A 57671-nucleotide genomic window follows, 5' to 3' on the forward strand; every position below is an offset into this window, starting at 1 on the left:
TTTGAATATTCACTCAAGCGCATGAATTTAAAGGACAAAAATTAAAATGTCGGAGACCGGAAACCGTGTGGCATGCGACAAACAAGCAGACTTGTGTAGGGATAGCGACAAGGCTGACAGAACAATCGCCGGGCCGTCCCAAGTTCCTGGTTCCTGTGGAGGGCTGCCTGAGGCCGCAGGCGCAAGCGGCGGCAGTCATCCTGATAATCCGACCCTGCCAAGCTGGGCGCGGCTATCGATCAACCGCTGCAATCTGCCCGCAGTCATTCTGGGTAGTCACACTTTCCAGAAGAATCCAGCGCCGCTGCTGATTGATGGCGTCGCAGAGCTGCATCGCGATTTTTTCCGCATGCTGCATGCGCGCGATTCGGAAGCCGAACGCGTCCAGCTCTTCTATGACTACATGACGATGTGCTTCAGGCTGGAATCTCTGGAAGATGCCGGCTTTGCACCGGGCATGGCCAAGAGCCGGGGCAAGCTCAACTACCTCAAGCTGATCCGCGGCTGGCATTTCAATGCCGACAGTGTTGAAGGCGCCGTTCTCAAGGCCTGGGTGGAATCGCGTTTCGGCCTGCTGCCACGCCATCACCGTGCGCCGATCCGCGATTTTTCGGGCGATGCTTACAATCTGTATCTGGAACAGCGCGCCACGGGCCTCTACAACACCAACGCGCTCGAAGCCCAGCTAGATCTGGTCTACACCTGGACTCAGCTGGAGCTTGCCCGCCGCCATCCGGAGCAGACCCACTTTCACCTGTATCGCGGCGTCAATCGCTGGGAGGCGCACGAGTTCCTTGGCAAGAAAGATGGCGAAACTCTGGTGCTGCTCAACAATGTGAATTCATTCTCCGGCGACGCGGAGCGGGCCGGTGAGTTCGGCGACCGCGTGATCGCCACCGACGTGCCCTTCACCAAGATCATCTGCTGCGCTGAAGTGCTGCCCGGCAAGCTGCAAGGGGAGGGCGAGTATCTGGTGATCGGCGGGGTTTATGGCGTGAAGGGTGGCTGAAGAGCCTCGCCTGGATTGACTGTGCGGACATGCATGCTGAAGAGGCTTGCTGGGCAAGCCTCTTCAGGTTAGACCGGTATTGACCTTCAGTAGAAACACACCAAGATCAAATTTTGTTCTGGAATACGCTGGACTTGCCTGCGCCTTGCTCACTGTAACGAAGGAAGCAATATGCGATAGATATGCACGAAAGCGGGCCCCATCAGCACCAGCAGCAGTGAAGGGAAAATGCAGAAAATCAGGGGGAAGAGCAGCTTCAGCGCAATCTTCGCGGCGGCTTCCTCAGCCCTTTGACGACGTTTGGTGCGCAGCATCTGGGAATGAATGCGTAGCGTAGAAGCAATGCTGGTGCCGAAGCGGTCGGCCTGGACGAGCATGGCGACCAAACCGTCCACTTCCGCCACGCCGGTACGCGCGGCAAGGTTGCGCAAGGCTCGTTCGCGATCACTACCTGCGCGCAATTCAAGCCCGACCAGCCGTAATTCCTCGCTGAGCACCTCGCTTCTCTGTTCAATATCCACCGCAACACGGCTTAAGGCTGCATCGACGCCAAGCCCCGCTTCCACGCACACGGTCATCAGATCCAGTGCATCCGGAAAACTTTCGAATATCTCTCGCTGACGCAACGCAATCATGTGCGACAGGATTGCGTTCGGCAGGTAGTAGCCTATTGTCGCGACCAACAACAGGATCGGCATCAGGGTGGTGATGGGCAGTGTTGGCGATCCCATTGAAAGTAGCATATACGCGGTGAGCGGGAACGCCAGCGCCAGGACGGTTTTTGCGCTGAAGTAAACCAGAGGTGCTGACGCGTTGCGGATGCCTGCATTGAGGAAGCGCATGCGGATGCCCGATTTTTCCCAGCCTTCATCAGGCACAGAGAGGTCGCTCAGTGGCGTAAACACTTTGGTCAGGCGGTCAAACCAGGCATGCCGCGGTTTTTTCAGCACGTTGTAGTCCGATGGGTGGGAGCCCACCAAGAGCAGACGTTGTCGCGTTTCACTGGGCGAAATTATGCCGAGAAAAAATGCGACCATCCCGAAAACTGAAATGAAAACCAGTGCCAGAAATGTTATTTGCACGATTGTCATGATGCAATTCTCCCGCGATTCGGGCGCCCGGCACCCGGAGCTGTGATCAAACGTGGATTTTGATAATTCGGGTCATCCACCAGATGCCGAACACCATTAGCGCGATCGCGCCGTAAACCAGTTTGATGCCGACTGGATCACTCCAGAGCACCTGAAGAAAACCCGGGTTAACAATCAGGATCGCGCCGCCCGCTGCAAACGGCAACAGTGAGAGAATCCAGGCGGACATCCGGCCCTCAGCAGACAGGGTGCGGACTTCACCCATCAGCGTGAGACGCTGACGCACGATGGAAGAAATGTTGTCGAACAGTTCGGCAAGATTACCGCCTGTCTCGCGCTGGATCAGAATCGCCACGACCAGATAGCGCAGATCACCCGTCGGCAGACGTGTCAGCAGGTTGAGCAAAGCGTCATGAACAGACACTCCGTAGTTGATCTCGTCGAACAGCACCTTGAATTCGCCGCCAATCGGATCATGCATCTCATCGCCCACCATTTGCAGCGCAGCCGGCAGGGCGTGACCCGCCCGGAGCGCGCGCGACATCAAGTCGATCGCATCGGGCAATTGTTGTTCAACCATCGCCAGACGTTTAGAGCGGGCATGCCACACGTAGAGCAAAGGGAGCGCGGCCAGCGCCAGACCGATCAGGAAGGCGAAAACCAGATTGTGTGTGGTCAGCAGGATGGAAGCGAATCCCAGCACGAGAAAAATGATCGTGATGCCGACAAACTCGCCGACTGATAGATTCAAGCCCGACTGTACCAGCGCTCGATCGATGCTATGAATTCTGGGAAGCAACATCAGGAACTGATCCAGTCCGCCCGATTCGCTCAACGCGCGCTGCTTGAGAATGGATAACTGGCTATTTCCATGCGCCCCGGCAGATGCTTCCCGCAAGCGGCGCGCAATGCGCTGGGCTTCCGGACCACGCGTGGCGTTCCACCACATGAAAGCGCCCTCCAACCCGAGCGCAACCGCGACGAATATCGCAATTCCAAACATTAGAAATACTGTATCTACCATCATCGCTACTCCCGAAAAAACTACATATAGCGTCGAGCAGGGTCAAACAGCGAATCCGCAAGGTTGATACCGAAGGTCCGCAAACGCTCGCCGAATTTTGGCCTGACGCCGCTTGCGGAAAAATAGCCCTGCACAACGCCGGACTCGGACACACTGGTTTGTCTGAAGCTGAATATCTCCTGCATGGTGATGACATCACCTTCCATACCGGTTACTTCCTGCAGGCCAACCACCTTGCGCTTGCCATCGCTCAGGCGCGCAACCTGAATTACTACATTGACTGCGGAAGAAATCTGCGCGCGCATGATGCGCGGTTGTGGCGGCATGCCGGCCATACCGAGCATGTTTTCCAGGCGCAGCAAGCCGTCGCGCGGCGAGTTGGCGTGGATCGTACTCATCGAGCCCTCGTGGCCTGTGTTCATTGCCTGCAGCATGTCAAAAGCTTCCGGACCGCGTACCTCACCCAGAATGATCCGGTCAGGCCGCATCCGCAGTGCATTGCGCACCAGCGCACGTTGTGAAACTTCGCCTTTCCCTTCAATGTTCGCGGGGCGGGTCTCCAGGCGTACCACGTGCGGTTGTTGCATTTGTAATTCCGCTGCGTCTTCGATCGTGATCACGCGTTCCGCAGGCGGGATGTAGCCGGACAGAATGTTGAGCAGCGTGGTTTTACCGCTACCCGTACCACCGGAGATGAGGACGTTGATCTTGGCGCGAATCAGACTTGCCAGAATCTCCGCCATCTCGGGGATCAAGGTGTTGAAGTCGACCAGATTTTCCATGGTCAAAGGCGCTGTGGAGAAGCGCCGGATCGAGAGTACCGGCCCGTCCAGTGCCAGCGGCGGAATGATGGCATTGACGCGCGATCCATCCTGCAGGCGCGCATCCACCATCGGACTGGATTCGTCAATGCGTCGCCCGACCCGCGCGACGATCTTGTCGATGATCTTCATCAGATGCGCATCATTGACAAAGCTCACCTCGGTGCGCTCGATGCAACCATTGCGTTCAACGTAAACCTGACGGTAGTTGTTGACCAGGATGTCGGATACGGACGAGTCCGCGAGCAGGGGTTCCAGCGGCCCAAGCCCCATCATCTCGTACTGCATGTCGCGGACCAGACTGCGCCGCTCCACATCATTGATGACGATGTTTTCTTCCTGCAGGATTGCCTCGACCAGACTGCGCAGTTCAACGAGCAGATGGTCCGGCGTCATCTTGTCCAGCGCTTCCAGATCGATACGATCCAGAAGCGTCTTGTGCATGTGACTCTTCAGGTCCTGATAGGCCTGGGTGCCGCGCGCGGTAGGCGGGCGCGGCAAGGCTGCTTCGGCATACGTTATGGCCGTGACGACATTTACCGCTTCAAGTCGCTCTCTGAGAGACATACCCGCCTCCGTGTTTCTTCTTGTTTGCCTGCGTTGCTGACCGAATCAGGAGAACACCCGCGATAACCATCCACCTCGGGATGCTTCTTCCTCGTCGGCCGGGACAATCATGTATGCCATTTCAATCAGAGCCTTGCTGACTGGGTCCGTGCGCTGCCCCTTGATAATTGGAACACCCAGATTCACCGAGGTGGCCGTCGCCTGATAGCTGTTTGGCAAGGTCGTGAATACTTTCAGCCCGACAGTGCGTTCAATATCCGTCAGCGAAATTTCCCCGCCTTTCCGGTAACGGTTCACGATCAGACGGATCTGCTCCGGGTGATAGTCCAGCGAACGGAACACATTGATCAGACGCTTGCTGTCGCGAATGAAGGGTAGCGTGAGTTGCAGCACAGGGAAAATCAGGTCCGCCATATCCAGCGCCTGAAGGGTGATCGTATCCAGCGTGCGTGCCACATCGACGATAACGAAATCGTATTTGCTGCGTGCCAGGCGGATAATGGCATCCACATGTTCGCGCTTTACATCCGGTGCGCTGGACGGATCATCGGGTGAGGCCAATACATGCAAGCCGGGCGCGACCTCCAGCATGGCGGATTCAAGGAAGAATGCATCCAGCCGATTGATTTCACGCGCCACCTCAGCCACATTGCTCGGCGGAATCTGTTCCGAAACGAACATCGCCACATCACCGAACAGCAGATTCAAGTCGATCAAGGCCACACGTTGCTTTCTTTCCGCGGCCAGTGCATAGGCCAGATTTGCCGCGATGAAGGTTGCACCGCTCCCGCCCTTGCAGGAAATGAAGGCCAGAACCTTGCCTTCGCCCCGCATGCCGGGCAGGTGGCTGCGTTTTTGCCGGATTCGGCCAATGGCCTCCTGCAGCGCTTCCGTCGTGATCGTTATGGGCAATACCTCACGCACGTTCGCGCGCATCGCCCGCATCAGGAACTCCACCGAGGTCTCGGTCGCAATCAGCAGCACATCAATGTCAGGACGTCGCTGGCTCAAGATTTCCAGCGTTTCCAGGCAGGCGGGAGTGGCCTGATCGATGATCAGCACATCTGGCCCGGACCCGTCGATGAAAGCGGACAATTCTTCGATGCGCCAAGCACCACCGGAGACCTCCGCCTCCGGATCCTTTTCGACGGCAGCGCGCTTGATTTCGGCGAAGCGCGGATTGTCGTTACAGAGAACCTTTATTTTCATGACAAGCTCTATCCATTCAATCAAGCAGGATGGTTCAGGCGCGTGCCGGCCGAGCAGGCCGGCGCGTGCCGATCTGCCCAACCGCTGATTTTTTACTATTTGGTGCCGGAGCCGGTCGAGAACGAACTTCCTGTATCGGCTTTCGGCTTGCGGAAGCTCTCGTGGTAGTTGTCCATCGCCCCTTTGGCGGACCGGCTGTCCAGACCAGTGACAGGGTCAGGATTGCCCGATGCATTGGGGTTTAACGCCTGCTGCGTCTTGATGGCTTTCAGCGAGTCGCCAAGCTGACCATCTGTTCTGGGGGTCGTGGTGGCCGTGCACGCGGCTAGACTCGCAGCGGCAATAATCACCGTGGATACAATCGATAGTGGTTTCATGTCTGGACTCCCGTCATTACTTCAAATCCGAACTGCTCTTTGTCGAATCATCATCCTTGCGCGAACCTTCCAGCTTGCCGTTTATGATAATGTCGTTGCGAGTCGGTGGCACATAGGAATCCGTTGGCAGCGGATAGTCTGCTGGCAAGGGCTTGACGAGGTGTGGCGTGATGATGAAGACCAGCTCGGAACGATCCGTCTGGAAACTGCTGCTGCGGAACAGCGCACCGATGATCGGCAACTCACCCAAAAACGGAAAGGCGCTGATGCTGGAACGCACGTTATTCTTGATCAGGCCGCCGATGGCAAAGCTCTGGCCGTCCATCAACTGCACCGTGGTTATCGCCCGGCGTGTACTAAAGGCGGGCAGGATTGCCGTGCCACCAATACCTGTCGCAGCAACCGCCACTCCCTTGGGATCCAGCTCCGAGACTTCTGGGGCCACCTTCAAATTGATACGCCCGCCACTGAGCACCGTCGGAGTGAACTTCAGGCTCACCCCAAACTCCTTTTCTTCCAGGGTGATCGTATTGTTGCCGCCGGTATTGGTGATGACCGGGATGTAGATCTTGCCGCCAGCAAGGAAGCTGCCTTCCTGCCCGGAGATCGCCATCACATTAGGTTCGGCCAGCACTTTCACCAGCCCATCCTGCTTCTCCATATCAACACCCAGATCAGCTTTGAGTTCGCCTCGCGCAAGTGGCGTATCAAAGCCGCCCGCCGCCGTCAAAGCACTCGTATTCCCGAAACCTAGAACCCGGGTTCCGTTGATATCAATATTCAACGGAGCAAGTAATGACTTCAAACGCAAGTTGCCGGCGATATTGGTGCCAAACTTGTCGAGCAATGCCTTGGAGATTTCAGCCACCTTCACCTCCAGCATCACTTGCTGGGGGGCGGCAACGTCCAGCAAATTGATGACGCGAGGATTGCTGCTCGACGCCGCGTTACCCGTGCCACGTACATAGGCATTCGCAATTTCCACCACCCGGTCTGCCGCAGCAGAATCGCTTACCGTGCCCGATAGCACCACCGAATCGGATGCCGAGGCGATCTTCAGCCCCGCTTCGCCTGGCATCAACTCCTTGAACGAAGCATTCAAACCCGCCGTATCCATGCCGACCACCACATCCACCATCGAGCACAGCCCGGCGCGGTCCACCAGCACAATGTTGGTCGTACCGATCGATTTGCCCAGTACATAGATTTCAGTCGGGCTCAGCAGCAACACATCGACGTCAGCCACACCTGTTTTGGCGTTTTGCTGAGACGAGCGCGATTTGTCATCGTCGGTCTTCGTGTCTTCGCTGGGGCGCCCTGCATGCGCATTCTGCGGGTTGCCCAGCAGCATCCGGGATACAGGGCTTTGCGGGCGAATCAGCGTGGATTTGCCAACTGCGATCCTGACGACCTGGCCCATCTCTACGCGATTGCACGGCGACGCACTGGCAACCGGCGGTTTTGCGACAAGCGATTTACTCGACGCTGCAGGTGCAGCCTGAACGCTGCCGCAGGCGAGAATTGACGTGATCAGCGCAGCCAGAGCACGCAACTTGAATTCAGAGGACATGATTTATCTCCCGCTCATTTTTATTCAGAAACACTCGATGGACTTACTGGCTCCGCGAATGATTTCCACACAGTTGCGTGGCGCCTGAGCTTCCATTTTTGGTGCTGATCTTGGGCGTGGCGCGCGCATTACGGCTTTTGCAGGTTGTTGCACGCTGGCTGGAATTACTTCCGGTGCCGGCGCTCCTGAACCCGTTGGGAAGCCTGTGAGCAAGGACTCTTTGGTTGCGCCCACCGTCTGCAGCGCCACCTGATCGATCTGGTTACGCAGCACCAGTGACAGGCTGCCCACCGAGCGTGCCAGATCCAGCCTTTCGGCCTGTTCAGGCGTCACTTCAAGGGTGACCGCATTCACCACCTTGGGTTTTGTCTCATCCCGTCCTGCCTCTTGCGCCACAGCCAGCACCAGGATGTGCTCAAGCACGAATTTCGAGATCGAGCGATCCTTGTCATTGTTGCCCTTGGCGCCGTCTTCCATGGTGTTGACCATGATGTCCACGAAATTTCCGGGCAGCGCGAAGCCTGCTACGCCGATGACATCATTGACCCGCACCGTAATGGCACGCTTACCCTCCGCCACCACCGCAGACAGACCACCCTTGGTGCCTAGCGGGGCGAGCTTTCCTTCCAGAATGGCTTCGCCACGGGTGATGCTGGTTTTGGCGACCCGTCCGTCAAGGACCTTGGGATCCTTGAAAATGCCTGCCGGCTCGTTGCCGGCTGGCCAGGTAACCATCTTGATCATCTCTGGGGTGATCCGGGCGCCAAACTGGATATCGGTCGTCGCAATTGCGACTTTATCGCCCCCAGTCTGACCTTTCTCGTGGATCCAGCGTGCTGCCAGCAGTACCGCTGCTAACCCCGCCAGGATGGCAACCACGAGCATTACAACGCTTCGTGTGTTCTTCATGACAAAACTCTCCCGACCAGACTGCCGTTAAGGAATCTTTCATCATCGGGCGGAAGATTATTTATTCTGAGCGCATTGCACCGGTTGTTCGGGTGGCTGGCTTTTTGTAACCTGATTCTGGATTTTGCCCCTCAAAAAACCGAGTCCCCGCCCTTTGGTCTGGATATTAATTTCCGTGGTCGGTTTGTCTGTGACTTTTGTCATGCTCTTCAAATAAAAAAGCGGCCCTTTTGCGCGTTTGCATTGCGTAGGCCTTGACCTAAAGTGTCGGTAAAGCTGCGGTTCAGGGCATTGAGTTCGGGTCCGGAAATCTGCTTCTGATCGTCACTTCGAAGCTTGCAATACGCCGCTGCAAAATCTCTTCGCGGCACAGGCTTGGCAGGTTCGATCTGATATCAAACAGCCGTTCGAATGGCTACCCGGCTGAAAGATCAGCGGGCACGGAAATCCCGCAAGATCCGACCACCACACGCCACCGGATTCGCCCGCGTCGCGCGTGTCTATTCCGGTTGTTTCAGTGCGAAATGGCAACGAACAAAGACAGAGATATTCAAGTGGAGGCGGCAATGAGATATCGAAAAGAAACGGGGGCGACAGCAGTCGAATTCGCGCTGATAGCGCCAGTCTTTTTCCTGCTCATCTTCGCCATCATCGAATTCGGTCTGCTGTTCTGGGTGGATCTCACCATGCAGCACGCCGTGCGCGAAGGCGCCCGTTTTGCCATTACCGGTCAGACCAACCCAAGTCCTGACCCCAACCACAAACGCTATAACGACATCATTGCGACAATGAACAAGAGCTCAATGGGATTGTGGGCCAAGGTCGATCCGGAAATTTCGGTAACCATCACCAATGGTGCGAGTTCAACAACGACGGTATACGACGACGATACGCCCTATGTCGACGGAATGTTTGGTGAATCAGGGAATGTCATCACTATCCAGCTCAATTGCAGATGGCCCCCGTTTACCGGCTATATCAGAGATTTTTTCAGCACTGGTGAGCACGGCTTTCACGTCGCGGCCACCATGAAAAACGAGGGCTTCACACCACCACCAACACCAAAACCTTGAAATACGAGGCCTGCTGATCATGATTGCCTACAAAACCCGTCTATGCCGCAACAGAGGTGTTGCCGCCGTTGAGTTCGCACTGGTGCTGCCTTTCCTTCTCTTGATGTCGCTCGCCGTGGTCGACTTTTCACGCTTCATCCAGGCCCAGTTGATCATCACCAACGTCAGTCGCGAAGGTGCCAACATGTCTTCCCGATTTACGCCTGTCGGTGATGCCGAAAACGTAGCCAAGGGATTTCAGGCGATTTTGGACGGCCTGGCCGCCTCCATGCCGCCGCTGAAAATGAGCGACTTCGGCATGATCTACATCACCGAGGTGACCGCGTTAGCCAACAACAACAACAACGCCGTAACGAATACCGTTACAAACCAGTTCTACTGGCTGAAGGGGTGGAGCGGCAGCCCAAACAGTGCGATATGGAGTTGTGGTCAATGGAAGGCCGACGGCAGTTGCGATATGGGAACAAGCACGCCCACGGCCAATCTCATGGCTGGAGAGCTGAATGCTGGCGATCAGATATATGCCGTAGAGGTTTTCTACAATCTGCCTTCGCTCTTTGGTGGTCTACAAATCACCACCAACATCAGGGTGCCAAATATCGGCCCGATACTACGTTCAATGAATGTGATGTGAACACGGCAACGTGGAGGAAAAATCATGCGTACACCTGGCTTTAGAAAGATCAAAGGGCAGATTGCCCTCATGACCGGCCTGCTGATCCTTGTCCTGGTCGGGGTCGTGGGCCTGGCGATCGATTCCGGTCTGGGCTACATCATCAAGGCCAGACTCAATGCAGCCGTAGATGCCGCTTCTATTGCCGGTGCGCGTGGCGTCGTGATTGGCAACACTCAGGCAGCGCAGACCGCCAACGCCCAAGCCGCCGCCACCAACTTTTTTAACGCAAATTATGCTAATGGATTTATGAATTCCACGCCGACCTTGGGCGATATCAGGGTCAACTATCTAGGGAACGGGCAGATCACCGTAGACGTTGCCGCCACCGCCGCGGTGCCGGTCAATCTGATGGGGATTTTCGGTTTCAATATGCTGCAGGTCGGGTCCGCCGCCCAGACCATTCGCAGAGATCTCGACATGGCTTTCGTGGTGGATACCACGGGCTCGCTGCGCGACGACGCTCGTGCGGTGAGAGCTGCATCCAGGAGTTTTCTGGAGCGCTTCAATGCGAATGTTGACCGGGTGGCGTTGATGCACTTTGCTAGCGGCGGGGTGGTTGATGTCGGCTTCAGAAGACCTGATTTTGGTCGTGGCTTTGACCGGGAGACGATGATCCGCAGAATTGACAATTATCAATTTCGTGGCTGGACAAACTATGCCGAAGGGCTTTGGCATGCTCGGGATCAGCTCAACAGCATTACGAACCCATCCGGTTTGCGCGTGATTGTGTTCTTCTCCGATGGCTCGCCGAACACAATCTCTTCTTTCTACACCTTCAGGACAGCGAATCGCTGTCCTCAGGCGGGCGCCATAGCGTCGGACGAAGGATCTACGGGGACGCCTACTGGTTTGTTTTCTTACAGCTTGCAGGATGAGTTGTTGCCCGGCAACTGTGGGCAAAGCTACAACGGCAATGACATCTGGAGATACGTCAGCACGACGGCAGCCTTGCCTGCGTTTTACAACGCACATCGCAGAACGGATCAGGAGTTCAGGTTTGCACCAAACCCGACGACCAATCCATCAGGTCTGCGTACGGTTACCAACGATAATAGCTCTCGCCAGAGGCTCTATACCAACATCAACAACGCCTCCCGTAACATTGCTGAGGAGATGGCCTGGCAGTCCAGAAGAGAGGGTATTTTCGTCTTTACCTTGGGTCTGGGGGCCAACCTGAATCAGCGGAATGGCCCCAATAACGAACGGGGGGATGAGGTGCTCAGGTGCATGGCCAACACTGCGGACGCGCCTGCGCGCTGCCGTATAGACACACAGCCCACGGGTGTGTACGCCTTCGCGGCCAATGCAGACCAGCTACAGCAAGCTTTTGACAAGCTGGCCTCGCAGATCCTGCGCCTCAGCAGATAAGCCTCCGCCCGTAACACGCCCGCGCAACCCTCATTGGATTCGCGGGCGTTTTTGTTTGTAATCGGGGCTTTGAAGCAGATCGAGTGTGAAGCAGGGATGCTTGTAGAGCCGCACAGGGCGTGTCTCTTCAGGCATGCATGTTGTACATCGTCTGTTGATAAGGCTCTGCAGACGATATGTTTGCAGATGTCCGCCCAGTGCGGCTTTGCGGGGATGTATTCCAAACAGTCAGCAGGGAGAGTCCGTGTCTTGTTTCTGGCGCCTCGTTCAAGCCCGGCGCCGACCGGGATGTGTTTCAGCCAGGCGTGTGCCGTCAAGGTTTCGTCCTGCCCGAGCAGGTTGAAATCCGGCGCCTTGCTGTTGTCGCCGGCTTAGGGCTGGACTGTCCGCACGCCATTGCGGCAATTCCCCTGGTCTGCTGTCCATAATAAATTCCCGATCTCAAAACCGAAGTCAGAGCATTCCCTCCTTTGCAAAAGGAGAGCGAGGGAGGATTGGCTTGCATTGGCTGGCGCTCGTTTGGCGCCAGCGTGGAAGCGCAAACCCAATCCCCCTCAATCCCCTTTTTTCAAAGGGGGAGGCCGCTGCGTAGAGGATGCTGCCTGGGCATGAATCGATTCGCTTGGGCGTGGATGCCGCTTAATCCACTGCATTCCGCGCCCTTGCGGTGATCCCACAGACTGATGACGGACAGGCGCGTGTGAAGGCGCGAATCCCGTGAATTCCCCCTGGCGGTGTTCGCAAAGTCACTGGATTCCCGCCTTCGCGGGAATGACGGTGCAGCGCTTGCTGATCCTCAAGTGAGCTGTATTAGCGCTGGGCGCAGGATTTTTGCGCCAGTGGTGGGCTGGGCGAGTCCGGGCGTAAATGATGCCAAGCCTGATTTACAGCCCGAAGGGCCAGCCTTCGACGCGCGCCAGCAGAAGCTGCAGCACTGTGCCGAGGGCTATCGCCACGGCATAGGGCAGGCGCCCGCTGGTGGGCGCGTCGGCCATCTTGAGACCGGCTTCGCGGCCGGAGGCGAGGTACAGCAGCATGAGGCGCAGATTGTCGAACACCTGGGGCAGCGAGCGCGAAAACAGCGCCGCAGCCAGGGCGAGCAGCCCGCCTGCGAGGAAGGTAAGCAGGGCCGCACCGACGGCCTGCAGCGGGCCGAAAAAAGCCCCCACGGCGGCCATCAGTTTCACGTCGCCCGCGCCCATGGCACGCAGCAGATACAGCGGCAGCAGCATGGCGCCACCGCTCAGCAAGCCGAGCAGGGCTTTGCCCAAGCCCAGTCCGCCGGGGTTAGCCATGAACAGGCCCGCGCCTGGCGGTAGAAAGGCGTTGCAGGCCAGCCCGGCGAGCAGGCCAAGCAGCACGAGGCGATTGGGAATGCGCCGCGAGATGAGGTCTTGCCACAGTGCTGCGGCAAGCAGGGCTGTGAGCAAGAGCCAAGGCAGGAGGCGCATCGTGTTCATGGTTCAGCGTGGATCAGACAGCGTAAAACCGGCGACCTGGCGGCCGCCGGTTTTCAGTTTTTGAGCATACTTATGGGGCGACTAGATTATTTGCTACGTTGCCGAATACGGTGGCCAGATTGTCACCAATCAAAGTAACGGCGGCAATGATGACAACCGCAATCAAGGCAGCGATCAGGCCGTATTCAATGGCCGTCACGCCTTCTTCGTCACGCAGGAATTGTGTCAGTGCTTTCATGATGCTCTCCTTGTATACATGTTCCTCCGCCATGTAGCGGAGATCCGAACCGGCACGACATCTGCCGTACCGGGCTTTCTGCTGCGATGGCGACCGCGGTCGCCGACTGTCAGAAACTCATGTCACGTTGCCAACTTCGTTTGCCACGTGCGCCCATGTCATGCCGAGTTGCACGCCCAGCGCGGCAATTCCTGCGAGTGCGACGATTACGATCAGCGAAGCAATCAGCGCATATTCGATGGCTGTCACGCCGTCTTCATTCGACAGGAAGCGCATTGTTCGACGCGCCGCTTTCGTAAGGAAGGTCGTGTCGCATGGGTGCGGATGAGATATACGGTGTTTCATGGACAGACCTCCTTCTACCTCACTATAGAAGGGGATTGGCGATACCCGGACGGCGTTTCCGCTCCTCTCACGGGGTAGGTTTATCCCTGTCTGGACAGGGCAAATGTCATTGCTTGTCACCGTTGAAAACGGAGTGGCAGATGAAGGTTGGACTTGCCACGCCTGCGGACTCAGGGTCGATCAGGCTTTTGTTCTATGGCGTTCGGAGATAGACGCACATGCACGACTGCGACCGGGTCGGCATACAGGCGGCGCCAACCGGGCATCCGGTCCATTGCGGCTACGGCGGGTAGATTTGGAGGGAGCAGCGTCCAGCCGATTCGGTATTCCGTGAGTAATCCGGAAAGCTCGTTTGGGTGAAGTTGTTTCAGGGCTGCAGAGATCTTTTGCTGAAAATCATCGCCGTAGACGGCACGCGAGTCGACCGAAGGGGCGATGCCTGCAAAGATCAGGTAGCCGCCGAATTCGTAGGCATTCAGCACTGGTCCGGGCGGATTGGCCGCCAGCGCAGCGTTTACCGCTTTAGCTGGCGTGATGGCCTGCGCAGGCCGAAGCAGGCTTGTATGACCAACGCCCAGCGTGACGGCGGTGAGCATGAGTACGGTGAGGGCTAGCGTGAGGTTTTGTGCGGGCTGCGCCAGGGTGGTGAACACACGGTCAAGTGCTGTGGCAGGCATTTGTGCCGCGGCGCTGGCAAGCCCCCACTGCGCAGTCAGTGGCTGCGCCACGATGATAGGGGCGAGCAGGCCGAGCAGTTCGCCGTGGCGCAAGTGCTTCAGTGCGAGATGCAGCAGAACGAGCAGGAGCGCGATCCGGATGGGGGGCAAGCGCAGGCCGTTTGTCAGCGCAATGGTGATGGCAACGAACAGCCAGATTTTCAATGGTTCAAGTGCGCGAAAAGTCGGCGCTTGCCATTCCGCGATGGTGCTGAGGCTGAAGCTCATCTGGTGTTGGTCGTAAACGAAGCGCCAGCCATCCAGCCCATGGGGTGTGAGCAGGGTGGCGATGGATGCCAGTGCCAGGAATATGCCCCACTGGCTTGCTATGCGCCATCTGGCAGTGGCTTCGGCATCCAGCAAGGCTTCCAGTGCGAAGGCCGCCGACAAACCCAAGGCTACGGGAAAACTGCCGTGCAGATTGGCCCACAGCACCATGATGACGGCTAACCACAGGGTCGGCGCACGTTGAAGTTCGATGGCGCGCACCAGTGCAATGCCCCAGAACACCAGAAGTGGCAAGCTCAGTGCATGCGGCCGCGCCAGCATGTGCGGTACGGCAAGGTACAGTGCCATGGCGACGCAGAGCAGGGCGCGGACGGGCAGCAAATACTGCAACAGGTAGCGGGCGAGCGCGGCCAGCGCGATGGCATAGCAGGCGGCAGCAAGGGCGACGACGCCCGTCCATCCTCCGGCATCGAATGCCAGCGCATACAGTACGGCGGCGAGCCAAGTGTGCACGACCCAGGGTTGGCCACGCACGGTGTGAGAGAAGGGCTCGGTGCCGGGAACTGCTCCGTGATCGAGAATCCAGCGACCGGTGGCGATATTCCAGTAGGGGTCGCTATCGCCGAGCAATCCCGGCTGCAGGATCAGCCACAGGAACACGATCACGCCAGTCAGCAGCGGCCAGGAAAGCCCGGCGAACAAGGCAGGAAAAGGGCTGAGGGGCTGTTTCAACTTGCACATGGAGGCCCTCGCTCGGGCGATTAATTCTGGTCCAGATCGTGTTCGGTGGCGAAGGCGAACAGGTCGATCCGGTTGCGCAGACCGAGCTTGTCGTAGATAGCGGTAAGGTGGTTGCGCAGGGTGTGTTCGCTGATGTTGAGCGTCTCGGCGATGACGATGCTTTTGGCACCCCGGTTGAGCACGATGGCACGGATGATCTGGCGTTCGCGCGGGGTAAGGCTGGCAATGCGATTGTTGCCCGAGAGGGCGTCGGGTGTAGCGCGTGAAGCGATCATGCTGACCATCCGCCCGGTGATCATTGGAGACGCCCAGAACTCACCGGCATGCACGTGTTCGATGGCTTGCAGCACGATGTCGGCACCTTCGTCCTTGAGTACGACGCCGCGCGCCCCCGCGAGAATTGCGCCCTGATGCGTGGCCGGATCGCGATCGCCGGTGAGGATCAGCACACGCGCCTGGCAGCAGCGGAGCAGTTCGGGCAGGCTGGTGAGGCTGCTGCTGCCGTTGAGGTCGAGGTCGAGCACGATCACGTCGGGCAGACAATCGGCCGCGACTTGAAGCATTTCTTTGGCGTTTGATGCTGTGGCGACGGATTGCAGGCGGGGCTGCGCACTTTCGACAAGGCGTTCCAGACCCCACAGGATGGCCTTGTGGTCGTCGACGATCATGACCCGGATGGGACGGGTTTCAACTGTTTCGGCAGCGCAGGCGAGGGGCATTTGCGGGCCTTCCATACAGTCAATGCAAAGGAATCGTGACGGTTATAGAGCAGCCTCGGGGGTCGATATCGACACGGGTTTCTCCACCCAGCAGCGCGGCGCGTTCGCTGATGGAGCGTGGCGTGAAGGTGGGAAGCGGAGCTTGGTTGCCGTGCTCGTTTCGTATGCGTAATTCAAGCACGCCTTCTTCGCATCGCAGGCCAATCCAGGCCATGTGGGCGCGTGTGTGGCGGCGAATGTTGCTGAGGCCTTCGGCTACGAGGTGAAACAATTCGTCGGCAATGTGCCGATCCACGGGCAGGGCGTCCTGAATATCGACGATTACTTCAATGCCGAATAACTGGCCAAAGCGTAGTGCCTGGCGTTGCAAGGCGCTGGTCAGCAACACACCGCCTTGATCCGGCGCGCCGCGCAGACCGCTTACGACATCGCGCATGGCGGCAAGCTCGTCACTGGCCATGGTCTGCAGGCGCAGCAGGTCGGCGCTGATCGGGCTGTCCGGGCTGGCTTTACGCACCAGTGCTTCGACTGCGAATTTTAGGCCGATGTAGGGTTGAATTGCGCTGTCATGCAGGGTGCGACCAATCTTGGCGCGTTCGTTTTCGACGGCCTCGGTCGACAGGCGTTCAAGTAGTAGTGCATTGTCGATTGACGGGGCGATCTGTTCGGCGATGCGTGACAGGACATCCAGCCCGTGTGTGTGCAGATGGTGGGGCGGGCCGCCAAGAATCAACCTCATGCTGCTCACGCTGCGGCATTGCACCGGGGTGATCATCAGGCAAGCCTGCGAAAGCAGGGCTGAAAGCTGTTCAAACATGGCGGGGTCCGGCATCTCCTGTAATTCGGCATAGCCCGACAAGGGCTCGCTGTGAAGACTTGGCCGCCTGAAGGGATGTGTGTATCGCCGGTACTGGAAGGCGTGTTCTTCGCTCAGTGCTGCGACACAGGCGAGCAGCGATACGGCACTGGCTTCTGACAGGCGACTGCAGCCTTCACTGGCTTCCCAGCACAATGCGTGCTCGCCTCCCTCGATGTCACGCATGAGCAGCAGAGCGCATTGAGCGTCGAATTCGTGACCGATGGCTTCCAGAAATCTGGGCATGATGGCGTCAAAGCCACGGCGGGGGTCGATTTGTTCAACGAGACGGGCGGAAAATGCGTAAGCCCTGCGACTGTCGGCCTCGGCGCGTGCCAGTACTGCGACCAGCGAGCCGGTGATAAGCAGGGAGAGCGGCAGCGCAAGAAGTGTGGGCCAGGTGATTTCCGGGACCAGCAAGCAGAAGATGATCAGGGCTGTAGAGCTGTTGAATGTGGCGACGGCCATGCTTTCGGCTACCCCGCGTTGCCACGATGCGAACATGACGGGAAAGAACAGGAACAGGAAGTAGTGGATGCCGCCAGGCCCGGCCAGCGCGATGAGTAGCAGGAACCAGCAGGAATCAATCCACGGGAGGATTCTGAGAGCGGGCAGGGACCGGCCGTTGGCAGAAAACCAGAGCAATACGCCTGCATACATGCTGAAGCCTGCGACGCCGGCAAACAGGTAGTAATGAGACTCTGGCTGGGAGTCGAGCATCAGCAGGCCGGCGATGATGGCCAGCACGACGCGGATACTCTCGATCAACCGGCGTTCATCGGAGAATTGGTCTGCGGTGGGCGCACGCAGGGATTCGTCGCCCTTCCTGCGGAGAGGCTTGTTTGCGGCTGAAGGCTGCGGATCTGGCTTCGTCACAGAGTCCCCTGACATGTGCTATCTCACCGGTTCAGTGAGCGTTCCGTAAGAGCCGTGGCTCCGGGAGGTGAGCCTCCATTCTCGCGTCGTGGCATCGGCGAAACAGCGACGTCAAATGGCTGAATTGACTGCGTTTCAGTCTAGGCAAAGATTTTTCAGCGTGCTGAATGAGCGCCCTTCATGCCATGTTTTCTGGCGGCCTCGCGCAAGAAATCACAATGCGGCGTGGGCCATCGCTAGTGGACTTTTCGCTGGCGAACTCAGGTTCTGCATGCGTTGCCGTTTCGTCACGCTAGGCTGTTGTTGCATGCTCAGCATCGAAATCGCGAATCTCCTGCAGAGCTTCGCTCAAAGTCATTTCATTGACATTCAGTAGTTTGCTGACGAGATGTTCGGTCAAGGGTTTGAGCGCGGCCAATACGGCCTTGGTCTCGTTGTACAGCCGCTCGCTCTGCGCTTCCATGATGTTGCGCGTTTCTTCATCGACGGCGCGGCCGCCGCCATCGCTGTCACGGGTGAGGGCGCCAAAGTTGAGACGCGTCTTGCGGTACATGCCCATCTCGCCCACGGCATGGTGCAATAGTTGCGTCACGCGCGTGATGTCATTGTGTGCGCCGTTGGTTGTGCCTTGTTCGCCAAAGAACAGCTCTTCGTTGGCCATGCCGCCCAGCAGCACGCGTACATCGTGTTCGATGTCTGCCTTGGTTTTGAGCAGATCGGCCCCGCGTTTGTGAAAAACGAATCCCAATGCGTTGGTACGAGGGTTGGCTTTGAGCGAGATCTTGATGATCTTCATGTCTGCCAGAATCAGCTCCCAGTTGTCGTGGGTTCGCTTGCGTTCGTATTCAAGCTCTACCAGAAAGTGGCCCCATTCGTGAACAGCAATGATGCGACGGTCACGCTCGCGTTCCTGGGTGGTGTTCAGATTAACGTTGCCCACGAGTACCCGTTCAGCTGCCTGCATCAGGGTTCTTTCCCCGATCATTTCGCCCGCTTGCACCGCCATGATGCCGGCTTGGTTGACGATTGTCTCGAGATCTGCGGGGCTGCACCCCTCGGTGACGGCGACGTGTTGGCGAAGATCGAGATCGGGAAGCACTTTATCGGCACGCTGCGCCAGGTAATGACTGATGATTGACTGTCGTTCTTCTTTGTTAGGTAAGCGGAAGTCAACTTTCATCTGGAAGCGTCGCAGCATCGCTTCATCCATCTGCATCGTTTCGCTGTTGAAGTTGCTGGCAACGATCCAGATGATTCTGGCGTCATTGCGGCTGCGAACACCATCCAGCACGGACAGCAAGGTGTTCGCTGTGTCGTCGTCGAATTTGCGATGGCGGCCGCCGCGCTTCATGAACAGATCCTGGGCTTCGTCCAGAAAAATGATGCAGCGCTCGCGCCGTTTTGCCATGGCGAGAATGCGACTCAGGGTGTTCGAGCCGCCGGCGACAAAACCAGTCTCCAGATTGGCGGCGGAGTGGAACAGGATTGGCAGATTGAGTTCCTTGGCCAGATAGCTGGCCAGCTTGGTTTTGCCGGTGCCTGCCGGGCCGCTGAACATCACATTAAAGGGCTTGCTGATGCCATATTCGGCATACTCCGCGCGGCGATGATACTGGTCCTTGATCTGCGCAACTTCGGCCTTGATGTCGTCCATGCCGACCAGTTCGTCGATGGAGCCGTTAATCTGGCCCGGCTCGATGAACTTGAGTGATTTGAACTGGCCTTTGAGCTGAAAGAACAGAAAGCCCACCAGACTGAGCATCAATGCCGCCGACAGCACGCCGCTGACACCCGCTTTCCAGCCATCCTGCTCGGAGATAGGGCGGGCTCCGGAAAACCGCAGATCCAGGCGTTCGACCAATTGACGGTTTTTGGGGCTGAGTTCGCTACGCGGGATGAAGACAAGCTTGCTGCCCCAGGATGCGTCAACCGCCTTGTCGGTGAATATCTTGGTCTCCATGTCGCTTGGGTAGTAGGCGTATTGCTTGTTTTGCGATTCGATCAGGACGATGCGATCTGATATGTTCCACAGCAGGGGCTTGTAGATCACGATGATGCGCTCGACCTGATGAGACTCTACGAAGCTCAACATTGAGCCCGAACCAAACACGACGGGCAGATCGTTCTTGAACGACCACATGCTTTCGCCTGCCGTGCCGTCAGTGGGTATGGCCTTGACCTGTTCGGCCAGAGCCGCCTGCTTCTGCATGAGCACCGCCGAGTAAATCGCGGACCCCGGAATCAGGATCGCCGCCGCAAGCACGGCCAGCTTGACGGTGAGCGACTGGATTGCAAACCAATCCTGCAGTCGGCTGATGGACTTTTTTACGATGAGCCAAAGACCTGTGGGCCCAAGCAGGGTGGCGTTATTGCTGGGTTTGGATGAGTCGGACACGGTCGTCCTTCGCTGAGTGCGGGGTTAAGCCCCGGCGTCAAATCACACGAACCCCGGATGGGGTATGAGCGTTGGACGCGGATTCGCTTCCACGGACAGTAAACTCTCAAATATTGGCCTGGACTCGCAGCGAACCGTAGAACAGCTGTCAGCAAACGGGTTTTTGTGAAGTCAGTGCGGGCCAACATTCAAAGAAAGCCAAACTCATGATCGGATGGCCTGAGAGGGAGGCTTGTCGTCAGGAATGTTTTTGAAGCTTAGTAAGCTATGGCTTGGGAGTCTGGTAGGCCTGCCCACTAAGGCAGCACTTCAGGCCATTGACTTTTTTGCTACCTGTTCGCTTCGGAAAGGCCCTGTTTTTCGCGGGATTCTGTTTTCTGGGATATTCATTGTTTCGTCATAAATGCTTCGAATTCTGGTAAAGCCAAGGCTTTGCTGAACAGGTTTCCCTGAAACTCCCTGCATCCAATGCCGTGCAGAAAATCTCGCTGCTCCACGGTCTCGACACCTTCGGCAATTACACTTAAGCCAAAAGATTCCCCCAGCGCAACAACCGTACGGGCAATGGCCGCATCGCTGGCGTCGTGCAGGATGTCGCGTACAAAGCCACGGTCAATCTTCAATTCCTCAATGGGCAAGCGCTTCAACAATCCCAGCGATGAATAGCCCGTGCCGAAATCATCCAGCGAGAAGTGGATGCCCAGTTCCTTGAGCGCAAGCATCGTGCCGATGACATGTTCCACGCTATCGATCAGCGAACTTTCGGTCAGCTCCAGCTTGATATGATGCGGGTTGGTCCCTGTGGCCTCCAGAGCCGCCAGAACCTGGCTGACGAAATCGGCACTGCGGAACTGATGGGCGCTGACATTCACGGCCAGATTCAGATGCGCCCGATCGGGCTGAGCCCCCCAAGCGGCAAGTTGAGCAAACGCTGTTTCGATCACCCACTGCCCCAGTGGCACGATCAGACCGACATCTTCAGCCAACGAAATAAGTTCAACCGGCGCGACCAGCCCGCGCTCGGGATGCTGCCAGCGCAGCAAGGCCTCGGCACCAATCACCCGGCCATCAGCATTCACCTGTGGCTGATAGTGCAAAACAAATTGTTTCTCCGCCAAGCCATTGCGCAGATCCACCTCCAGAGCGGCGCGCGCCATGACGGCCTCCTGCATACGGGGGTCAAAAAAACGCACCGCATTGCGCCCTTCGGCCTTGGCTTGATACATCGCGGTGTCGGCGCGCTTCATCAGTTCATCGACGCTGACCGGCACATCGCCAAACAAGGTAATGCCCGTACTCAGGCTCGAGCGATGGCTACGCTGATTCACAGGCCCGCCGGGTACGGTCAGATCCAGCAGATAGGCTTGCTCGCTGAGCCGCTCCATGATTTTCAGTGCGACGCCCTCTGCCTGCATGATGGCGTCTCGACCCTGGTCCAGATTTTCCAGAATCACCACAAACTCATCCCCACCCAAGCGTGCAACGGTATCGCCCACGCGCACACAGGACTGCAGCCGGCTGGCGACCTCCACCAGTAACTGATCCCCCACGTCGTGCCCCTGCGTATCATTGAGCATCTTGAAATGGTCCAGATCAATCATCATCAAGGCGCCGTAGCACTGACGGCGTGCAGTGTTAGCCAGCGCCTGTTCCAGACGATCACGCATCAGGCGCCGATTCGGCAATTGGGTCAGAGGATCATAAAAAGCCAGGCGCTCGATTTCGGCCACCGCAGCCTTGCGCGCGGTGATGTCATTCAGCGTCGCGACGTAGTGGGTGATAGCGCCCATCTCATCCTTCACCGCCGTGATCATCAGCCACTCCAGATAGATCTCGCCATTCTTGCGGCGGTTCCATATTTCGCCCTGCCAGGTTCCGCTCTGTTGCAGGCATGCCTCCAGAGCGGCATAAAACTCCGGGCCATGACGGCCTGAGCGCAACAGGCTCGGCGTATGGCCGATCACCTCATCGGCGGAATAGCCGGTCAGCTCGGTGAAGGCGCGATTGACCCGCAAGATTCTGCGCGCAGAATCCGTCACGAAAATCCCCTCTTGGGATTCGAACGCAATCGCCGCCACGCGTGCGGCGACGGCCGCCTGGTGAATCGGCGTGACGTCGGTCAGGGTTACGCGCAGCACGCGAGACGTATCTTCGCCCACCCGGCACAGGCAATCCAGATGCGCGTTGATCGTAGATCCGTCATCGCGCTGCAGCACCAGATCCATGCTGCGTTTTTCATGCCCGCCCTCAATCAACATGCGATGCGTCAGCAGGTGCCAGCGATCCCGATCCTGATCGGCGATAAAGCGTGCAAAGCGCCGGTGGATCAATTTCTGGCGTTCCAAGCCCAGCAAGTTCGCGCCGGCAAGATTGATTGATTCAATCATGCCACTTGGCGTCAACGTGAGGTAAGCCGCAGGGGCAAATTCGTACAGATCCACATACCGATCACGTGCAGCTTCCAGCGCGGTATACGCTTGCCGCAGTTCCTCGTTCTGCATCTCCAGTTCAATCTGGTGCACATGCAGTTCGTGCAGAACTTCGTCACGCGAGCGTGCTTCGGCCTCAGCGCTCAAGGTTTGCCGCAGAAAGGACTCAGCCTCGGCGCGCAACTGCTGCGCGCCATGCGGTGCATACCTTGAGGCCTTTGCGTTCATGGCTGGATCTGCATCGATAACAAGAGCAAGGCCTGGTTACTGACCGTGCCGATAAAATGCCGCGCATTCAGTAACAGGGAACGATGACCCACGCCGGGAAAGTCCAGTGCCAGCTCACAGCCCTCAAATCCGGCCCTGTTGCGCAGCGTTTTCTGCAGCCGTTCCCGCAGATCCGGCTGATCCCACAGATGGTCAGCAATGTCGTAAAGCCGGTGCCCCACTGTATTTTCCGGCGCAAGCCTGAATTCGCGATAAAAAGAATCGCTGGCCGAGACCACGTTCAAGACACTATCCAGCACCAGCATGGGTTCGCGAATCGCATTGATAATGCCTTCAGCCAGCATCAGTGCCTCTTGCATGGCGACCGCCTTGATGCGCGAAGTGATATCGGTGAAGGTCAGCACTACGCCGTCGATTACGTTATCCAGGGTGCGGTAAGGCTGGATGCGTGCCAGCAGCCAGGTGTCATGGTTGATATGCAATTCGCACTCATAAGGAATCAGCGACTCCAGCACCACCTTGGCCGCAACCAGCAGATCATCCCCGTCCACAGCCGAGCGAATATCGCTCAAGGGTCGCCCTACATCCGAGCTTGCCAGACGATAGACGCGCGTCGCGTCGCGGGTAAAGCTGCGGATCACCATCTGCTGATCGAGGAATATGATCCCGACCTTGACGTTGTCGAGCAGGTTTTTCATGTCGTTCTGCGCGCTCGCCAACTGCTCTATCTTGCTCTGCAGCTCGGCATTGACCGTGATCAGCTCTTCATTGACTGACTGCAGTTCCTCTTTCGAGGTTTCCAGCTCTTCATTGGTGGACTGCAGTTCTTCGTTGGTCGACTGTAATTCTTCATTGCTGGATTTCATTTCCTCGTTGGAGGCCTGCAGCTCCTCCACTGTCGCCTGATGACTCTCCTTCAGGTGCGCCAGCGTGTGCTCCAGCTCTTCAATACGGCTCAGTTCGGCGGGTTTGAGCGCACGTTTTCGCCCCGATTTGGCTGGCGGAGGACTGGCGACATCCTGGAAGCTGATCAAAAGCAGGTTCTGCCGTGGATCCAGACCGGGTAGGGGACGCACGCCGAGGCTGACCATCACGAAGGCGCCGTTGCTTTCCATCGGAATCTGACGATCCAGAGTAGCTGTGCCTTCTTGGGCGGCCGCTCGAATCGCCAGACGCAGATCCGGCCCCAGCCCCTCGCGGGCCATTTCAATCACATTCAGACTGGCCTGGCCGGGCGCAGGGCGCAGGTATTTGCCTGTGTCGCCATGCACGTAAAGCGTCTCGCCCTGCAGATCGGTGACCACCGAGGCCGGCGCAAAGTATTGCAACAAGACCCTGCGGGTCTGTTCAGCGAAATTGAAGTCAGGGCTATTTTTCATGAGTCCATCAGGTGCTTTGACTACGCTATCGGGGCTCCAGGACAAACCATGCGCGATCACGGCACGCGAGGATTTGTAGGTGGGCGTAGCGCGGTAAAACTTCCATTTGCGGTTGATCGGGGCGAACAAATCGGTATGGTTGCCGATGCTTTCGGAGGGAGACAGGCACAAGACACCGCCTGGCTTGAGCGCGTAATGAAACACTGGAATCAGGCGATCCTGCAGCTCGACTTCCAGATAGATCATCAGGTTACGGCAACACAGCAGATCGAGCCGGGTGAAGGGCGGATCCTTGATTACATTCTGGATGGCAAACACCACCATCTCGCGAATTTCCTTTTTAACCCGATAGCCGTCCTCTTCTTTGATGAAGAAGCGGCGTAGACGCTCCGGGCTTAGATCCTGCTCGATCAAATGCGGATAGATTCCTGCTCGGGCAAAGGCGATGGCCTCGTCATCCAGATCGGTCGCGTAGATCTGTACCGAAAAAGGCAGAGGCCGCTCATCCAGCATCTCGCGCAGCAGGATGGCGATCGAATACGCCTCTTCGCCGCTGGCACAGCCAGCCACCCAGACGCGGAACACATAGTCATCCGGCTTGTCTTCACACAGGCCTGGCAGGATATCCGCCTTCAGCGCGGCAAAGGCTTCGGCATCCCGAAAGAAACGCGTTACGTTGATCAGCAACTCTCTGAACAACACATGCACCTCGGCCGGATTTTCCACGAGGAAACGGGCATATACATCGGCATCGTCAAGGTTGTGCTGCGCCATGCGCCGCTCGATGCGCCGGCCAATGGTGCTCTTCTTGTACAGGGAAAAGTCATGACCGGTAGCGCTGCGCAAATGAGCAAGAATTTTTCGCAAGCTGCTATCCGACTTGGGCTCGGGCGGCAGCACTTCCGTTTCTACAAAGCTGCGAACTCCCGCCAGCAAAGCGGCCGGCATTTTTTCTGCCGTCAGGATTTTGGTCGCGTAGCCCGCTTCAATCGCACTGGAGGGCATACCGTCGTATTTGGCTGTGGTCGGGTCTTGCACCAGTGTGACTCCGCCCGCTTCAAGAATCGCCATCAAGCCCAGACTGCCATCGCTACCGGTGCCGGAGAGGACGATACCGATGGCGCGATCAGCCTGATCCGCTGCCAGCGAGCGGAAAAACGAGTTGATGGGCGTGCGCAGGCCGCGTGCGCGCTCGGCCATGGCAACTTGCAAGACGCCATGCATGATGTACATCTCGCGATTGGGCGGGATTACGTAAACGTGATCCGGCTCAACCGCGAGTCGATCTTCGGCTTCAACGACAGGCATGCTGGTACAGCGCTGCAGGATCTCGGTCAGCATGCTTGCATGATTGGGATCAAGGTGCGGCACCAGCACGAAAGCCATTCCGGTATCTTCGCGGCAGGCGCGGAAGAAGTGCTCGAAGGCGTCCAGACCTCCGGCCGAGGCGCCAATTCCGACGATGGGGAAGGTGCTTCGCATCGTGCTGGAAGCTTCCAGAATCTCAGCTTCTGAAGGTCTTCCTTTCTCAAACATCTCCTGATTCTGCATCAAAGCGCCACCCCTCTTATTTTTTTCATGCGCACTTCACCCTCATGTACGTTCCAGGAACGATACGATTCTGAAAGAGAACGTTTCAAGGCGCATCCAAACACTTATAACTGCTGTTCGGGTTTTCAATTCTTGCTACATAGGCATGCGGGCTGATGTACCGCTAGCTGATTACCCATATTAGACAAGCGGTATTGGTGTGGATGTATGTCCGAACGGGCTAAGAGTTTTACCACTGACACTATTTAGCGCTCAGTCCCGACATTCAGTGCGGCTAGCCGAGTTTTCGGGTGCCGCTGGTGCTGTGACCAAGTTTAATGGATGGTCGCTCGCGTTTGAGCAGTTTTCGCATGAGTCGCCCGTCCTCCATGCTGCACGGCGCGCACGTGGATGGAAGGGGCCGAAATTAAGGGCGAGCCGGCCAGGCATGGTTCTAGCCGTGTTGGCTGCGCTCATCGGCTGGCGCCAATGCAGGATTGAGCCTCTGCGCCGACTTTGGGCTGTGTTAGCGGATTCGTGGTGTGGTCAGGCCTTGCGCAAGTTAACGGTGGTCCGACTGGCTCTGCCGTTCATTGACGTGGCCAAGGAAAAGTGCCGCGCCTGTGTCGGTGCCTGCACAGGTTTGTTGCCGCCCTCAATCCCCTGTTGCGCTGAAAACGAGCCTGGACTGGCGATATTCGACGGAATGAGCGGAGGGGCGCGGTTTTTGCCTGCTCTGGATTGACAGTAGATGCTCAGTGCCTTCAATCCTCTCGCCAAGCCGGCGAGCGCGCAATCAGTTCATCTGCATAGACCTGACAGCGTTTATACACAGCGGGATTCAGCTCGCGCAGCCAGTGCTCGGGCAGGTTGTCTTCGCCACACAGCGCACCCATGACCATGCCGGCGATGGCGCCGGTGGTGTCGGCATCACCGCCCCGGTTTACAACATCAACGAGTACGGATTCAAAGTTGTCGTTCACGTCGATGGCTTGCAATACGGCGCGCATGCTGTCGACGATGTAGCCGGTCGGGTTTTCCATCTGCTTGCCACGGAAGCTGAAGACGTCGAAGTCCCGTGCCAGCAGATTGGCCTGGGCCATTACGCCGCGAATGCCATCCCCTTGAATACCGGCCTGCACCATGCGTACTACGCTGACCGTGGCTGCGTCGGTCAACGGGTTGTGATGGGTGACGCGGGCCTGAGCCAGTGTGGCGGTGGCGGTGGCGTCGGCGGGGGCGCCGAGCAGGGCCAGCGCAATCGGCGCGCAGCGCATGGTGGCGCCATTGCCGGCGTCGGTGGAGGGCGGCACGCAGGCTTCGCCGGTGTTGCGAAAACGTACGATGCCACGGCGCACCGTATTGCCGATATCAACCGGTTTGTCGCGCATCCATTCGTCAAAGGCGCGGGCATAGTCTTCGGCACCCGGAGGCTGACGATTGATCAGCCAGGCTTCGGCCAGCGCCAGGGCCATGGTCGTGTCGTCGGTGACCTGCCCAGGCGCCAGGCGCAGCCAGCCACCGCCACGAATGAGTTTGTGACAGCCATATTGGGCGCGGATTTCGCGCGGGGTCATGAATTCCACCGTAGCCCCAAGCGCATCACCCAGAGCCAGACCGAGCAGGGCGCCGCGCGCATGGTTGCGCAGGCTGGCGTGATCGGGTTTGTTGCGAGTAGCTGTTTCGGGCGGAGCAAAACGCAACAGCGGAGGACTTGCCTGCATGGCGGCTTTTTGGCTGATCAGGATGTACTGCACGCGTGCTGGTGGGCCGAGCAGGCTTCGTCGGGCTGAGCGTTCGAGTCGATCAGTCCATCCACGTACACGCTGTTGAAGCCCGCCATCCGGGTGCAGCCGATCTCGATCAAAGGGCTGCGGATCAGCAGGGGTTCGGCAATCATGGCCTGCAGGGCAGAGCCGACATCGAACATGCTCGGCACGACTTCACCGGACTTCACCTTGGGCGCATTTGGATTGAACCAGCGGTCGATGGGCAGGTCGATGAAAAAATCCAGCAGGCGCTGAGGCGTCCATTTTTCGCTCAACAAATCATGCACGATCAATTCATGTCCCGCTGAGCGCAGGGCTTCAATTTGCCGGGCGTTGGTCTGGCAACCCGGCTTCTCCCAGAAATGAATGGTCGTCATGTCATGCTCCCATTGCATTGGCCTGTGCAGGCCGGCTGCTCAATGAGCCGGGCGGGTTCAGCATTACGCCCAGCTCGTCGATGATCACGCCCTCGACCGGACAGATCGCCGCACACTGCGGCGTGGCAAAGGCTTCCACGCATTCGCTGCACAGATCCGCATCAATCAGGAAATGCGGGCTGGCCTCGAAGATTGCTTCGTTCGGGCACAGCGGCAGACAAGCCCAACAATTCACGCAGCCATCAACAATTTCCAAGGCCATCTATTCCTCCGTTCCGTCGGAAAGTGCCGAGTACTGAGCAATGAGTGCTGAGTAAATGCTTCCGCCGGTACGCCACAGCCGTCGATTTACAACGTGGCGATAACAACCCCTCGCAAAATCCGGGCCACGGTTTTACTCAGCACTCAGCACTCAATCCTCAGTACTGATTTTCAAGCCCTTTTCTGATCTTCAAACGGCGCCACGCTCAGCTTGCCGGCGTTCAGCATTGCTTGCCACACCGCGGCTGCAGCCTCTTCGATGGGCTCCAACGCGTGCTCGCCATTGGGCATGATGCCGGCGGATTCCAGCTTGCCCCAGGGCTCGAAACCGATGCGCGAACACAGCACCACTTCGCAATCGGCCAGCACTGCGATGGTGCGTGCCAGGGTGTTCTCGGCTTCGCCGCAATCCGCTTCCCCGCCGCAATACTGGGCGGCCTTGCGATGGCCGAGGAAGCGCACACCCTCGCTGCTGGCTTCGTAAATCAGGAATTCTTTGGCGTGGCCGAAGTGCTGGTTGATCAGGCCGCCGCCACTGCTCGCTACAGCCATTCTGACCGGACGGCCGAGGGTTTTTGCTGGACGTTGCAAGGTGATGACCTGCGCGTGATGGGCGTCGCGCTTGGCTTCCAGTTCGGCGTTGATGGCTTCACGCAGGGCTACACGGCGCTGCATGGCGGCCTGTTCGAACTGAGCGTCGATCTCCATCAGCTCCACTTTATCCATCGTGAAGTCGGAGCCGCGATCCTCACCGAGCATGCCGACTGCATCGGCACGGCACTGACGGCAGTGGCGCATCATGTTCATCTCGCCCGCACAGTCATCCTGCAGGGCTTGCAGTTCTTCGGAGGTCGGGCCGCGCTGGCCGGTGAGGCCGAAATGCGTGCCGTGCTCGGCTTCCGAAATCAGCGGCATCACGTTGTGCAGGAAGGCGCCCTTGGCACGCACCACGCGCGAGACTTCCTTCAGGTGTTCGTCGTTGATGCCGGGAATCATCACCGAATTCACCTTCACCAGAATCCCGCGCGCCACCAGCATCTCCAGACCCTTCTGCTGCTGGGCGATAAGGATTTCAGCGGCCTCGCGGCCCATGATGCGGCGGTGATTCCAGAAGATCCACGGATAGATCTGTGCGCCCACATCCGGGTCGATACAGTTGATGGTGATGGTGACGTGATCGACATTCGCCGCAGCGATCTGCTCGACGTATTGCGGCAGCATCAGGCCGTTGGTGGATAGACACAGCTTGATGTCCGGCGCGCGTTTTTGCAGCTCGCTGAAGACTTCGAAAGTGCGCGCGGGGTTGGCCAGCGCGTCACCCGGCCCAGCGATGCCGAGCACGCTCATCTGCGGAATCGCGGCGGCTACGGCCAGGGTCTTCTTGATCGCTTGCGCCGGGTTCAGCACTTCGGAGACCACGCCGGGGCGGGATTCGTTGCTGCAGTCGTACTTGCGATTGCAGTAATTGCACTGGATGTTGCAGGCCGGAGCGACCGCCACGTGCATGCGCGCGAAGTGGTGGTGCGCCTCTTCCGAGTAGCAGGGATGGTCCTGCACTTTCTTCTGGATGTCGGCAGCGAGGCTGGCGACTTGTGCGGGCTTCGTACCGCAGCTGCCGGCGCTGCAGCCGCCGCCGCTGTTGCCAGTATTGCCGTTGAGGGTGAGTGCTGTTCCAGGGATGGCCATGTCGAACTCCCGATAATCTGTTTGCGATGACTGGTGCAAAGCCCGTGCCGGATCGGATCAGGCTAGCTGTAGCAAGGGTTTCAGAGTTTTTACGGGTGTTCGGTGTCGGCTTGGCGACAAGGATTCTGGTACGGAAGGCGACAGCGCAAGGGCTGCCTGTAGAGCCGCACCGGGCGGTCCTGTGCGGGCAGGGTGGCTGAAGAAGTCCGCTGGGTGCGGATCTTTGGGCGGGTCGTTGGCGGTTCAGCCGCGCTTGTGCGGAGCCGGGTCAATGCCCTTACGGGCATTGGTCTGCGAACGGGTTTTAGCAATGAATCCCTACTGTCGTTATGGAGGGTGGCTGTGCAGTGCGCTTTCGATGGCTCTGACAAACTGCAATAGCGGCTGCTTGCAGATATCAACAATATCGTTCACACCCCGGCATCCGACCGGGAAAGAAAGGTTGGTCATGAAAAATCTCGCTATCGGGAAGCGGCTTTTGGCTGCATTTGGCGCAGTGCTGTTGCTGTTTGGCTGCGCGACGGCAGTGGTCGGATTCGAGGCGCTGGACATTCAGGACCGGGCTAAGCGAGTGGAGCGCGAAGGGATTGATCGTACGGAAGCGGCCGCAGCGCTGCTGCGTGAAGTGATGGTCTTCCGGATTACCGCGCGTGACCTGCTGCTGCAGAAAGATGCGGCGGGTGTCGCGAATGTGGCAGCCAAGCTGTTCACAGCAATCGAGGCAGTGCAGAAGGGGGTCGAACCGTTTCTGAGCGTCACAGTCGCGGAGACGAAAGAGCAGGCCACGGTGATTGCGAAAGCGGCTGAAATACTCAAGTCTGCTACTGAGGAAACCACGCGTCTTGCGATTGCAGGAGATCAGGCTGCCGCCGTCGCTTCGGTGGGCAAAGGCGGCGCGCACGCGGCGGCTTTGCAGGGTGCTGCGGACAAGCTCATTAAAGCCGTACAGCAGAGCTCTCGCGAGGAAATGGCGCAGTTGCACGCAAACGCGCGCGCGATTCTGGTGACGCTGATCGTGGCTTTTGTGATTTCAACGCTCGCCGGGCTGGGGTGTGCCTTGTTGGTCACACGTTCGATAACCCAGCCAATCGGCGAGCTGGTTGAGTATGCAAATTGTCTTGCGCAGGGCGATTTCAGTCGACATATAAAGGTGAGTTCGCGTGATGAAATCGGAATGCTGCAGACGGCATTCGGTCAGATGACGGACTCGCTCAATCACGCTTTGGCTGAAGTCAGCGATGGCGCTGGCAGGGTCGGGGTGGCGGCTACGCAATTGGAGGGCAGCTCCAGGACGGTCCTCAGCAGCATTGAAAGCCAGTCCGAGTCGGCCTCGGCCATGGCCGCTGCGCTGGAAGAGATGTCCACCAGCGTGGATCATATTTCCGAGATTTCACAGACGGCACGCCATGCCTCAACGCAGGCCAGCAACAAGGCCAATTCAGGTTCGCGTGCAATCCAGCAAATGATCGCCCAGATTGACTCCGCCGCGCAGACCATGCGTGAGAGTGCCGAGCAGGCGCAATTGCTCGGGCGGGAGTCCGAGCGGATTTCTTCAATCGTGCTGGTCATCAAGGAAGTTGCCGATCAAACCAATCTGCTGGCCTTGAATGCTGCAATCGAAGCGGCCCGTGCCGGCGAGCAGGGACGTGGCTTTGCAGTGGTGGCGGACGAAGTGCGGAAACTTGCAGAAAAAACCACGAAATCGACTGCGGAAATCAGCGCGATGGTTGGCTCCATACAGGGCGGCACCCACGCCATGATGGATCGACTGAAAGGCGCCGTAAGCTCGGTGCAAGAAGGGCTTGCAATGGCGCATCGCGCCGGGGAAACCGTGAGTGAGATTGATGTCGAGGCTCAGGCCGTGATGGGGGTGATTGACGAGGTATCGTCGGCCTTGAGAGAGCAGTCCGCTGCCAGCCGCGATATTGCCGTACGTGTCGAAAGCGTCGTACAGATGGTTGATGAAAACACGGCTGCGGCAAGCGCGATGTCGGGCGCTTCTTCAGACATGAACAATCTGTCCGGTACGCTCAGAGCCAGCGTGGCGCGTTTCCAGCTTGGGCAGATGAGGTAAGCAATCGACTGCCTGTAGAGCCGCACGGAGTGGCCTTCTTCGGGCATGCAGCCTGCACAGGCAGGCTGCATGCGCCTCTGGAAGCTACTGCGATCAGCTGTCGATATGCAGCAGAACGCCGGTCGCGGTGTAGGTCGGGGTGACCTTGAAGCCGTCAACGGTGATGCTGCTGAAGCTGCCATTACGTTTGGCCGCCGTCAGCACCGTCAGCGTGTCGCCCACGGCCGGCTTGTAGCTGCCCGGGAAGCTTACGCGCAGGGCACCACCCGCGAGGGTGGCGGTGCCAGTGATGCTCAGGGTGCCTTGCGTGCTGCTGCTCAAAGCCAGTTGCAATGTGCCGGCCAGCTGGGTGTAGGCGCCGCCAATGGCCAGCTTGCCCGGTGCGTTACACAGCAAAGTGCCGGCGCTGACATACACGTCGCCCTTGCCCAGCGCGCTCACCGAATCCGCCGCCAGGGTGCCGGCATTCAACTGGGTGCCGCCGCTGAAACTGTTGTCGCCAGCCAGACGCAGGGTGCCTGTGCCGAGCTTGCTCAACTTGCCGCTGCCAGCGATGTTATTGCGCCAGCTGTCTGTGACATTGAAACCGCCAAGGCTGGCGTCCATCGTCACGCTGACGTCGCCATTGAAGGCGCCATAGCCATCGGCAGCCGCAAACAGGTTCAGGCGGCCCCAGCCTTCTTCGTCATTGGCCAGCGGATAGCCAGAATCGATCTGGGTGGTCTTGAGCACCACACGGCGTTGCGCTGCGGTCAGATAGGGCTGGCGGGTTTCCAGCAGCACTTCTGCGCCCTTCGGCACGGTCGGCGCCTTGCCGTCATTGGCCGCGATCTTGGGCAGGCCATAGCTCAGTTTTTCGCTGAAGAAGGTTTTGTTGGCGGCGTAGTTAGAAAAGCGGTCGTAGTTGGCGTTGGCCTTGTCGCTGGTGACGGGGGTGCGGGCCTTTTCCAGCAGGGCGTTGAAGTCGCTCGTACCGGTCTGGGCCATCAGATAGTCCTGCACCTGCTTGCGGGCGGCGGTGGCCTTGAGCTGGTCGGTCTTGTTCAGGCTGTAGGCCACCACGGCGATGGCTTGCACGCGGCCACCCATCACATCCAGCGGCGAATGCATGCCGGCAAGGATGCGGCTTTCACCCATTTCCATGGCGCGGGTGATGAGTTCCTGATAACGCTGCGGGAAGAGGTAAGCCATTGGCAGCGCATCGCGCCAGGCTTCGGCGGTGTGGCCCGAGGGGAAGCCGCCGTCGGTGGCAGCGTTGCTGCTCTTGGCAGATTCGAGTGAAGGCACGACGATGACGTCGGTACTCCAGCGATAGGGGCGGGCATACTTGAAGAAGCGTTTGGCGGGTTCGGTGGAACCATCGACGATGTTGCCGCTGTCGATGAAGGTGACGGCAGTGCCAAGTGCGGAGGTGGTCAAGCCGAGATTGTTGCCGCTGTCATCTACCTTGGTTACGGCTGCGTTGGCGTCGACCGGGGCAACGATGGTGGTGGTCTGGCCTGTGCCTGTGCGCCAGATGCTGGTGAGCGGGCCCATGCCGTCAGCGATGCTGTAACCTTTTTTGCGCCGATCATCCATGTAGGCAGCCAAGGCTTGCTCGGTGCTGCGGTTCTTGGTGGCCGTCTTCACATAATCGATGTTGGCGGCATGAACGGCAGCGTTGAGCACTTTGCCATCCGTAGCGTCACCGGGAATGCCGGCCCAGCTCGATTTGGCAACTGCCGGGCAACTGCCGTCTGCGGCTGCTGCAACGTCGGCATCGACATATACCTTGCCGTCAGCCGCCGCCAATGGTGCCCACATGTCGAGGAAGCCCTTGAGAACGCGTACGCCGGCATTGCTCTCCAGCGTCGCCATGCAAGCCAGGCCGCGCTGATTGGTGGCGCCAGTGTCGATATAGGCGAGCACACCACTGGGGGCGTCGGCCGTCTCGGCATAGCCCAGGCCTGCAGGAGCTGCGGGAGTGTCGCTGGTGCTGCTGCTGGTGTTGTCGTTGCTGCTACTGGAGCCTCCGCCGCCACACGCAGCCAGGTTCAGTGCGATGAAAACGGCCAGCGCGCAGGCGCTGGGGCGGTAGATGTCGAGTTGCGGCATTGCTGGATGACCCCTGATGTGTGCCCGATCGGGCAGCGTTGAAAGCCCGCGATCATCAGGGAGGCGTGTTACAGCTTGAATACGCCTACGTATGTTTTGTGTGACAAAGCCTGTCAGCAGGGCTCAGCGCCTGCGCCGCAACGATTGCCAGTGACGCAGTTGGCGGGGCCACTCGCGTTTCCCTCGATCGCCACGCGTGCCTGAAGAGGCCCGCGGGGCGTGGCGGAGCGGGCTGGGTATCCGTAGACGTCCGTCAGGCGCGGCTCTTCAGGATGCCCTGCAGTTTTTCCTCGGTCAGGCTGCGTTCGTAGTCGAATTCAGCCGCCTTCGCATAGGCGCGCTGCACCGCCGGGCGCTCGCCGATGCGGGTCAGATAGGCGACGATGTGCGGGAACTGGCTCATGTCCATCAGCTGGCGCTCGTGCAGCAGCACCCAGGGGTAAATCGCCATGTCGGCAATCGAGTAATCGCCGGCCACGTAGTCGCTGCCGTCGAGCTGCTTGTTCAAGACGCCGTAAAGCCGCGCGGTTTCGTCCGTGTAGCGCTTCATCGCGTACGGGATTTTCTCCGGTGCGAACTGGTTGAAGTGATGATTCTGGCCGGCCATCGGGCCGAGGCCGCCCATCTGCCAGTTCAGCCACTGCAACACCAGCGCGCGGGCGTGGCCGCTGGCCGGCAGGAACTTGCCGTGAAGTTCGGCTTCCACGGTGAGGATCGCGCCGGATTCCATCAGGTTCAGCGGGCCGCCGGGGAAATCATGGTCGGTGATAGCCGGGATGCGGTTGTTCGGCGCGATGGCCAGGAAGCTTGGCAGGAACTGGTCGTTCTTGCGGATGTTGATCGGGATGATGCGATACGGCAGGCCCAACTCTTCGAGCAGGATGGTGAGCTTGTGGCCGTTGGGTGTGGGGGCGTAGAAGAGATCGATCATGCCGGGCTTCCTTCGGGAGATGAGGCGTTCAAATGGAAAAACGCCCGGCACTCGACCGGGCGGTTGCTGCCTGCATTGTGCCCTGCGCATGCGGTGCTGCGGGAGCGCTGGCTGGATGCGGAGCGACGGCTGTGTCGCTCTGCATCCAGCCCGGCGAGCAGATGCTCAGCGACGGGCGCCGAGGACGGACTTCAGCCCTTGCCGTTTGATCCAGGCGGGATAGTCTGTGCTCAGGAGCGTCGCGGCTTCGCTGGTGTACCAGTTGTATTTCACGCGGCGCTCGTAGCTGACATCTTCGAAATGTGCGCGTGGCTTGCTGTCACGGGCAGCAAAGAGCGGGCGACCGGTTTCCAGTGCATAGAAGCGAGCCCAGGTGACATCGCTGCCGCCGGTGTTTTCCATGACGAAATCGAAGCCGTATTCGAGCGTGCGGTCTTCCTTGCGCACACGTTTCACGCCGGTGATTTTCGCGCTGTCCAGCCAGGCGACAGCATCCTGTACTGCCTGCTGGACTTCAGCCGAAGGTTTTTCGATGCTCATGAGGAAACGCACCACGTTCACGCTTTCGCCACCACTGATCGAAGCCAGCTCGAAAGCGCGGCCCATGGCAGGTTGCAGTGTGTTTTCGTCGTACTGACCGCCCCAGCCAGTCTTCTTGCCGGCAACGCGGATCTGGGCTTTGAGGATCAACGCGATCCCCGCGTCGTAGGCGGCGTGCGCACGTCGCGCCTGCACGGAAGTGACGAAGCTGAAGTCGCGGCTGAGGCTGGCGACATCGCGCAGCACTTCCAGTACGTTGGCCATTGCGTCATCGTTGAAGGTAATCCGCGCTTTGTAGCCCAGCGGGTTCGGCCAGTTCTGTTGCCAGCCGCCGTTAGGCAACTGAGCAGCCATCAGGTAGTCCAGCCCTTTGTCGACGCCGTTGCGGAAGCGTTCCTGACGGGTTGCCTGATAGGCGCGCGCCAGCACGACGATCTGCTTGGTGGTCGCGTCATTGTCAATCGTGGACTTGCTTTTGAAACCGGTCAGGGCGCTGCGATTGACGGGGATGGTGAGGTTCGTATCGTTTTCCAGTTTTGGCCAGCCGCCATCACTGTTCTGGTAGCCCAGCACAACATCGGCCACCTTTGTGCCTTCTGCGCTGGCCCAGAAGTCCGGGGTCTGCGTCAGCAGCGTGCGCTCGGTGACCGGGCCACCCTTCGCCAGACTGGCTATCTTTTTGCTCACGGGCAGAACCAGCGAAGCCGTAAAGCGCTGACGCGTCTTGTCCCATTTTGTGTAAGCACCGAACTGATCGAAGACCCAGTACAGCGAAACCCACAGGTTGCCGTTGCGCCATTGCGGGGCGATGTCGGTTTGCACGGGTTTGCCGTCAAGCAGGGCGTTCAGCTGACCCGCCTGCAGGCGTAGCGTCTTGCCGGCGAGGCTGAAAGTTCCAGCCTGTTGTGCCGTATCCAGCTGAACCTCACCACCCAGATTGACGACGATTTCGGAGATCGGCGCGAACATGCGATCACCCGGCAGCAATTCGGGCTGCGAGTAGAAGCCCTCTTCCAGCTCCTGGTAAGCGCTATCGACGGAGTAATTCGGCTCGCCCATGATCAGGGCTACAGTCTTCAGCACGCCATCGGCCCGTGCGGGGGAACTGCCTGACGGGGGGGCCGGCACTGCCGCGGGCGTCTGGGCAAAGCTGTTGCCCATAAGCAGACAGGAAAGAATCACACAGGTCGTACGGGGAAGGATGCGCATTGGGCTCTCTTTATGCAGATGGGGAAAATGAGGTCTTGAGGCTAGAGTTTAGGGTAAACCCTGCGTCGTTTGTGTGACATAACAACTATATGTCGATGGGAGGCGGTTTTCACTGCAAAATGCTTGTCAGGTTGGTGTTGCAAGGGTTTGAATGGCTTTCAGGCGGCCCGCCTGAAGAGCCGCATCCAGATTGCCTATACAGCATGGCGTGCTGAAGAGTGCCGCCCGCTACGGCTCTTCCGCATGCCTGACTGCGGATCAGGTTTCGCCCGATTCGTCCGCCGGGCGGGCGGTGCGGCTTTGCGGGCCTGGCCAGAAGACGCCATTCGGACAGACTGCAGTTGATGGGAGACAATCCGCCAAGGCGATGAACAAGGCGGGAATGTCTGTCGAAGGCCGATGTTTTTAACTTTGAGCAGATTCAAATCCAGATGTTGAACATGAAGTCTTTGCGCGAGGGGATTGATCACCGGATTTTTACCGATCCTGTGGTTTGGCGTGATCGTATCCTGATGTGGACCGCCGCCTCGTTTGCCGGTTTGTGTGTCGTCGTTTTTACCTTCATGACCGAGTGGGCCAGCACCTGGTTCATGCTGATGCGCAACCGCTACGTCTGGCTTCCTGTGATCTTGACGCCTGCGGTGGGGATGCTGGTGGTGTGGCTGACCCGGCGCTTTGCCGAGGGCTCGGCGGGTAGCGGGATTCCGCAAGTGATGACGGCCCTGAGCGGCGAAGTGCCGCCAAACTTGCTGGGACGATTTGTCTCGCTACGTGTCGCTTTTGCCAAGGCCACGCTCGGCGCACTCGCGCTGGGGGCGGGATTCTCGACCGGTCGCGAAGGGCCTTCGGTGCAGATTGCTGCCGGCGTCATGCACAGTTTTCGAAGATGGTTCAGCGAGAAATCGAACATCACGGCAAATGACCTGATGCTGGCAGGCGGAGCCGCCGGGATTGCTGCGGCCTTCAACGCACCCCTGGCCGGAGTGGTATTCGCCATCGAAGAGATGAGCCGTCGCTTCGAGCAACGATCCAGTGGCTTGATCGTGACCGCAATCGTGCTGGCCGGGATGGTCTCCGTATCGTTTTTCGGCAACGGAACCTACTTTCGCGGTATCGCCGTCCCGTCCGTTTCGCTTGAGCTGATCTTCCCCGCGCTGCTGTGTGCCTTGCTTGCCGGGGCCTTGGGCGGTCTGTTTTCGCGCTTGCTGATTGTGTCGTCGCTGGGTGGAAAAGACATTCTTTCGCGTTTGCGCGCAAGTCGCCCGGTCATCTTTGCCGGGGTCTGTGGTTTGGGCGTCGCCGTGTTGGGGCTGGTCAGTCAAGGGGCTGCGCATGGCAGCGGTTTCAGTTACACGGAAAGCGGGCTGACTGGCGCGAGCGAAATGTCCAGCCTCTACGTCGGCATCAAGTTCATTGCGACCTGGCTTTCCTACTGGAGCGGCGTGCCGGGTGGGATTTTTGCGCCCTCGCTGGCGATTGGTGCCGGGCTGGGGCACGACATTGCCTTGCTAACGAATTCGGCGTCAATGCCGACACTGATTGCCTTGGGTATGGTCGGTTTTCTGGCGGCGGTGACGCAGGCCCCGATTACTTCTTTCATCATCGTCATGGAGATGGTGGACGGTCACACGATGGTGTTGAGCCTGATGGCGACTGCTCTGGTCGCCGCCCTGATTTCTCGCTTGATTTCGCCGCCGCTGTATCACTCCCTGAGCAGCATGCAGTTGCAGAAAGTCCGTCCGCCGCCAGCTGAAGTTTGTACGGACCTTAAAGACGAGATCAAGGTTTCGCCGGACGTTTCGAAGGCTTGATGGGCTCTGCCTGTAGAGCCGCACCCCGCCTGCCTGTGCGGCATGCCATGCTGAAGAGGTCCGCCCGCTACGGCTCTTCAGCATGCCTTGTTGCGGATCAGGGTTCAGCCGATTCGTCCGCTGGGCGGGTGGGGCGAGTGCCCGTTTTGACCGGTTTTGCCGGCTTGGGCGGCGCGGGCCGCCAGTAGCCATCGGTGCCGAACAGCGTCCACGCCCAGCGCACCCATTTCAGTACGCTGGCGGCGAGCCACAGCGCCCAGGCCAGCATCAGGCCGCGATAGATCCAGATCGGCAGCGAAAAAGCCCAGGCCGAAGGCGCCGCGCCCGTGATGCGATCCTGATACCAGAACAGCGAGCGGCCGTGCGAGCCGTTGCCTTCGATCAGCATGTCGGGCGAGCCGAGCAGGCCGGTCTGGATGGCGTGGAAAAGCACACCCAGCGCAATCAGCGAGAACAGCACGAGCGTGATCTGCAACAGGTTGAAGGCCCAGCGTGGCAGCTTCGCACCGACCTGGCCGCGCGCGGCCAGCAGCAGGAACCACAGCGCCACGATCAACGCGCTGTAGAGGCTGGCCTGCGCCGTGCCCAGCGCGATCAGCAGCCAGGCACCGATACCCAGCGGGGCGAAGCGGGCGCGGGCCAGCGCGACGGCCACGCCCAGCACCACGATCAGCAAGCCCCAGAGCAGCACGGCCGGGCCCAGGCGCGGTCCGCCGACGGCCAGTATCCAGCGATCCGCGCCGAGTTCCAGCGCGGTGTAGGCATTCACGCCGGCCACGCCTGCATCGAATTGCGCGCTGTGCTGCAGCGTGGCGACGCCTTGCGGCTCGCGCCAGCGGATCAGGATGGTCTGGCTGCCAGGGTGAATCGGCAGGGCGAGTTTGCGGCCTTCGGCGCGCAGCGGCTGGGCCGCGCCATCGATCAAAACGGACTCCAGTTCGGCGCCTTCGGGCAGTTGTACGACATGGGTGGCGCCGAGGCTGGAGCGCAGCACGAGTTCGGCACTGACGCTGGTGACGCGCGCGCCGGGCTGGGTCTGCAGGCGCAGGCTGTCCATGGTCAGACTCGGCCCGGTAATGCCTTGCGGGCGCGAGAGTTCGAGCGTGACTTCCTCACCCGGCCAGGGCTGCCAGCTCGGCTGCCAGAGCTGTTCGGACTGATGCTGCACCGGGGCCAGACCGCTGTGGCGCAGATGCCAGCGCGTGTCGGCCGTGGCCCGCCAGACTTCGATCTGATTGGGCTGAGCAGCGGCCTTGAGCTTGAGGCTGGGCGCTTCGCTGAGGGCGCTGCTGAAGCTGGCCGTATTCGCCGCGCCCAGAGTCAGGATGGCCTGACCGTCGACGAGGCGCACCGAAGGATCGGTGATCTGCTCGCCGGGCAGCAAGGCTATCGTGACTTGCTGCGGCGCGAGGCTGGGCGCGATGCGCTCGACCTGCGTATTGACCGTCCAGCGCTCGGCGAAATCCAGCGTACGCGTGACGCGCACCAGGGGCGGCAGGGCGTCGCGGGCGGTGCCGGAATTGGCTTTGCCGCCGCCGGCGTTGCGCGTCAGGGTCAGCGCACCTTGCGGCACGCCGCGTGCGTCGATGCCGGACAAAGTCCAGCCGGCGAGCCGCGTGTCCAGATGATGCGGCACCAGCGGCAAGGCGATATTCACGGTGGCCGTGTCAGCGATGTCGGCTTCCATCACGATCTGATGCACGCCCTGCGGCACGCGAATCCACAACTGGCCTTCTTCGTCGCGACGCAGGCTGGCGGGCTGGGCGTCGATCAGCACGCTGCGAATGCGCAGCTGCGCGGCTTGGCCGGGTAAGGGCAGTGCGAGTGTTTCGGCGGCGTGGGCTTCCAGACGCAGCAGCAGGCGACCGGCATCGGCTTCCACCGCCAGGCGCGGCACTTCGGCGCAGGCCGGCAGGCAGTCCGGCGCGGCGAGCAGCTTGCTGCGCAGCTCGTCCAGCCAGGGCTGAAAGCCTTCGCCGGGCAAAGCCTGGGTTTGCGGCGCGGGTGCGCTGGCGGCCTGGGCATCGGGCGGTGCGAAGCCCAAGGAGCCGATCAGCAGGGCGCCGAGCAGCGTGGGCAGAGCTTGCTTGGGCAGCGTCCATGCCAGCTTGCGACCGCGCAGGAAGAGCTGCCAGAAGGCCGCGAAGAGCAGGATCACCGAGAGCACGCGCAGCAGCGCATGCGCCCAAGGCGGCAGCAGCCACAGATCAATCTGCTGCTCAGCGCTGACCGGGCCTTGCAGGCTCAGTACATGCGAATGCCATTGCCAGTTGGTCAGGCCGGGGCCGGTCTGCACCTTGGCGTTGGCGTCGATGGCCTGACGGTAGATCTGCGTTTTTGAGGCCATTTTGGGTTTGCTCGGTGCCACCTTGGCGTCACGCTCGCGTTGATCCGGCATGGCGTCCTTGCTCGCTTCCATTTCCATCATCGGTGCCGGCGCTGCCGCCATCGGGGCTTCCAGAGCCTGCGATTGAGCAAGTCCGCCGCTCGCAAAAGACTCCGCACTGACGGGTTGCTCCAGCGCCGGGTACAGCGCCAGACGCACCTGGTCGACGCTGAAGAACAGGCCTTGCAGCAGGAGGACAGCAGCAACTATTGCCAGCAGAGCGTGAAGAACCCGCGCAAAGCGCGTGCCGATCAAAGCGGCGCCAGCGGCGATCAGGCCGATGGCCACCAGCCACAGCCAGCCGGGCGAGCCGGGCAGGTGCCAGACCAGCACCAGCGTGGCGCCCAGCAGCAGGCCCGCTTGCCAGCCGCGGGTTTTCCAGGCGGCCAGCGCAATCAGCAGCACGAAGAAGAAGTCCCACAGCGTCCACGCGGAAAGCCATGAGCCGCCCGCGCGATCCACTCCGCCGGCATGCAGCAGTTGCCAGCCCGGCGGCAGGCGCAATTCGGTATTGGCTTGCTGGAAGGCGGTGTTCCAGCCGGAGGCAAACAGTTGCCGCGTGCTGCCGTCGATACGGCTGTCGGCGGTGATGGCGGCCTGGCCGTGACGCACCTCGAAACCGGCCGGGCTATCGGCAGCGAGACGCGTGATGTACTGGTCGAAATCATCGCTCAGGACATGGCCCAGGGCCAGCGGTGCGCGCGCCTCCAGACGCCAGCTGCGCGAGAGCGTGCCGCCGATGCGATCCTGTACGGTGAAGCCACCACCATCGAAATCCAGCCACAGGGTGCGCGCCAGATTGAGCTTGTCGGCTTCGGGTTCCGGGTCGCCGCGCCGGCGCTCGGCGAAGGCGAGCTTTTCGCCCGGCTGCAGCAAATAGGCGGGTAGTTGCTGCCAGGGCGCGGGAACGTTGCTCTGGCGCGGATCGACGGTCGTGCCGGCTACATCCACGACGCGCAGATCGCGATGCGCTTGCCAGGACCAGACTTCTTCCTGCTTGGCCGTTTTCGGTAGCATCAGCTCCAGCACCCGATCCATGCGCCGACCTTCGACTTCGATCACATGCACACCGGCGCGGGCCTGCAGGCGCAGCGAACCGTCGGCGCCAAGGCGCGCGGGCAGCGGGCTGTTCAATGCCAGCGGCGTGAAGCCGGGCAGCAGGGCGTTGTCCAGGGTGATCTCGCGCGGCTTGCCGGAGAAGGTCAGCTCGAAACGCGAGAGCACGCGCAGCGGCTGGCCATCGTCGATGCGGCGGAAGCTGCGCAGGCTCAGCGCTTCGCTTTCCTGCTCGCCCGCAGCCTCGGCACTGAGCCAGACTTCGCCGGATTCGTCGGCCGCGCGCTCGACCAGGCCTTTGGCGGTTTGCACGCGCAGAATGCCGGCATCCGTCGGCACTGACAGGCTCTGCGGCATTTCGGTCCACAGGAAGCGCCCCGTGATGCGGTGACGGCCTTCCGTCAAGCTGATCGTGGGCGTCCCTTCGTGGGCGGTGACGACGGCGGGCTTGCCATCGACCATCACCGTCTGCGGCCAGAACTCGGCGTTGCCGGGCAGGGTGACTTGGGTGCGTGCGCTGAAGCTCTCCACCGTCAGCGTGAAGCCGGCCTTGCCGGGCGTCGGGTCGATGTCCAGACTGCTCGGCCAGGCGCAGCTGCGTTCCTCGGTGTTGTTCAGGCTCATCGGGCAGGCTACGAACTCCTGACCGTGCAGCACCCAGGGCAGCCAGGATTTCAGCGCCTCCGGCACCGCCTCGCGCGGCAGTGGGGCGGCATGGGCCGGGCCGAAGAAACTGAAGCAGGCCAGCAGCAGGCAGAGTGCGGCGGCACGGTGTTGATCTCGCATGGCGACCTCATTTTTCGAACGATGGGTGGAGCGACACATTACGGTAGGGCGCATTGTGAGCCCTTGCTGTGTGTTTGCCTCCAGTCACCGTCTAACGGGCAGGGTGGCGGTTTCGGGTTGGCGTAGAGGTGATTTTTCAGGGGGCTGCCCGGAAAACCTCACCCGGTATGGCTCTGCAGGTAGGGGGCTTGCGCAGGCAAGCGCAGCGCGGCTTTTCAGGCATCTGCGCCGGGATTGATCCACTGGCCTGACAAGCTGCAGCGCGTACGCTAGGATTGGGAACTTCAAGCAATTTATGGCGCCCACATGTCCGCAGCCCTCGAATACCGCGTTGAAGCGATCAACCCGCAGGCCCACCTGTTCCGCGTTACCTTGACGATTCCGCTGCCGGCTGCGGCGGGCGAAACCCTGAGCCTGCCGGCCTGGATTCCGGGCAGCTACATGATTCGCGAGTTCGCCAAAAACATCGTGGAGATCCGCGCCCAGCAAGGATCTTCAGGCATCGTTCTGCGCAAGCTGGACAAGCATTCCTGGCGTACAGGCAAGCTGGATGCGGCGCAGCCACTGGTGGTGGAGGCGGTGATTTACGCCTGGGATCTGTCGGTGCGCTGCGCGCATTTGGATCAGAGTCACGGCTTTTTCAATGGCACCCAGCTTTTCCTGAAAGTGAATGGACGTGAGCATCAGCCGCATCGGGTCGAGATTTGTCGCCCTGAGGGAGAGGGCTTCGCACAGTGGAAGGTGGCCACGACGCTGCCCGCTGCCGCCAAGCGCAGCTTGGACAAGGCCGGTTTCGGCCTGCGCCTGACGCCCGATTACGATACGCTGATCGATCATCCGGTGGAGATGGGCGAGTGGACCTCGGTGAAGTTTGAAGCGGCTGGCGTGCCGCACGAAATGGTCATCACCGGGCGGGTGCGCTTCGATGCGAAACGGCTTGCGGCCGATCTGAAGAAGGCTTGCGAAGCGGTGATTGCTGTTTTCGGTAAGAAGCCGCCTTTCGAAAAATATCTGTTTCTGACCATGGCCGTGGGCGATGGTTACGGCGGGCTGGAGCACCGCGACAGCACGGCGCTGATCTGCGCACGCAATGACTTGCCGGCTCCGGGCGCCGAGCGCAGGGAGGAGGGTTATCGCAACTTCCTCGGTCTGTGCAGCCACGAGTATTTCCACGCCTGGAATGTGAAGCGTATCAAGCCAGCGGCCTTCGCGCCCTATCGCCTGCATGAGGAGAACTACACCCGGCTGCTGTGGGTGTTCGAGGGCTTCACCTCGTATTACGACGATCTGAGTCTGTTGCGCGCGGGCCTGATCACCTCGATCGATTATCTGGGCTTGCTGGCCAAGACGACTGCGGCGGTGGAGCGCAATGCCGGGCGTCTGAAGCAGAGCCTGGCTGAATCCTCCTTCGATGCCTGGACCAAGTATTACCGGCAGGATGAGAATAGCCCGAATGCCATCGTCAGCTATTACCAGAAGGGTGCGCTGGTGGCGCTGGGGCTGGATCTGACGATTCGCGCCAAGACAGCGGGCAAGTACTCACTGGACGATGTGATGCGCCACCTTTGGCTGCATTACGGCTCAGGTCTGAGCGGCGTGGCCGAGGACACCATCGCGCCGATCATCCAGGCCGCCACAGGTGTCGATGTGCGCCGCGAGATAGCACGCTGGGTGGAGGGCACGGAGGACGTGCCGCTGGCGCGCCTGCTCAAGCCCTTCGGCATCGCCCTGTCACGCAAGCCTGGGGCACGTATCAGTGGTCTGGGCATTCGCACGAAGGCCGAGGGCAATGCGCTCAAGCTGGCCAATGTGCTCGATGGTGGTAGCGCGCAACTGGCGGGGCTGTCGGCGGGGGATGAACTGGTCGCTCTGAACGGCCTGCGCGTTACGGCGACAAACCTTGATGCCTTGCTGGCGCGTTGTATGCCGGGTGATGTGCTGGAGGTACAGGCGTTTCGGCGTGATGAACTGCTGCGTTTTTCGCTGGAACTGCGTGCGCCCGTAATGGAGGAATGCGCGCTCAAGATCGCCGAGCGCGTGCCGGCGGGCAGCGATGCCTTGCGCGAGGGCTGGCTGGGGCGCTGAGCTTGAGTGGAAAGACCCTTGCGGGCACTTAACTTGCGCGGGGGCCGCGCCGTTAAACCCGGAGATGACATGAAAGGGATGCTCCATGCTCGCTCCCCTCAAGGGCAAGATTCTGGTTGTGGATGACGATGAAACCGTGCGCCGTGTCGTCAGTTGCATGCTGGAAGCGCGCGGTCATACGGTGACCGTGGTGGCTAACGGGCAGGAGGCGCTGACCGTTGCCCGTCTGGGCTGGGCTCAGGTGATCCTGACCGATATCGTGATGCCGGTGATGGATGGCTTCGAGCTGGTCGGCCGACTCAAGTCGGATGCAGCGACGGCCCACATTCCCGTGATCGTGATGACCTCGATGGACGATCGGGCGGCTCGCCTGCGTGCGCTGGAGGCCGGGGCCGAAGATTTCGTGCTCAAGCCGGTGGATGAAACCGAACTGGTGACACGCGTCGGGAATTATCTGCGTCTGGGCGATTACTTCGCGCGCGTCGAAGATGCCAATAGAGTGCTTGAACGTGAAGTGCGTCAGCAGACCGATGCGCTGCGTGGCGCCAATCTGGAGACCATCTTTTCGTTGTGCCGCGCCATGGAATACAAGGATGCCAATACCGGCGCGCATTTGCATCGCATCAGCCAGTATTCACGCGTGCTGGCCGACGCCTGTGGCATGGATGGCAGCTTCGTCGAGTGCCTGACCCACGCCACGCCCATGCACGATATCGGCAAGATCGGTGTGCCCGATGCCATCCTGCTCAAGCCGGGGCCGCTGGATGAAGCTGAGTGGTTCGTGATGCGCTCGCATTGCGCCATGGGAGCACATTTGCTGGCGGGGGCGACCTCGGCTTATCTGGTGATGGGCGCCGAGGTGGCTTTGTGCCATCACGAAAACTGGGATGGCTCGGGCTATCCGCAAAACCTGCGCGGCGAGGCGATTCCGCTGGCGGCGCGCATCATGGCAGTGTGTGATCGCTATGATGCCGTGCGTTCCGAGCGCCCTTATAAACGCGCCTATTCGCATGCCGAAGCCATGGAAGTCATGCTCAAGGGTGATGAACGCTCATCCCCGAAGCACATTGATCCGGATTTGTTGGCCGTTTTTGCGCGCAACTCCTTGCGTTTTGATGAGGTGTTTCGCATTCATCAAACGCTGTAGCACCCATCCGAAGAGTCGCGCGCAGCTTGCCTCTTCGATATGCCTGCTGGTAGAGCCAATACGGGTGCGGGTCTTCAGAGATGCTTGATGTGAAAGCTTGTTGACAGTTGTAAAGCGCGCCGCCCGGCGGCGGGCTTCGGTTACAATCGCCGCTTTCCCACTGTGACACGGCTTCCCATGATCACCGGTTCCCTCGTCGCCCTGCTGACGCCCATGACGGCGGATGGGCAGCTTGATCTGGCCCGCTTCCGGGCACTCATTGATTTCCACGCACGTGAAGGCACTGACGGTCTGGTGATCGTCGGTACCACGGGCGAGTCGCCGACCGTCAATGTCGATGAACATTGCGAGCTGATCAAGGCGGCGATTGAACACTCCGCCGGCCGCCTGCCGATCATTGCGGGCACGGGCGCGAATTCCACCGCCGAAGCCATTGAGCTGTCGCGCTTCGCCAAAAAGGTCGGCGCGGTCGCCGCGCTGTCGGTCGTGCCTTATTACAACCGTCCGACGCAGGAAGGGCTGTATCAGCACTTCCGCAGCATCGTCGAAGCCGTCGATCTGCCGGTGATCCTGTACAACGTGCCGGGCCGCACCGTGGCCGACATGTCCAACGACACCGTGCTGCGTCTGGCCCAGGTGCCGGGCATCATCGGGCTGAAGGATGCGACCGGCAATGTCGAACGCATCACGGATCTGGCCATGCGTGCGCCAGCCGGCTTTGCACTGTATTCCGGCGACGACATGAGCGCCATGTGCTTCATGCTGCTGGGCGGTCATGGCGTGATTTCTGTTTCGGCGAACGTCGCGCCGCGCCTGATGTCTGATCTGTGCCTGGCTGCACGCGCCGGCGACGTAGCCCGCGCCAATGCCATAAACCGCAAGCTGTTCCTGCTGAATCGAGACCTGTTCCTTGAGGCCAACCCGATTCCCGTGAAGTGGGCCGCGCAGCAAATGGGTTTGATGGACGGTGCGATCCGTCTGCCGCTGACGCCCTTGTCCGAAGTCTTCCATGAGCGTGTGCGTGCTGCGATGCGCGCCGCCGACATTCTGTCCTGAGAGGTTATTGATGCGTTCAACTTCCCGTGCCGTACTGGCTGGATCTGTCCTTGCGCTGCTGTTGGCGGCCTGTGGGGGATCGAAAAATGAAAAACCCGGCGTTAGCTACAGCACGCCGGGTGCGGATACTGACAGCAAGAAAAATTCACTGATCGTTCCGCCGGATCTGATTGCGCCGGCACGTGATGATCGTTATGTAGTGCCGGCGGCAGGGCAGCGCGCATCCGTTACCGCGTCGACCTATGCAACACCTGCGGCAACAAATGCTGCGACGGCAGGCACGGTGCAGTCCGGTGCGACGACGACGGGCAACATCCGCATCGAACGTGTCGGTAATGAGCGCTGGCTGGTTGTGCAAGGAATGAGCACTTCCGCGTTGTGGCCACAGTTGCAGAATTACTGGAAAGATCTGGGCTTCGTGTTGGTCTCGGAGAATGCCCAGGCTGGCTTGATGGAAACCGAGTGGGCCGAAAATCACGCCAAGATCCAGGGGGATCCGATTCAGGATTTGCTGAGCAAGGCATTGGGGACTCGCTACAGCACCGGTGAGCGCGACAAGTACCGTCTCCGCATGGAAACGACTGCGCAGCCTGGCGCGGTTGAAATCTACATCAGCCACCGCGGCATGATCGAGGTGCGCAATAGTGGTAATCAGGACGGTACGCACTGGGAGCCGCGCGCCAATGATCCGGCGCTTGAAGCTGAAATGCTGCAGCGCCTGATGGTGCGTCTGGGAACTGAGGAGAAGGTTGCACAGAAGGCTGTCGTTGAAGCCAAAGCGCCAGTTGCCGAGCGCGCCCAGCTTGGCAATGCAGCAGATGGCGTTCTGCAACTGACGGTTAACGAGCCGTTGGATCGCGCCTGGCGTCAGTTGGGTCTGGCGCTGGATCGCAGCGGTGTGGTGGTAGAGGATCGGGATCGCGCCAAGTCGGCTTATCTGGTGCGTTATATCGCGACGGAAGATGCGACGACCCAGAAGGAACGTGATGGCTGGTTTGCGCGCATGTTCTCCTGGGGCAGCAAGAAAGAAACCGGTACCAATCAATTCCGTGTCGAGGCTGTCGCCGACGGCCAGCAGACGGTGGTGCGTCTGCTGAACAAGGAAGGTGCTGCCGCACCAGCGGCTTCGGCCAAACAGATCCTTGGCTTGCTGTACAAAGAAATGAAGTAAGCCTGCCAGATCTGGCAAGAGCCCGCCCACATCTCTGGATGCCGGCGGGCTTTTTTGCATTTAACCTAGAAACCTCCGTTGGACGCCCCCGAGTGGGCTGCGCTGCGGTGCGTTGGCAAGGCGCGCCGACGCAGCGGGCCTTTGCCCGCAAGGAGAAGCAACGCCGCCGGCGTGCGGCAGCGCGGTTCAATCGGGGGTGTAGCGTCCTCACCTAAATGGTGAGCGCTGTCAGGGCGATAAAACCCTGCACCTGCCTGAATTTCCCCATGAATCGAAGCGGTTAACGGAGGTTTCTAGGTTTAACGGGTCTGCTGCCTGAAGAAGCGCATGTGGCGGGCTTGTGCACAGCCCCTGTCTGTAGAGCCCTGTCCGGCGGGCTTCTGCAGGCAGCTTTGCTTGCAAGCCACGACTGGCCCGGCCCACATACGCCGCCGCACGCAAAATAACCATGATTTATGTACGGGTAAGCCCGAAAACTTGATGTGGCGCATAGAGAATTTCATCAACTTGCAATAGTTTCCGTACATCGCCTTGAAGAGTGTTTCTTGGCGACCAGCAGGAGGCCTCCCGTAGCGATTGGCGCTACGCAGGAAGTCTTCGTAATAGAGCAACTAGTCTCACAGCAGGGAGATAGGAATGTTCCAGGTCAGGATTCACGGTCGTGGCGGTCAAGGGGTAGTGACCGGCGCAGAGATGTTGTCGATAGCGGCTTTTCTTGAAGGTCGCCACGCACAGGCTTTTCCCAGCTTTGGCTCGGAACGGACAGGAGCGCCGGTTGTGGCTTTCTGTCGTATCGCCGACAAAGAGATCCGGCTGCGCGAGCCGGTGATGGAACCCGATGCATTGATCATTCAGGATTGCACTTTGCTGCATCAGGTCGATGTGTTTTCCGGTTTGTCTGAAAACGGTTATGTGGTGCTCAACACCAATCACACGCTCGAAGAACTGGGGCTTGCTGAATTTACCCAGCGCTTCCGTGCCGAGCGCGTGGTGACGGTATCGGCTACCGATCTGAGCCTCAAGCATGTGGGTCGCAATGCGCCCAACGTTCCCTTGCTGGGTGCGTTTGCTGCGGTTTCCGGCGTGATTTCGCTGGATTCGGTGATTGCAGCCATTCGTGACAAATTCTCTGGCAAGGTGGCTGAGGGCAATATTGCCGCTGCCACCGAAGCCTATAACATCGCCAAAGCCGCCATGGAGGCTGCGCATGCTTAAGCAATGTGAAGGTTCGCACGCAGTTGCGGAAGCCGTGGCGCTGTCGCGCCCGGAAGTGATCTGTGCCTACCCGATTTCACCGCAAACCCACATCGTTGAAGGTCTGGGTGAGATGACCAAGGCCGGTCATATCAAGGATTGCGAGTACATCAACGTTGAATCCGAATTCGCTGCCATGTCGGTGGCTATCGGTTCTTCGGCAGCTGGCGCCCGTACTTATACGGCAACGGCTTCGCAAGGTTTGCTGTTCATGGTCGAGGCGGTTTATAACGCCTCCGGTCTGGGCTTGCCGATTGTCATGACCGTGGCCAACCGGGCCATCGGTGCGCCGATCAACATCTGGAACGATCACTCCGACTCGATGAGTCAGCGCGATTGCGGCTGGATCCAGGTCTTCGCCGAAACCAATCAGGAAGCCGCCGATCTGCACATTCAGGCTTTCAAGCTGGCTGAAGAGCTGAGCCTGCCTGTGATGGTCTGTATGGACGGTTTTATCCTGACCCACGCCTACGAACGCGTCGATATTCCGACGCAGGAGCAGGTCGACAAATTCCTGCCGCCATACTCGCCACGCCAGATCCTTGATCCGGCCGCACCGGTATCGATTGGCGCCATGGTCGGGCCGGAAGCGTTCTCGGAAGTGCGCTTCCTGGCGCATGCCAAGCAGATGCAGGCGCTGGAACTGATTCCGAAAATATCCAAAGAGTTCGAAGAAATCTTCGGCCGTGATTCCGGTGGTCTGGTTCGCCCCTACCTGCTGGAAGACGCAGAAACCGTGGTCATCGCACTGGGCTCCGTACTTGGCACGATCAAGGATACGGTTGACGAGATGCGGGCTGATGGCATTTCCATCGGCGTGCTCGGCATCAATTCTTTCCGTCCTTTCCCGGTCTCGGCGATTCGTCGTGCGCTGTCGCACGCCAAGCGCATCGTCGTGCTGGAGAAGAGCCTGGCAGTCGGCATCGGCGGTATCGTCGCCACCGACGTGCGCATGGCGCTGGATGGCCTCGACAAGCGTATCTACACGGTCGTGGCCGGTCTGGGCGGGCGCAACATCACCCGTTCCTCGCTGCACCGCGTGTTCCGCATGGCCATGCATGACCAGCTCGAATCCCTGCACTTCCTTGATCTGGACTGGAACATCGTCAACAAGGAACTGGACCGCGAGCGCACGACCCGTCGCTCCGGCCCGATTGCTGAAAACATTCTGCGCGACCTGGGTACCACCAAGTCGAGCGTCGGTTGAGGAGAGCGGACATGGGACACCAAGACGTCAAGTTTTACCAGACCGGCACCTTCACCGTCGGCAATCGCCTGCTGCCGCCCGAGCAACGCTCGGTGCAGTCGGAAATCGAACGCACCAACTCGCTGAACTCCGGTCACCGCGCCTGTCAGGGCTGTGGCGAGGCGCTCGGCGCACGGTATGCGATCGACGCGGCCATGCGTGCCACCAATAACCAGCTCATCGCCGTGAATGCCACGGGCTGTCTGGAAGTGTTTTCCACGCCTTATCCGGAAACCTCCTGGCAGATTCCATGGATCCATTCGCTGTTCGGCAATGCCGCAGCAGTGGCGACCGGCGTGGCTGCGGCTGCCAAGATCCGCGCGCAGAAGGCCGGTCAGAAGCTCAGCGATGTGCGTGTGATCGCCCAGGGCGGTGACGGTGGCACCACCGATATCGGCTTCGGCTGTTTGTCCGGCATGTTCGAGCGTAACGATGATGTGCTCTACATCTGTTACGACAACCAGGCCTACATGAACACCGGTGTGCAGCGTTCAAGCGCTACGCCGCCAGCTGCCCGCACCGCCACCACCATGCCGGTGGGTGAGCATCCGGGTAACGATTGGGGGCAGGGCAAGAACGTACCGCTGATCGCCATGGCGCACGGCATTCCGTATGTAGCCACCGCTTCGGTATCCGACCTGCGTGACCTGGAATACAAGGTCACCAAGGCTATGGGCATGCGCGGCGCACGCTACATCCACATCTTCGTGCCGTGTCCGCTGGGCTGGGGTTCGGCCTCTTGCGACACCATCAAGCTCGCCCGTCTGGCCAAGGAAACCGGTCTGTTCCCGGTCTTTGAAGCCGAGTACGGCGAAGTGACGAATGTCTCGAAGATCCGCCAGAAGCAGCCGGTGGAAGCCTATCTGCGCTTGCAGAAGCGTTTTGCCCACCTGTTCGGCAAAACGCCGCAACTGGAGCTGATTGCGCGCTTCCAGGAGATGGCCGACCGGAATATCCGTAAATTCGGTCTGCTCGGCGAAGACAAGGCAACTGTCGGCTTTGCCGGCAGCGAGCACAAGTAAAGCGGAAACGGAGCTTTAAACAATGACTAAACCTTTTGCAATCACCCTCAATGTTGGCTCTTCGCTGGCCAACAAGACGGGCTCCTGGCGCACCTATCGCCCGGAATACATCAAGCGCATGCCGCCGTGCAACAACGCCTGTCCGGCGGGTGAAGACACCCAGGGTTGGCTCTACCATGCCGAAAGTGGTGACTACGAAGCCGCCTGGCGCCACCTGACGCAAGACAATCCCATGCCGGCCGTGATGGGGCGCGTCTGTTATCACCCCTGTGAAGGTGCGTGTAACCGAGGTCAGCTGGATTCGGCCGTGGGCATCAATTCGGTCGAGCGTTTCCTCGGCGACGAAGCCATCAAGCTGGGCTGGAAGTTCGACAAGCCGGCGAAAGAAACCGGCAAGCGCATCCTCGTGGTCGGTGCAGGTCCTTCGGGCCTGTCCGCGGCGTATCAACTGCGGCGCATGGGTCACCAGGTCGTGATCTTCGAAGCCGGTCCGCTGGCCGGTGGCATGATGCGTTTCGGTATTCCGAAATATCGTCTGCCGCGCGAAGTGCTGGAAGCCGAAGTGCAGCGCATCGTCGACACGGGGGTCGAGCTGCGTCTGAACACCAAGGTCGACAGCATCCTCGATACGATGAAGGAAGAAAAGTTCGACGCCTCCTTCCTCGCCGTGGGCGCTCACATCGCCAAGCGCACCGCCATTCCGGCTGCTGAATCGGCCAAGATCCTCGACGCCGTGTCCGTGCTGCGCAGCATGGAAGGTGAGGACAAGCCGCTGCTGGGCCGGCGCGTGGTCGTGTATGGCGGTGGCAACACCGCCATCGACATGGCGCGTACCGCCAAACGCCTGGGCGCCGAAGAGGCCATCATCGTCTATCGCCGCACTCGCGACAAAATGCCTGCGCACGACTTCGAAGTTGAAGAAGCGCTGCAGGAAGGCGTGCTGATGCGCTGGCTGTCCACCATCAAGCACGTCGGTGAAGGCGCTATCCAGGTCGAGAAGATGGAGCTGGACGAACACGGCAAGCCCGTGCCGACCGGCGAATTCGACACGCTGGAAGCCGATTCGGTGATTCTGGCCCTGGGTCAGGACGTCGATCTGGGCCTGCTCAACGGCGTGCCGGATCTGACTTTCGAAGATGGCGTAGTCAAGGTTGGTGACAACATGATGACGGGTCACGCCGGTATCTTCGCCGGTGGCGACATGGTGCCGTCGGACCGTACCGTCACCGTCGGTATCGGCCACGGCAAGCTTGCCGCACGTCATATCAACGCCTGGCTGAACGGCACGACTTACATCAAGCCGCCGAAGGCCGAGCTGGCCAACTACGAGAAGCTCAACCCCTGGTACTACACCGATGCCGACAAGACGGTGCGTCCGATGCTGGACATCATCCGTCGTCAGAGCACCTTCGATGAAGTACAGGGCGGTCTGCATGAAGACAACGCGCTGTTCGAAGCGCGCCGCTGTCTCTCTTGCGGCAACTGCTTCGAGTGCGATAACTGCTACGGCGTCTGTCCGGACAATGCCGTGATCAAGCTCGGCGCGGGCAAGGGTTTTGAATTCAACTACGACTACTGCAAGGGTTGCGGTGTCTGCGTTGAAGAATGCCCCTGTGGTGCCATCAAGATGGAAGCCGAATCGACCTGATTTTCGGGTTTTTTGCCGGATCGAACGCCCGCTCGCGCACCGCGCTAGCGGGCGTTTTTCATGGAGCACGGGGGCGCTCTGGCAGAATCCTTGATAGGGTGGCGCAAAGCGCCGGGTGAGGGGCGTGTAGCCTCTAAGAGCCTCTCCGGGCGGACTTCTTCAGGTGCTCGTCTCGCTCAGGCCCGTCAGCCGGATATCTTCAGCATGGATGGCTGCACAGCAAGGCGCCGTGCGGCTCTGCAGGCAGGCTCGAAGTCGCGACCGGAATAGCCGTTTTGTGCCACCATTCGCCTGCGCCCAATCGACCCTGATGGAATATTCATGATTCACGCCCCGACCGCCTCCATGCAAGGCCTGCACCTCGTTGCCGATCTGCAGGGCTGTGCCTGTGCGCCCGGCCTGCTCAGCGACGTGGCGGCTCTGACGCAACAGTTGCGCAGTGCAGTGCTGGCGGCAGGGCTGACGGTCGTCGGCGAAGCCTTTCACCGCTTTCCCGATAACGGCGCCCAGCCCGGCGGCGTGACCGGCACCGTGCTGCTCGCCGAATCACATGTCGCCCTGCACACCTGGCCAGAATTCGGCGTGGTCACGCTGGATGTGTATGTGTGCAACTACTCGGCCGATAACACCGGGCGGGCCGAGCAGTTGATGGCGACGCTGGTGACTTTGTTTCAGCCCGTTGCGCTCAGCAGTCAGCGCTTGCTGCGGTGTGCGCAAGGGGCGGAGAACCGGAGCTCGGAACTTGGAACTTGAAATTCGGAACTGGGGACTTGGAACTGGGGACTCGGAAAAATGAAAACCTCGCCTGGCTAGCCGGCGGGGAGTTTTTGGGTGGCGTAGGTTGAGGGGTCACTGTAGTCGCCAAAAGCGAGCGCTGAGCCGGGTTTTTTGGCCTAAGTTTGCCGCTGCTTTTCACGACTCTGTTGATGCTGTTCAGCAATGCAGCAGAATGATGGAAATGCAATCTGCAAGCAATTCTTCGCCATTCGGCTGCGCCATGATAGGGAGCGCGCGCCGATGATTAAAGGCAAAACTGCTTTCTATAACAAGTTTGGGATCACAAGGAAGTACTCATGGACATCGCACCACTTCTTGAGCGTCTTCGGGCGGTGTCGAATGACGATCTACGCGCTAGCCTTCTCATTCAGAATTTGAGCATCGATAACGCGAAGTTCCAAACTGCGTTCCAATGCGTAGCCGCGAGTCATGATCTGAGCAATCCAGACATCGATTTCCGAGGGCCTCCGGATATTCCTGCCCAAGTGATTCGAGGTGGTCGCCTCAGAGCATCGGCAGTCTTTATGGTCTTTTCTACTCTCTGTTACATGAGGAGCGAGCATCTTGAGCGGGGCTTGGACGATGTTCCAGAAAACTCCCCGCTTCGGGCGTTCCGAGATATCTATCGGGCCGGTAACATCAAATGTGGCGAGGACACCTTGGTCCAGCACATCCGCAACGCGCTTACGCACGGCTCATTTCAATTAGGGAAATCTCCAGAGATCACATTTATCGACAGGGAGTGGCAAGAGACGCTGCTCCTTGCTCAAATTTTGGAGCTCTGCGAACACGTCCATCGCCTATACCATGAGGCATTCTCAGACAATGTTCCACGACCGCTCCATTGGTCTAGGTACAGGCAGGAGAGTTCGTGAAAGTGACTCCCAACAATGCGCTCAAAGCGGTTACTTAGTTCGCTGGGATCGGCGAAGCCGGCTCCTTAGCTTAATCGTTAAAAGTCTGCATTGCCAAAGGCTGACCGACCGCAAAGGCTAGTCAGTTATCCTCACAACAAAACGCCCCGACTTGCGGGGCGTTTTGTTTTCAAGGACTCACCAAGCTTTGTTCAAGCCCTGGCCTCGGGCATTGGCGAGGCATTACTGGGCGCTTCCGGTTTCATCAACCACTGTCGCCCGACCTTTTTCGCCAACCTCGATGAGCAGGCTGCGGGTACTGCCGTGGCCATAGTCGACGCGCCAGCGCTCTGTGTCATCCGATGCATCGGGAATGTGTACGACGAAGCCGCTGTCACCGGAGGGGTGAATGATGCGGTCGCCTTCCATGATCGGGTGCCCCTCGAAATCGGGCCAGGGTGCGATTTCTCTCATTTCTTGTCTCCGATTCCGGTCTATGTGCTGCGGATCTGTTGACACAGTGGGTCTTACATTTCCACAGTGCTGAAGTGGTTTAAGTCTCGGCATTGTGCACCGAAATATCATCGTGCAGAGTTCTTATGCTGCGTGGTGTGGCGGGCAGCACACACGTCTGGGGACTTCGGGCTTGGTCCGCTGTTGTTTGGCGGCTCTGGCTGGAGGTTTTGGCTGAACGGATTTTGTGATGTCCTGACGTAAAAAAGCCCCTTGCGGGGCTTTTTCATGTCTGCAACAGAGGCGCTTATTCAGCGGCCACCCATTTGCCGTCCTTGTAGGAATAGAACGTTACGCCGCCTTCCTTGATGTCACCCTTGGCGTCGAAGGCGATGTTGCCGGTGATGCCCTTGATGTTCAGCGCTTTCAGCGCCGGCAGGTACTTGGCGGGTTCGACCGAGTTGGCGGCTTTCATGGCTTCGATCAGGGCGGTGGCGGCGTCGTAATTGTACGGGGCGTAGAGCTGCACTTCGCCGTTGTAACGCTGTTTGAAGCGCTCCTTGAACTTGGCGCCACCAGGCATCTTATCCATCGGGATGCCGGCCTGAGTGCAGAACACGCGTTGGTCGAGTTCCTTGGCGGAGAGTTTGAGCATTTCCGAGGTGCACAGGCCGTCACCGGACAGGAAGGTGGCGCTCATGCCGAGCTGACGCAGCTGGCGCAGCAGCGGGCTGCCTTGGGCGTCCATGCCGCCGTAGAAGATGGCGTCCGGATTCTTGGCTTTGAGCTTGGTCAGGATGGCCATGAAGTCGGTGGCCTTGTCGTTGGTGAACTCACGTCCGACCACTTGGGCGCCGAGCTTCTTCATGGCGTTGGCGAGCGCATCGGCCAGACCCTGGCCGTAGGCGGTGCGGTCGTCGATGACGGCGATCTTCTTCAGGCCGAGCTTCTTGACCGCGTAATTGGCCATGGCTTCGGCCTGCTGCAGGTCGTTGGCGATGACGCGGTAGGTGACCTTGAAACCCTGTTGGGTCAGCACCGGGCTGGTCGAAGATGGGGTGATGACGGGCAGGCCGGCCTGCTCGTACACGCGCGATGCGGGGATCGAGGCGCCGGAGGTGACGTGGCCGATCACGCCCTTGACGCCGGCATCTACCAGACGCTGGGCAACGGTGGTGGCCGTGCGCGGGTCAGCCTGGTCGTCTTCGCTGAGCAGTTCGAACTTGATTTTCTGGCCGCCGATGGTGATGCCCTTGGCGTTGGCGTCTTCGATGGCCAGGCGGATGCCGTTTTCGCCATCCTTGCCGATGTGGGCAATCGGGCCAGTGAGCGGGCCGGCAGCGCCGAGCTTGACGGTGAGATCTGCCTGGGCGGCAGCGGTGAGGCCCAGCAGGACGAGGCTCAATGCGATGCGGTTCAGTTTCAAGATAGTTCTCCAGAGTGTGTGGCGGGATGCAGGCGAAAAAATACGACAAGTTGCGAATTATGACCAGAACCGGGCTTGCCCGATATCCGTGTTTTTACGGCTTGCAGCGAGATCAGAGGGTGCCTGAAGAGCGGCTCGCAGTGGCTTTCTTGCGACAGCCTACCCGAAGAGCCGCGCGCAGTGGCTTTCTTGCTGCGGGGTGGCTGAAGACGCCCGCTGCATGCGGGTCTACAAGGTGATCACTTTCGCCGCCAGGCTTTGTGCTTCGATGATCCGCAGCATGTTGCCGATTTCGGCTTCCGGCACCTGATCCATCAGGCCGTAGAAATCCAGACAGGTGCGGCAGGCGATGATCTGACTGCCGGCTTCGCGCAGCTGGGTAAGCTCTGCACGGCAAGCCGAGGCGTGGGTCGCTATCTTCACCCCCGCCGCATACAGCAGGATGGACTGCGGCGGTGTTTCCAGCTCGATCAGCGTTTTCAGGTAAGTGGTGAGCAGGCGATGGCGCAGGCTGTGATCGCCCGCGGCGTTGTCCGCGTTATTGTCCGCATTTTTGTCATCTCCCATGCCGTCGGTGTTGATCACAAGGGCAACTGCGTGGAAATCCGGATTCATTTATCTCTCCCTGAGCGTAGGCTTCAAGCTTGCCAGCATACGGCTGAAATCGGAGAGGCGAGATGACTTCAGGCAAGCAAGTGATTCGGGTGGGTGTAGTCGG

43 protein-coding genes (1 of these 43 only partly in view) are annotated in these 57671 nt (G+C 59.6%); 16 read left to right on the forward strand and 27 right to left on the reverse strand.

The features are described 5' to 3' along the window. Positions 1–46: 46 nt before the first annotated feature. The gene (locus tag ABXR19_RS06400) at positions 47–1009 is read left to right on the forward strand and encodes an NAD(+)--dinitrogen-reductase ADP-D-ribosyltransferase (RefSeq protein ID WP_354600275.1); all 963 of its coding nucleotides are present in this window, start codon (positions 47–49) and stop codon (positions 1007–1009) included. A gap of 149 nt (positions 1010–1158) precedes the next feature. Here ABXR19_RS06400 and ABXR19_RS06405 read toward each other — a convergent pair whose 3' ends face one another. The 7 genes from ABXR19_RS06405 to cpaB form a co-directional block, all read right to left on the reverse strand. Continuing rightward, complete coding sequence (locus ABXR19_RS06405; protein ID WP_354600276.1) at positions 1159–2100, reverse strand: type II secretion system F family protein; 942 nt, start codon at positions 2098–2100, stop codon at positions 1159–1161. A gap of 46 nt (positions 2101–2146) precedes the next feature. Then, complete coding sequence (locus tag ABXR19_RS06410) at positions 2147–3103, reverse strand: type II secretion system F family protein (protein WP_354600277.1); 957 nt, start codon at positions 3101–3103, stop codon at positions 2147–2149. A gap of 41 nt (positions 3104–3144) precedes the next feature. Then, the gene (locus ABXR19_RS06415) at positions 3145–4512 is read right to left on the reverse strand and encodes a TadA family conjugal transfer-associated ATPase (RefSeq protein WP_354600278.1); all 1368 of its coding nucleotides are present in this window, start codon (positions 4510–4512) and stop codon (positions 3145–3147) included. A 45-nt stretch (positions 4513–4557) separates the two neighbouring features. Next, positions 4558–5721 carry a CpaE/TadZ family protein gene (locus ABXR19_RS06420; protein ID WP_354600279.1) on the reverse strand — a complete coding sequence of 388 codons (1164 nt, stop codon included), beginning with the start codon at positions 5719–5721 and terminating at the stop codon, positions 4558–4560. A 95-nt stretch (positions 5722–5816) separates the two neighbouring features. Continuing rightward, positions 5817–6098, reverse strand: a complete 282-nt coding sequence (locus ABXR19_RS06425) for a hypothetical protein (RefSeq protein WP_354600280.1) — start codon at positions 6096–6098, stop codon at positions 5817–5819. Positions 6099–6114: 16 nt separating this feature from the next. Further along, entirely contained in the window at positions 6115–7668 is a 1554-nt protein-coding gene (locus ABXR19_RS06430; RefSeq protein ID WP_354600281.1) for a type II and III secretion system protein family protein, read from the reverse strand. A 24-nt stretch (positions 7669–7692) separates the two neighbouring features. Next, entirely contained in the window at positions 7693–8577 is an 885-nt protein-coding gene (cpaB, locus tag ABXR19_RS06435) for a Flp pilus assembly protein CpaB (protein WP_354600282.1), read from the reverse strand. Between the two features lie 524 nt (positions 8578–9101). On the opposite strand from cpaB, the gene ABXR19_RS06440 reads away from it, so the two are divergent. The 3 genes from ABXR19_RS06440 to ABXR19_RS06450 are packed head-to-tail and all read left to right on the forward strand — an operon-like array spanning position 9102 to position 11694. After that, positions 9102–9650, forward strand: a complete 549-nt coding sequence (locus tag ABXR19_RS06440) for a TadE/TadG family type IV pilus assembly protein (protein ID WP_354600283.1) — start codon at positions 9102–9104, stop codon at positions 9648–9650. Positions 9651–9669: 19 nt separating this feature from the next. Next, a complete protein-coding gene (locus tag ABXR19_RS06445; protein WP_354600284.1) occupies positions 9670–10284 on the forward strand; it encodes a TadE family protein in 615 nt (204 codons plus the stop codon). 24 nt (positions 10285–10308) lie between these two features. Further along, the gene (locus tag ABXR19_RS06450) at positions 10309–11694 is read left to right on the forward strand and encodes a vWA domain-containing protein (protein WP_354600285.1); all 1386 of its coding nucleotides are present in this window, start codon (positions 10309–10311) and stop codon (positions 11692–11694) included. Between the two features lie 884 nt (positions 11695–12578). On the opposite strand, the gene ABXR19_RS06455 is transcribed toward ABXR19_RS06450, so the two are convergent. From ABXR19_RS06455 to nifB, 13 genes are all read right to left on the reverse strand, one after another. After that, on the reverse strand, positions 12579–13154 hold the full coding sequence (locus ABXR19_RS06455; RefSeq protein WP_354600286.1) for a prepilin peptidase: 576 nt from the start codon (positions 13152–13154) through the stop codon (positions 12579–12581). Between the two features lie 70 nt (positions 13155–13224). Further along, positions 13225–13392 carry a Flp family type IVb pilin gene (locus ABXR19_RS06460; RefSeq protein WP_354600287.1) on the reverse strand — a complete coding sequence of 56 codons (168 nt, stop codon included), beginning with the start codon at positions 13390–13392 and terminating at the stop codon, positions 13225–13227. A gap of 117 nt (positions 13393–13509) precedes the next feature. After that, entirely contained in the window at positions 13510–13737 is a 228-nt protein-coding gene (locus ABXR19_RS06465; protein ID WP_354600288.1) for a Flp family type IVb pilin, read from the reverse strand. A gap of 170 nt (positions 13738–13907) precedes the next feature. Next, positions 13908–15422, reverse strand: coding sequence for a hypothetical protein (locus ABXR19_RS06470; protein WP_354600289.1), 1515 nt, complete (start codon positions 15420–15422; stop codon positions 13908–13910). Positions 15423–15442: 20 nt separating this feature from the next. After that, a complete protein-coding gene (locus tag ABXR19_RS06475; RefSeq protein ID WP_354600290.1) occupies positions 15443–16141 on the reverse strand; it encodes a response regulator in 699 nt (232 codons plus the stop codon). A gap of 19 nt (positions 16142–16160) precedes the next feature. Continuing rightward, positions 16161–17765 (reverse strand): sensor histidine kinase, encoded by a 1605-nt coding sequence (locus ABXR19_RS06480; protein WP_354600291.1) that lies wholly within the window; start codon positions 17763–17765, stop codon positions 16161–16163. Positions 17766–18165: 400 nt separating this feature from the next. Then, the gene (locus tag ABXR19_RS06485; protein ID WP_354600292.1) at positions 18166–20268 is read right to left on the reverse strand and encodes an AAA family ATPase; all 2103 of its coding nucleotides are present in this window, start codon (positions 20266–20268) and stop codon (positions 18166–18168) included. Positions 20269–20654: 386 nt separating this feature from the next. Further along, positions 20655–22925, reverse strand: a complete 2271-nt coding sequence (locus tag ABXR19_RS06490; protein WP_354600293.1) for a putative bifunctional diguanylate cyclase/phosphodiesterase — start codon at positions 22923–22925, stop codon at positions 20655–20657. After that, the gene (locus tag ABXR19_RS06495; protein ID WP_354600294.1) at positions 22922–25786 is read right to left on the reverse strand and encodes a chemotaxis protein CheB; all 2865 of its coding nucleotides are present in this window, start codon (positions 25784–25786) and stop codon (positions 22922–22924) included. The genes ABXR19_RS06490 and ABXR19_RS06495 overlap by 4 nt, the downstream gene beginning before the upstream one ends. Positions 25787–26598: 812 nt before the next feature. Next, positions 26599–27558 (reverse strand): ADP-ribosyl-[dinitrogen reductase] hydrolase, encoded by a 960-nt coding sequence (gene draG, locus ABXR19_RS06500; RefSeq protein ID WP_354600295.1) that lies wholly within the window; start codon positions 27556–27558, stop codon positions 26599–26601. A gap of 17 nt (positions 27559–27575) precedes the next feature. Continuing rightward, the gene (locus ABXR19_RS06505) at positions 27576–27980 is read right to left on the reverse strand and encodes a thioredoxin domain-containing protein (RefSeq protein WP_354600296.1); all 405 of its coding nucleotides are present in this window, start codon (positions 27978–27980) and stop codon (positions 27576–27578) included. A gap of 1 nt (position 27981) precedes the next feature. Next, positions 27982–28242 carry a 4Fe-4S dicluster domain-containing protein gene (locus ABXR19_RS06510; protein ID WP_354600297.1) on the reverse strand — a complete coding sequence of 87 codons (261 nt, stop codon included), beginning with the start codon at positions 28240–28242 and terminating at the stop codon, positions 27982–27984. A 170-nt stretch (positions 28243–28412) separates the two neighbouring features. After that, a complete protein-coding gene (gene nifB / locus ABXR19_RS06515) occupies positions 28413–29927 on the reverse strand; it encodes a nitrogenase cofactor biosynthesis protein NifB (RefSeq protein WP_354600298.1) in 1515 nt (504 codons plus the stop codon). 271 nt (positions 29928–30198) lie between these two features. Here nifB and ABXR19_RS06520 point away from each other — a divergent pair, with 271 nt between their 5' ends. Next, the gene (locus ABXR19_RS06520) at positions 30199–32001 is read left to right on the forward strand and encodes a methyl-accepting chemotaxis protein (protein WP_354600299.1); all 1803 of its coding nucleotides are present in this window, start codon (positions 30199–30201) and stop codon (positions 31999–32001) included. 93 nt (positions 32002–32094) lie between these two features. Here ABXR19_RS06520 and ABXR19_RS06525 read toward each other — a convergent pair whose 3' ends face one another. The 3 genes from ABXR19_RS06525 to pelA form a co-directional block, all read right to left on the reverse strand. Beyond that, positions 32095–34095, reverse strand: a complete 2001-nt coding sequence (locus tag ABXR19_RS06525; RefSeq protein ID WP_354600300.1) for an acid phosphatase — start codon at positions 34093–34095, stop codon at positions 32095–32097. A gap of 253 nt (positions 34096–34348) precedes the next feature. Beyond that, entirely contained in the window at positions 34349–35026 is a 678-nt protein-coding gene (locus ABXR19_RS06530) for a glutathione binding-like protein (protein ID WP_354600301.1), read from the reverse strand. A 165-nt stretch (positions 35027–35191) separates the two neighbouring features. Then, on the reverse strand, positions 35192–36775 hold the full coding sequence (pelA, locus tag ABXR19_RS06535; RefSeq protein WP_354600302.1) for a pectate lyase: 1584 nt from the start codon (positions 36773–36775) through the stop codon (positions 35192–35194). Between the two features lie 440 nt (positions 36776–37215). Between pelA and ABXR19_RS06540 the strand changes: the two genes are divergently transcribed. After that, the gene (locus ABXR19_RS06540) at positions 37216–38586 is read left to right on the forward strand and encodes a chloride channel protein (protein ID WP_354600303.1); all 1371 of its coding nucleotides are present in this window, start codon (positions 37216–37218) and stop codon (positions 38584–38586) included. A 97-nt stretch (positions 38587–38683) separates the two neighbouring features. Here ABXR19_RS06540 and ABXR19_RS06545 read toward each other — a convergent pair whose 3' ends face one another. Next, a complete protein-coding gene (locus ABXR19_RS06545; RefSeq protein ID WP_354600304.1) occupies positions 38684–42814 on the reverse strand; it encodes a hypothetical protein in 4131 nt (1376 codons plus the stop codon). A gap of 306 nt (positions 42815–43120) precedes the next feature. Here ABXR19_RS06545 and ABXR19_RS06550 point away from each other — a divergent pair, with 306 nt between their 5' ends. The 9 genes from ABXR19_RS06550 to speD all read left to right on the forward strand — a co-directional run bounded on the left by ABXR19_RS06550 (position 43121) and on the right by speD (position 54196). Beyond that, on the forward strand, positions 43121–44899 hold the full coding sequence (locus ABXR19_RS06550) for a M61 family metallopeptidase (RefSeq protein ID WP_354600305.1): 1779 nt from the start codon (positions 43121–43123) through the stop codon (positions 44897–44899). Positions 44900–44984: 85 nt separating this feature from the next. After that, positions 44985–46046 carry an HD domain-containing phosphohydrolase gene (locus tag ABXR19_RS06555; RefSeq protein WP_354600306.1) on the forward strand — a complete coding sequence of 354 codons (1062 nt, stop codon included), beginning with the start codon at positions 44985–44987 and terminating at the stop codon, positions 46044–46046. 177 nt (positions 46047–46223) lie between these two features. Further along, positions 46224–47102 carry a 4-hydroxy-tetrahydrodipicolinate synthase gene (gene dapA / locus ABXR19_RS06560; protein WP_354600307.1) on the forward strand — a complete coding sequence of 293 codons (879 nt, stop codon included), beginning with the start codon at positions 46224–46226 and terminating at the stop codon, positions 47100–47102. Between the two features lie 10 nt (positions 47103–47112). After that, a complete protein-coding gene (gene bamC / locus ABXR19_RS06565) occupies positions 47113–48273 on the forward strand; it encodes an NlpB/DapX family lipoprotein (protein WP_354600308.1) in 1161 nt (386 codons plus the stop codon). A 636-nt stretch (positions 48274–48909) separates the two neighbouring features. Further along, on the forward strand, positions 48910–49488 hold the full coding sequence (locus ABXR19_RS06570) for a 2-oxoacid:acceptor oxidoreductase family protein (protein WP_354600309.1): 579 nt from the start codon (positions 48910–48912) through the stop codon (positions 49486–49488). Beyond that, the gene (locus ABXR19_RS06575) at positions 49481–50734 is read left to right on the forward strand and encodes a transketolase C-terminal domain-containing protein (RefSeq protein ID WP_354600310.1); all 1254 of its coding nucleotides are present in this window, start codon (positions 49481–49483) and stop codon (positions 50732–50734) included. The genes ABXR19_RS06570 and ABXR19_RS06575 overlap by 8 nt, the downstream gene beginning before the upstream one ends. A gap of 11 nt (positions 50735–50745) precedes the next feature. After that, entirely contained in the window at positions 50746–51795 is a 1050-nt protein-coding gene (locus tag ABXR19_RS06580; RefSeq protein ID WP_354600311.1) for a thiamine pyrophosphate-dependent enzyme, read from the forward strand. A 22-nt stretch (positions 51796–51817) separates the two neighbouring features. Beyond that, the gene (locus ABXR19_RS06585) at positions 51818–53443 is read left to right on the forward strand and encodes an NAD(P)-binding protein (protein ID WP_354600312.1); all 1626 of its coding nucleotides are present in this window, start codon (positions 51818–51820) and stop codon (positions 53441–53443) included. 321 nt (positions 53444–53764) lie between these two features. After that, positions 53765–54196: an adenosylmethionine decarboxylase gene (speD, locus tag ABXR19_RS06590; RefSeq protein WP_354600313.1), complete on the forward strand. Its 432-nt coding sequence runs from the start codon at positions 53765–53767 to the stop codon at positions 54194–54196. Positions 54197–55317: 1121 nt separating this feature from the next. Here speD and ABXR19_RS06595 read toward each other — a convergent pair. From ABXR19_RS06595 to ABXR19_RS06605, 3 genes are all read right to left on the reverse strand, one after another. Further along, positions 55318–55548: a hypothetical protein gene (locus ABXR19_RS06595; RefSeq protein WP_354600314.1), complete on the reverse strand. Its 231-nt coding sequence runs from the start codon at positions 55546–55548 to the stop codon at positions 55318–55320. Between the two features lie 286 nt (positions 55549–55834). Beyond that, positions 55835–56953: a branched-chain amino acid ABC transporter substrate-binding protein gene (locus tag ABXR19_RS06600; RefSeq protein WP_354600315.1), complete on the reverse strand. Its 1119-nt coding sequence runs from the start codon at positions 56951–56953 to the stop codon at positions 55835–55837. Between the two features lie 228 nt (positions 56954–57181). Then, positions 57182–57568: a DsrE family protein gene (locus tag ABXR19_RS06605; RefSeq protein ID WP_354600316.1), complete on the reverse strand. Its 387-nt coding sequence runs from the start codon at positions 57566–57568 to the stop codon at positions 57182–57184. Between the two features lie 62 nt (positions 57569–57630). On the opposite strand from ABXR19_RS06605, the gene ABXR19_RS06610 reads away from it, so the two are divergent. Continuing rightward, positions 57631–57671, forward strand: the start of a protein-coding gene (locus ABXR19_RS06610; protein ID WP_354600317.1) for a Gfo/Idh/MocA family protein. 1006 nt of this gene lie beyond the right edge of the window; 41 of the gene's 1047 nt are visible here — the first part of the coding sequence; the start codon lies at positions 57631–57633; its stop codon lies beyond the right edge, outside the window.

Origin of the sequence: Uliginosibacterium flavum (assembly GCF_040566545.1) — a bacterium.
In the GTDB taxonomy this organism is placed as follows: Bacteria; Pseudomonadota; Gammaproteobacteria; order Burkholderiales; family Rhodocyclaceae; genus Uliginosibacterium; species Uliginosibacterium flavum.

Bases quoted from the DNA above. Each gene is read 5' to 3' on its own strand.
- ABXR19_RS06400 (WP_354600275.1), top strand. From the start codon at position 47: ATGTCGGAGACCGGAAACCGTGTGGCATGCGACAAACAAGCAGACTTG.
- ABXR19_RS06405 (WP_354600276.1), bottom strand. From the start codon at position 2,100: ATGACAATCGTGCAAATAACATTTCTGGCACTGGTTTTCATTTCAGTT.
- ABXR19_RS06410 (WP_354600277.1), bottom strand. From the start codon at position 3,103: ATGTTTGGAATTGCGATATTCGTCGCGGTTGCGCTCGGGTTGGAGGGC.
- ABXR19_RS06415 (WP_354600278.1), bottom strand. From the start codon at position 4,512: ATGTCTCTCAGAGAGCGACTTGAAGCGGTAAATGTCGTCACGGCCATA.
- ABXR19_RS06420 (WP_354600279.1), bottom strand. From the start codon at position 5,721: ATGAAAATAAAGGTTCTCTGTAACGACAATCCGCGCTTCGCCGAAATC.
- ABXR19_RS06425 (WP_354600280.1), bottom strand. From the start codon at position 6,098: ATGAAACCACTATCGATTGTATCCACGGTGATTATTGCCGCTGCGAGT.
- ABXR19_RS06430 (WP_354600281.1), bottom strand. From the start codon at position 7,668: ATGTCCTCTGAATTCAAGTTGCGTGCTCTGGCTGCGCTGATCACGTCA.
- cpaB (WP_354600282.1), bottom strand. From the start codon at position 8,577: ATGAAGAACACACGAAGCGTTGTAATGCTCGTGGTTGCCATCCTGGCG.
- ABXR19_RS06440 (WP_354600283.1), top strand. From the start codon at position 9,102: ATGGCAACGAACAAAGACAGAGATATTCAAGTGGAGGCGGCAATGAGA.
- ABXR19_RS06445 (WP_354600284.1), top strand. From the start codon at position 9,670: ATGATTGCCTACAAAACCCGTCTATGCCGCAACAGAGGTGTTGCCGCC.
- ABXR19_RS06450 (WP_354600285.1), top strand. From the start codon at position 10,309: ATGCGTACACCTGGCTTTAGAAAGATCAAAGGGCAGATTGCCCTCATG.
- ABXR19_RS06455 (WP_354600286.1), bottom strand. From the start codon at position 13,154: ATGAACACGATGCGCCTCCTGCCTTGGCTCTTGCTCACAGCCCTGCTT.
- ABXR19_RS06460 (WP_354600287.1), bottom strand. From the start codon at position 13,392: ATGAAAGCACTGACACAATTCCTGCGTGACGAAGAAGGCGTGACGGCC.
- ABXR19_RS06465 (WP_354600288.1), bottom strand. From the start codon at position 13,737: ATGAAACACCGTATATCTCATCCGCACCCATGCGACACGACCTTCCTT.
- ABXR19_RS06470 (WP_354600289.1), bottom strand. From the start codon at position 15,422: ATGTGCAAGTTGAAACAGCCCCTCAGCCCTTTTCCTGCCTTGTTCGCC.
- ABXR19_RS06475 (WP_354600290.1), bottom strand. From the start codon at position 16,141: ATGCCCCTCGCCTGCGCTGCCGAAACAGTTGAAACCCGTCCCATCCGG.
- ABXR19_RS06490 (WP_354600293.1), bottom strand. From the start codon at position 22,925: ATGAACGCAAAGGCCTCAAGGTATGCACCGCATGGCGCGCAGCAGTTG.
- ABXR19_RS06495 (WP_354600294.1), bottom strand. From the start codon at position 25,786: ATGCGAAGCACCTTCCCCATCGTCGGAATTGGCGCCTCGGCCGGAGGT.
- draG (WP_354600295.1), bottom strand. From the start codon at position 27,558: ATGCAGGCAAGTCCTCCGCTGTTGCGTTTTGCTCCGCCCGAAACAGCT.
- ABXR19_RS06505 (WP_354600296.1), bottom strand. From the start codon at position 27,980: ATGACGACCATTCATTTCTGGGAGAAGCCGGGTTGCCAGACCAACGCC.
- ABXR19_RS06510 (WP_354600297.1), bottom strand. From the start codon at position 28,242: ATGGCCTTGGAAATTGTTGATGGCTGCGTGAATTGTTGGGCTTGTCTG.
- nifB (WP_354600298.1), bottom strand. From the start codon at position 29,927: ATGGCCATCCCTGGAACAGCACTCACCCTCAACGGCAATACTGGCAAC.
- ABXR19_RS06520 (WP_354600299.1), top strand. From the start codon at position 30,199: ATGCCCTTACGGGCATTGGTCTGCGAACGGGTTTTAGCAATGAATCCC.
- ABXR19_RS06525 (WP_354600300.1), bottom strand. From the start codon at position 34,095: ATGCCGCAACTCGACATCTACCGCCCCAGCGCCTGCGCGCTGGCCGTT.
- ABXR19_RS06530 (WP_354600301.1), bottom strand. From the start codon at position 35,026: ATGATCGATCTCTTCTACGCCCCCACACCCAACGGCCACAAGCTCACC.
- pelA (WP_354600302.1), bottom strand. From the start codon at position 36,775: ATGCGCATCCTTCCCCGTACGACCTGTGTGATTCTTTCCTGTCTGCTT.
- ABXR19_RS06540 (WP_354600303.1), top strand. From the start codon at position 37,216: ATGAAGTCTTTGCGCGAGGGGATTGATCACCGGATTTTTACCGATCCT.
- ABXR19_RS06545 (WP_354600304.1), bottom strand. From the start codon at position 42,814: ATGCGAGATCAACACCGTGCCGCCGCACTCTGCCTGCTGCTGGCCTGC.
- ABXR19_RS06550 (WP_354600305.1), top strand. From the start codon at position 43,121: ATGTCCGCAGCCCTCGAATACCGCGTTGAAGCGATCAACCCGCAGGCC.
- ABXR19_RS06555 (WP_354600306.1), top strand. From the start codon at position 44,985: ATGCTCGCTCCCCTCAAGGGCAAGATTCTGGTTGTGGATGACGATGAA.
- dapA (WP_354600307.1), top strand. From the start codon at position 46,224: ATGATCACCGGTTCCCTCGTCGCCCTGCTGACGCCCATGACGGCGGAT.
- bamC (WP_354600308.1), top strand. From the start codon at position 47,113: ATGCGTTCAACTTCCCGTGCCGTACTGGCTGGATCTGTCCTTGCGCTG.
- ABXR19_RS06570 (WP_354600309.1), top strand. From the start codon at position 48,910: ATGTTCCAGGTCAGGATTCACGGTCGTGGCGGTCAAGGGGTAGTGACC.
- ABXR19_RS06575 (WP_354600310.1), top strand. From the start codon at position 49,481: ATGCTTAAGCAATGTGAAGGTTCGCACGCAGTTGCGGAAGCCGTGGCG.
- ABXR19_RS06580 (WP_354600311.1), top strand. From the start codon at position 50,746: ATGGGACACCAAGACGTCAAGTTTTACCAGACCGGCACCTTCACCGTC.
- ABXR19_RS06585 (WP_354600312.1), top strand. From the start codon at position 51,818: ATGACTAAACCTTTTGCAATCACCCTCAATGTTGGCTCTTCGCTGGCC.
- speD (WP_354600313.1), top strand. From the start codon at position 53,765: ATGATTCACGCCCCGACCGCCTCCATGCAAGGCCTGCACCTCGTTGCC.
- ABXR19_RS06595 (WP_354600314.1), bottom strand. From the start codon at position 55,548: ATGAGAGAAATCGCACCCTGGCCCGATTTCGAGGGGCACCCGATCATG.
- ABXR19_RS06605 (WP_354600316.1), bottom strand. From the start codon at position 57,568: ATGAATCCGGATTTCCACGCAGTTGCCCTTGTGATCAACACCGACGGC.